Raw genomic sequence first — 56,682 nt, forward strand, 5'->3', positions numbered from 1 at the left:
CCTGCATCGGCCCGGTGCTCGGCGCGATCCTCGGCGTCGCCGCCTCGCGCGAGACGGTCGGCTCCGGGGCCGGGCTGCTCGCCGTCTATTCGCTCGGCCTTGCCATCCCCTTCTGGATCGCCGCCGGCTTTTCCGGTGCCTTCATGCGCTTCCTGTCGCGCTTCCGCCGCCATCTCGGCACGGTGGAAAAGGTGATGGGCGTCTTCCTCGTGCTGACCGGCCTCGCCTTCCTGTTCGGGTGGGTCAGCGATGTGGCGATCTGGTTTCAGCAGACCTTCCCGATCCTGATGCAGATCGGCTGAAGCGCGCCCGGTCGGTCGATCCGCGCCGGTTGTCCGACGCCGGTACCCTGCATGACAGGACCTATGCCGTGGTATAGGCCGCCCTCTCCCTCGACCCATCCGCCCTTACCTTCGACCCAATCGATCGAAAACACGCCTCGATGTAGCGTCGTCGATGCCGTGTTTAAGCGGCGGTCAGAAGGAGACAAACATGAGCCTCGCGACAAATATGAGCCTGGAAGACACCTCACATCCCGGTGGACCAGGGCCCGGTGAACTGGTTCCCTCGCGCTACGCAGTGCAGATCGGCGAGATCGAGGTGCTGGTGATCAGCGATGGAGTGCTGCCGCTCCCCACCACGATGTTGGCGCACAATGCCGAGCCTGCGGTGCGTGAAGCCTGGCTGAACCACATGTTCCTGCCGCAAGACTCGCTGGATTGGCCACTAAACGTGGTGGTGGCGCGCAGCGGCGGGCAGACCATACTTCTCGATGCCGGGCTCGGCCTCGACCCGGACCTGCACTTGCCGCGGGCCGGGCAGTTGATCAAGCGACTGGAGGATGCCGGCGTCGATCTTGCATCCGTGACCGATGTGGTGTTGACCCACTTGCACATGGACCACATCGGCGGGCTTCTCGTGGACGGGGTGAAGGAGCGGCTGCGCCCCGACCTCAGGATCCACCTGGCGGCGGCCGAGGTGAAGTTCTGGGAAGCGCCCGATTTCTCCCGGACCCGCATGCCGCCGGGCTTCCCGGATGCGCTTCGGGCGACCGCCAAACGGTTCGTGAACGAGTACCGCAGCCACCTGCGGCTATTCGATGACGAGTGCGAAGTGGCGCCAGGCGTCGTCGCCCGCCGCACCGGCGGCCACACCCCCGGGCACAGCGTGGTTCGCCTGGCCTCCGGCGGCGACCGGCTGACCTTCGCCGGCGACGCGGTGTTCGCCGTCGGCTTCGACCAGCCTGACTGGCATAACGGCTTCGAGCATGACCCCGAGGAAGCGGCGCGCGTCCGGGTCGCTCTCCTGCGGGAACTGGCGGCGACCGGCGAACTACTGGTGGCCACCCACCTGCCCTTCCCCTCCGTCTGCCATGTGGCGGTTGAGGGCGAAACCTTCCGCTGGGTGCCGGTCTTCTGGGATTACTGACCGCTCTCTGGTCAGGTCTGCAACAAAAGGCGCCCCGCCTGTAGAGCGTTTCCGTCTTTCCCTCGAATGACGAAAACGCTCTATCGATTTGTTTTGCACAACTCCCGAGACCAAACCGCTACACAGTTTCGCTGGAATTGCTTAAGTCAGATCCTGACCCGCCGATCCCCGCGCACTGGAAGACCTCTTGGCCGATATCCTCAGCCTGCTCCTGCCGTTCTTCGGCCTGATCCTCATCGGCTATGCCGCCGCCAAGGCGACGAAGCAGCCGGCCGAAGCGCTGGGATGGCTGAACACCTTCATCATCTATGCCGCCCTGCCCGCCTTGTTTTTCAAGCTCGTCTCGCGCACGCCGATCGAAGAGCTGACGCGCATCGATTTCATCGTCACCGATATCGCCGCGACCTATGCGGTGTTCACGCTGCTGTTCGTCATCGGCCGCCTCGTGCGCCGCAATTCGCTTGCCGACTGCACCATCCAGTCCTTTGCCGGCGCCTATGGCAACATCGGTTATATGGGGCCTGGTCTGGCGCTGCTGGCGCTCGGTGAAGGTGCCGCCGTGCCGGTGGCGCTGATCATCTGTTTCGAGAACGCGCTGCATTTCATCGTGGCGCCGGCGCTGATGGCGGCGGCCGGCGACGACAGGCGTTCCGCCGGACGGCTTGTCGCCGATATCGCCCGCAAGGTGGCGCTGCATCCCTTCATCCTGTCGACGGCGGCAGGTTTTGCGGTCGCCGCCCTGCATCTCGACCAGCCGCTGGCGTTTCAGCGCCTGGTGGATTACCTCGCCCAGGCGGCCGCGCCCTGCGCTCTGTTTGCCATGGGCGTGACGCTGGCGCTGCGGCCGCTGAAGCGCATCCCGGCCGAAATCTCATATATCGTGCCGGCTAAGCTGATCCTACATCCGATCGTGGTGTTCCTGGCGCTGACTGCCGTCGGCGGTTTCGAGCCGGTGTGGATCCAGGCCGCGGTGCTGCTCGCCTCGCTGCCGACGGCGACCAATGTCTTCGTCATCGGCCAGCAATATGGCGTGTGGCAGGAGCGCGCCTCGGCGACGATCCTGATCACGACGGTGCTTTCAGTGGCGACGGTTTCGCTGTGGCTGATCGCGATCCGCTCAGGCCTTCTTCCGCTTCAGCTTTTCCCGTAGCGCATCGGGAATATCGCGGAAGCCCCGGCCGGGCTCGATGCCTTCGCGCATCACGATGCTGCGCAGCGGCGGAATGGCCGAGAGGATATGCAGGCCGGCGGCCCGTAGCATCTGCACCGGCAGGAAATCCGAGAGCAGCGAGCGGTTGAGAAGATCGACGCTTGCCGTGCGCGTCATGATGTCGGCACGGCGCTTGTGGTCGAAACTTTCGCCGGCATCGGCTGGCACCGGCAATTCCGCCCTGTCGCAAAGGATGTCGGTCAGCGCCATGATATCGCGCAGGCTGAGGTTCAGCCCCTGCGCCCCGATCGGCGGGAAGACATGGGCGGCCTCGCCGATCAGCGCGATGCGTCCCTTGCCGAAACGATGCGCCATCATGCCCGACAGCGGCCAGAGCTGGACGCCCTCCTCCACATCGACTTTGCCGAGCATGGACTGCATCTGCGCCTCGACAAGCCGGCCGAGTTCGACAACCGGCAATTCCATGCGGGCGGCCGCCTCAGCCGGATCCTGCACCCAGACGAGGCTCGAGCGGCTTCCCGGCAGCGGCACCTGGGTAAAGGGGCCATGTTTGGTGTGGAATTCGCTCGAGATGTTCTGGTGCGGCAGGGAATGGGCGAAATTCAGCACCATGGCCGATTGCGGATAAGACCACTTGCGCACGCCGATCCCGGCCGTCTCGCGCAGTTTCGAGCCGCGACCATCGGCGCCGACGGCAAAATCGGCGAAAAGCGTCTCGCCGCCGGCTAGTGCGATCAACACTTTCTCGGCCGAGATCTCGATCGATTCGGCCATATCGGTGAAGCGGGCGATATTGCCCTCGTCGGCCGTGGCCTGTTCGAGGATCGCGGTCAGCGCCTTGTTGGGGAAATTATAGCCGAAGGCATCGAGGCCCACTTCGGCGGCGCGGAAGGTGGTGGTCGGCGCGCGCAGCAGCCGGTCGGTGCCGTCGATGATGCGCATGCTGGCAAGAGGTGCCGTCGCCGGGCGGAGCTTGTCCCAGAGCGCCAGCCGATCGAGAAAGCGGATCGACTGATCCATCAGCGCCGTGGTGCGCCGGTCCTCCTTTGCGGCAACGGGCGCCACCAGCGCCACGCTGCGGCCGCCGCGGGCGAGCGCGATTGCCGCGATCATGCCGGCGAGACCGCCACCGATCACCGCCACTTCGAATGTCTTCATGCTACCGTTCCGTCATCGTGAAAAGACGGAGCGGCCGCTTATGCGGCCGGCTTCGCCTGACGGCGCCAACTATAGCCCTTGCCGGCTTCGGCGTCACGCACCGCCGGCTGATAATGATGGGGAATGGCGGGAAGACGGTTTTCGGAAAGCCGCTTCAGCGCCGTGGCATTGCTGACAGCAAAACTGTCGATGCCGACGCGCTGCATCAGCGGCACCTGATCGATCAGCACGTCGCCGACGGCGCGCAGCTCGTTGGTATAGCCGAGACGCTGGCGCAGCAGCGAGGCATGGCTGAAGGCGCGGCCGTCGTTGAACGCCGGAAAGGCGACGGCAACGATGTCGAGGCGGGATAGATAGGGCTCTAGCCGGCGCACGTCGTCGGCCGGCTTGATCAGCACGCCGAGGCCGACATCATTGCTTTCGTCGGCCTTGGCGATCAGTTCGTCGAGGCCGAGCAGCGGCTTCTGCTGCCCGCTCGCCTTCACCTCATCGGTCTCGATCACCCAGGGATCGTTCTCGACAAAACCGGTCTCTCTCCAGATCTTCGTCATCATCGCCTCCTTACGCCGCTTCCGCGGCGGCGCCATAGAGCGCGGTCTTGAAAGGCTGCGGTCCGACGCGGCGATAGGCAGCAAGGAAGATTTCGGACGGATCGAGGCGCAGGCCGAGATAGGTGTCGACGATCGTCTCGATCGCGTCCGTCACCCGGTCCGGCTCGAAGCCGCGGCCGATGATTTCACCGATCGAGGTATGTTCGTCGCCGGAGCCGCCAAGCGTGATCTGGTAGAGTTCGGCGCCCTTCTTCTCCACACCGAGCAGGCCGATATGGCCGACATGGTGATGGCCGCAGGCATTGATGCAGCCGGAGATCTTGATCTTCAGCTCGCCGATCTCGGCCTGGCGTTCGGCGCTGCCGAAGCGGCGGGAGATTTCCTGCGCCAGCGGAATGGAGCGCGCATTGGCGAGCGCACAGTAGTCCAGCCCCGGACAGGCAATGATATCTGTGATCAGGCCGGCATTGGCTTCCGCCAGATCGATAGCGACGAGACCGCGATAGACGGCTTCGAGATCGGCCAGCGCCACATGCGGCAGGATCAGGTTCTGCTCGTGGCTGACGCGGATTTCGTCGAAGGCATATTCCACGGCGAGATCGGCGATCGCATCCATCTGCGCGTCGGTGGCATCGCCCGGAATACCGCCGATCGGCTTCAGCGAAATCGTCACCATGCCGTAATCGGGGTTCTTGTGCGGCTGCACATTCTGCTGGACCCAGCGGGCGAAAGCCGGATCGGCCTTCTTCCAGCGGGCGAGGTTTTCCCAGCCCTCGGCGCGCTGAGGCAGGTCAGGCAGCGCGAAATAGCTGGTGATCGCCTCGACATCCTGTTCCGGCAGTTTCAGCTCACTATCCCTGAGCGAGGCGAATTCGGCCTCCACCTGGCGCGTCAATTCCTCGGCGCCGGTTTCGTGCACCAGGATCTTGATGCGGGCCTTGTATTTGTTGTCGCGGCGGCCATGCAGATTGTACACGCGCACGATTGCCGTGGTGTAGGAGAGCAGATCCTCCTCGGGCAGGAAGTCGCGGATCAGCTTGGCGATCATCGGCGTGCGGCCCTGGCCCCCGCCCACATAGACGGCAAAGCCGATCTCGCCCTTGTCGTTCTTCTTCAGGTGCAAGCCGATATCATGGACCTGGATGGCGGCGCGATCGCGCTCGGCGCCGGTGACGGCGATCTTGAACTTGCGCGGCAGGAAGGAGAATTCCGGATGGACCGACGACCACTGGCGGAGGATTTCGGCATAAGGCCTGGGATCGGCAATCTCGTCGGCGGCTGCACCGGCGAAGTGATCGGCGGTCACGTTTCTAATGCAGTTGCCCGAGGTCTGCAGCGCATGCATCTCGACGCTGGCAAGATCGGCGAGCGCATCGGGGATTTCCGACAGCTTCGGCCAGTTGAACTGCAGGTTCTGGCGCGTGGTGAAATGGCCATAACCGCGGTCATAGGTGCGGGCGATATGGGCGAGCATACGCATCTGGCGCGCGCTCAGCGTGCCATAGGGAATGGCGATGCGCAGCATATAGGCATGAAGCTGCAGGTAGACGCCGTTCATCAGGCGCAGCGGCTTGAACGCATCCTCGGCAAGCTCGCCGGCAAGGCGGCGCTGAACCTGGTCGCGGAACTGCTCGACACGCTCGCTGACAAAGGCATGGTCAAATTCGTCGTAACGGTACATCGTCTTCCTCAGACTGCAATGAATTCGGGATCGGCCGGAGCGTAGCCCGGTGCATATTCCATGGTCGGACCTTGCGCACGGATGCGCTCACGAAGGCGAAGCGGCCAGAGAATACCGTCAGTTTCCTGAACGTCGACGACGGCGACGTCAACCACCTCGTTGTCGGCATAGGACTTCTTGCCGATCGCCTCCAGCGCTTCGACGGCTTCGTTATGACGGGCGACAAGCGCCTCCTGCAGCGAGGTGGACCATTTCCCGTTCGCATCCAGCCAGACGGCAATGCCGTCCGTCAGCCGGTTGGCCGTCAGAACCTTGTCTACCATATTCAGCTCCTTGCAAGTTCCTCGAGCCGGGCGTTCGCACGCACCAGCGGCTCGGACAGTTCGAAATTGGCGCCGGCAACCGCATCGCCGATAATGACCATGACTGGTCCCGTCAACTCGTCACGGTGCTGCAGATCGGGAAGATCGGCAAGCGTGCCATGCAGCAGACGGCGCTCCGCGCGGCTGGCATTTTCGATAACGGCGACTGTGGTCTCGGAGGGAATGCCGGCCTGCATCAGCCGCTCGGCGACCGAGGCGGCAACCGTGCGGCCCATATAGACGGCGATCGTCGCGCCCGAGACGGCAAGGCTTGCCCAATCGGGTAGCACGTCGCCGGTGAGATCATGGCCCGTGGTGAAGACGAGCGAGGAGGCAACGCCGCGTAGCGTCAGCGGCAGCTCGAAATCGGCAGCAGCGGCGAAAGCCGAGGTGATGCCGGGCACGACCTCATAGGTGATGCCGGCAGCGCGCAATGCGGCCATCTCTTCGCCTGCCCGGCCATAGACCAACGGATCGCCCGACTTGAGGCGGACGACGCGCTTTCCCTGGCGGCCGAGCTCGACCAGAAGCTCGTTGATCTCTTCCTGCGATTTCGAATGGCAGCCCTTGCGCTTGCCGACGGAAAGCCGCTCGGCGTCGCGGCGGCCCATATCGACGATCGCCTGCGGCACGAGCGCGTCAAAGACGATGACATCGGCTTCCATCATGACCCGCTGGGCGCGCAGCGTCAGCAGATCCTCGGCGCCTGGGCCGGCGCCAACCAGCCAGATATGGCCGGCGACCTTGTCGATAGACCTTAGCAGCCGGTCGGCGGCATGACGGGCCTGCGGCAGGTTGCCGTTGGCGACCGCATCGGCCACAGCGCCTGAGAAGAAGCGGCGCCAGAAGACGCGGCGGGAAACGCCGCGTGGCACCAGTTGTTCGACGACCTTGCGGTAGCTCGTTGCGAGTGCAGCAAGCCGCCCGAGCGAGGGGGAAAGAAGCTGATCGATCTGCGCCCGGATCATCTGCGCCAGAACCGGCCCTGCCCCTTCGGTGCCGATCGCTACAGCGACCGGGGCGCGATTGACCAGCGCCGGGGTGAAGAAATCGCAGTAATCGGGCTGATCGACGGCATTGGCCGGAATTCGGGCGGCGCGGGCGGCATCGACGATCTCGCGATCCTCGGCTTCATCGCCGGTGGCGGCGAAAACCAGTGCCGAATCCGCGACCTGCTCGGCGGAAAAGCCGGCGCGTACGGTCTCGATGCGGTTGGCAATCAGGAAGGCGTGATAATCGGCTTCCGGCCTGTCGGCATAGGCAACGATCCGCGCCCGCGTGTTGAGCAGCAGCCGCACCTTGGCGAAAGCCTCGTCGCCATTGCCGAAGACAGCCGTCTTCTGGCCTTCCACGCGAAAGAAGGCTGGAAATACCGAAAGCTGCTCAGTCTTGGGAGACATCATCAATCCACTTCGAAGTTGCCAGAATATGCCCGTGATCGACAAGGGATTGAAGGAACAGAAATTCGAAAGCCCCAGCAAGCGCGTATTCTTTTGCTCGCGTCGTCGGCGATTTGAGAAAAGTCACCCGTGCTGACGAAAACCACCTGATCCCACTCTCTTTGCTGCAGCGCAGTATAAAGCCTGTGACAAACGGCGTCCACCGGCGTTTGGCGCATTTCGCTCGCGCCGCCAAGACGATAGACTGAGGGAAAACCGGAGACGCCAATGCCTGACAAGACGATCGCCGCCCGCCTGCTTTCGGTCATCGAGAACGATATCCTGCCGCTGACCGAGCACGGCGTTTCCTTGGGCAACAAGGTGTTCGGCGCGGCGATCCTGCGCAAATCCGATCTGTCGCTCGTCGTCGCCGAGACCAATAACGAGTTGGAGAACCCGCTCTGGCACGGCGAGGTGCATACGCTGAAGCGCTTCTACGAACTTGGCGAGAAGCCGGCGACCAAGGATCTGATCTTCCTGTCGACGCACGAACCCTGCACCATGTGCATGTCGGCGATCACTTGGGCGGGCTTCGACAATTTCTATTACTTCTTCAGCCATGAGGATTCCCGCGATGCCTTCGCCATTCCGCACGACCTGAAGATCCTCAAGGAGGTCTTCGGACTTGAACCCGGCGGCTATCGCAGGCAAAACGGCTTCTGGAATAGCTTTGCCATCGCCGATCTCGTCGAGACCGAAGAGGCTCAGCCGAAGACCGCGCTCATGGCGCAGACCGCGCGCATCAAGGCCCGCTACGACGCGCTTTCCACGACCTACCAGTCGTCGAAGAGCGCCAACGATATTCCCCTTAACTGAGTCCCGCTCAACTGAGGCACCATGGACCCTTCCAAAGATATTTCCCGGCTGATCGAGATCATGGCGGCATTGCGCCATCCCGAGACCGGCTGCCCCTGGGACATCGAGCAGAATTTTGAGACGATCAAACCCTATACGATCGAGGAAGCCTATGAGGTCTCCGACGCGATCGAGCGCGGCGATATGGACGATCTCTGCGACGAGCTGGGCGACCTGCTGCTGCAGGTGGTATTCCATGCCCGCATGGCCGAGGAGGCCGGCGAATTCTCCTTCGGCGACGTCGTCAACGCCATCACCACCAAGATGATCCGCCGCCACCCGCATGTCTTCGCCCGCTCGGCAGCCGACACGCCGGACGCGGTGAAGATTCAGTGGGACGAAATCAAGCAGGCGGAAAAACGCGATCGCGCCGAGCGCCGGGCAAGGCGCGGGATCACCGAAGATTTCAAGGGCGGCTTCCTGGGATCGGTGCAGCGCAGCTTTCCGGCTTTGACGGAAGCGCTGAAGCTGCAGGAACGCGCCGCCAAGGTCGGTTTCGACTGGTCGGCGCCCGAGCCGATCCTCGACAAGATCGAGGAAGAGATTGATGAGCTGCGGGTGGCGCTGAGAGACGGTGATCGGGCAAAAGTCAGCGACGAACTCGGCGACCTGATCTTTGCGGTGGTCAATATCGGCCGGCATGTGAAGGCCGATCCAGAACAGTCGCTGCGCGGAACGAATATGAAATTCCGGCGTCGTTTCAATCACATCGAGAATGTTCTTGATGCAGCAGGCGAGACACTGGAAGCGGCCAGCCTGGAGCGGATGGAGGAGATCTGGCAGGCGGCGAAGGCGATTGAGCGGGCTGTGATCTCGGGCACTGAGTGAGCACTCGGCGGCATCGCCTCTCGGCCCATCTGACACGGGATATTCACTTGCTTTGAAAAGAGTGGTTCACCGCGCAGACGCGCGGTGGCTGGATTCCTGTGACAGGCACAGGAATGAGGGAGGGTGAGTTTGGCGCCTTCCAAGTCCTTGAGCGCGAACGATTCAGTGGCTGGAGCCCAGAGAGAATAGGTGCCTTACCGCTCCCAATCTTCCTTCGAAGCCTTCGGCCCACTGCCGATGCGGCGTTCGAGTTCGGTCGCTTCGGTTTCGGAGAGGCGCAGATCGAGCGTGATCGAGCCGTCTTCATTGTCCTCGCGGCCGTCGACGATCGCGTGGTCGTAGAGCCAGGGCAGCAGCGCCAGCTTATCGACGGGAAGGCGGACTGTGGTTTCGGTCATGACGCCGGAAAGCCGGCGGCTGATCTCGTCCATCAGCGTGTCGACGCCCTCGCCGCTGACGGCTGAGACGGCTACGACATTGCTGGCGCCTGTTGATTTCTGCACCATGGTGTCGTGCACCTCTGGCTCCAGCCGGTCGATCTTGTTCCAGACCTCGATCAGCCGCTTCGCCGCTTCGGCCTCGTCGATGCCAAGATCACCAAGGATGCGCATCACGTCGGAGCTTTGGGCCTGATTGTCGGGATCGGACATATCCCGGACATGCAGGATGAGATCGGCTTCCAGCACCTCTTCCAGCGTCGCCCGGAAGGCGGCTACCAGATGGGTCGGCAGGTCGGAGATGAAACCGACGGTGTCGGACAGGATGACGGTGCGGCCGTGCGGCAGCTTCATCCGGCGCAGCGTCGGGTCGAGCGTGGCAAAGAGCATGTCTTCGGCCAGCACGCCGGCGCCGGTGATGCGGTTGAACAGGGTCGACTTGCCGGCATTGGTATAGCCGACGAGCGCCACGATCGGGTGCGGCACCTTGCGGCGCTTGGCACGGTGGAGCTGGCGGGTGCGCACGACCTGCTCCAGCTCGCGTTCGAGCTTGATGATGCGGTCCTGAAGCAACCGCCGGTCGGCTTCGATCTGGGTTTCGCCGGGGCCGCCCATGAAGCCGCCGCCGCCGCGCTGGCGTTCAAGGTGGGTCCAGCTTCTGACCAGCCGGCCCTTCTGATAATTCAGATGGGCGAGATCAACCTGCAGCGTGCCCTCCTTGGTGGAGGCGCGGCGGCCGAAGATTTCGAGAATGAGGCCCGTCCGGTCGATGACCTTGGCGTTCCATTCCTTCTCGAGATTGCGCTGCTGCACCGGTGTCAACGGGTGATCGACGATTACGAGACCGGAATCGCGCTCATCGAGCAGCGCCTTGATTTCCTCGATCTTGCCGGTGCCGAGCAATGTCGCCGGTCGCGGGTCATTGACCGGCACGATCGAGCCGCTGACGACGTCGAGGTCGATCGCCTGGGCAAGGCCCGTCGCCTCTTCGAGGCGGCTTTCCGGCGTGCGGGTCGAGGCCGATTCGGTCTGACCGCCGCGGCTGCGCGATTTCAGAACCGGCACGACGACGGTCGCGCGCATGTCGTCCCTGTGCTTGGCGGCCTCAGGGATGATCGAATCGTTCTTGGTATCGCGTGTCGAAATGACGGCTGATCCTGTTAGGACGCTGCTTCTTCGCTCTCGAACATCTGCATGGGCTGGCCCGGCATGATCGTCGAGATCGCATGCTTATACACGAGCTGCGAATGGCCGTCACGGCGAAGAAGAACACAGAAATTGTCAAAAGACGTAACAACGCCCGTGAGTTTCACGCCGTTGATCAAAAAGATTGTCAGGGAAATCTTTTGCTTGCGAACAGTATTAAGAAATAGATCCTGAAGATTCTGAGAACGTTCCGCCATCGCGCCGCTTCTTTCTTTATTGCCGACCTGAGCTGGCCGGTGGAGTATCAATCAATCTCACCATGAAAGACCGGTGGCACCCTCATTCCACCCGTCCAGCAAATCTTGGTATCAAATCGCAATCTTTTCCGCAACGTCGAAAAAGGCTTCGCGGACTTTCTGCGAAACGCTGCCCGGATGACCGTTGGCGATCGTCTGGTCATTGACGGAAACGACCGGAAAACAAATACTTGTGGCTGCGGTGAGGAAGACCTCGCGAGCCGCGAGCATCTCGGCAACCGAGAAATTCCGCTCGGCGATTTCAAGGCCGAGCTTGGCTGCGACATCTATTAAGGTGGTGCGGGTAATGCCGCGCAGGATGCCGTGTTCGGCCGGCCGCGTCACCAGCATTCCCTCGGAATCGACGATCCAGACATTGGTCGCCGCTCCTTCCTTCACCATGCCGTGGCCATCGACATAGATGGCCTCCTGGGCGCCGACCTCCTTGGCCTGCTGGCGGGCCATGGCATTGGGCAGCAGGCCGACGGACTTGATATCGACGCGGTCCCAGCGGTTGTCGGCGAGCGTGATCGCCTTGATGCCATTGGCGTTCTTGGCGGCGATGATTTTGGGATCGGTGCTCTTGGCGGTGATGACAAGCGACGGCGGCGTCCCCTTGGCCGGGAAGACATGATCGCGCCGCGCGACGCCGCGCGTTACCTGCATATAGAAAAGCCCGTTGCGGACATGGTTGCGGCGCAGTGTCTCGCGGATGACCTGTGTCAGCGCGGCCCGGCCCATCGGCCAGGCGATGCTGAGCTCACCCAGCGACCGGTCGAGACGGTTCAGATGGCGGGTGAGATCGACGATATAGCCATGGCGGACCTCGCAGACCTCGTAGACGCCGTCGGCGAACTGGTAACCGCGATCCTCGATATGCACGCTGGCATCGGAATGCTTGACGTAACGGCCATTCACATAAGCAATTCTCGGCATGGGAAACCCGGTCTTGCAGAAAGCGATAGAGGGAATGTGGCGCGGCAATGCCCGCGCCGGAAAGATCAGACGCCGAGCGACTTCAGCTTGCGGTGCAGTGCCGACCGCTCCATGCCGACGAACTCGGCAGTGCGCGAGATATTGCCGCCGAAGCGGTTAATCTGGGCGATCAGATAGTCCTTCTCGAACATCTCGCGGGCTTCGCGCAGCGGCAGCGTCATGATGTGATAGTCGTTCTTGGCGGACACCTTCGGCAGCATGTCGCCGAGATCGGTCGGTAGCATGTCGGCGGTGATCGGCGCATCCGGTCCGTCGGTGCGGGCAAGGATCATCAGCCGCTCGATATTGTTGCGCAGCTGGCGGATATTGCCCGGCCAGTCATGGGCCTGCAGCACCGCCATGGCGTCGTCGCCGATGCGGCGCGGACGGATGCCGGCCTGCTCGGAAATCTGGCGCATCAGCTGATCGACGAGGAAGGGAATATCCTCGCGCCGTTCGGCCAGCGCCGGCACGCGCACCGGCACGACGGCGAGGCGATGATAGAGATCCTCGCGGAACCATCCCTCAGTGATGCGGCTTTCGAGATTATAGGCGGTAGAGGAGATGATGCGGACGTCGACCTTGACGCGCTTGGAGCCGCCGACGCGCTCGAACTGCTGATCGACCAGCACGCGCAGGATCTTGTTCTGCGTTTCGCGCGGCATCTCGCCGACTTCGTCGAGATAGAGGATGCCGCGATGGGCTTCCTCGAGCGCGCCGATCTTGCGGGCCTGGCCGGGTGTGCCCTCGGTGCCGAACAGCGCCACCTCCATGCGATCCGGCGTGATGTTGGCGGCGTTGATCGCCACGAAGGGGCCGTTGGCGCGCGTCGACTTCTTGTGGATCATCCGCGCCACCAGCTCCTTGCCGGAGCCGGATGCGCCGAGGATCATGATGCGGCTGTTGGTCGGCGAGACCTTCTCGATCGTCTGGCGCAGCTGCGACACGGCGACCGAGGTGCCGATCAGCTCCAATGCGTCGCCGGTGCGGCGTTTCAGCTCAGAAACCTCGCGCTTCAGCTTGGAATTCTCCAACGCCCGTTCGGCGATCAGGATCAGCCGGTCGGCCTTGAAAGGCTTCTCGATGAAATCGAAGGCGCCGCGCTTGATCGCCGAGACGGCGGTCTCGATGTTGCCATGGCCTGATATCATCACGACGGGCAATTCCGGATGGCGGGTCTTGATCTCGTCGAGTAGCGACAGACCATCGAGCTTGCTGCCCTGCATCCAGATATCGAGGAAGATCAGCCGCGGTACGCGATCGGAAATTGCCGCCAGCGCGCTGTCGCTGTCATGGGCGGTGCGCGTCTCGTGCCCTTCGTCGGAGAGAATGCCGGAAACGATCTCGCGAATATCATGCTCATCGTCGACGACGAGAATATCAGAGGCCATAAACGCTTTCCTTGTCATTGGCTGCGGGGGCAGCAGGCGTCGGATCCAGGCGTGGCAGATGCACGCGGATCATGGCCCCTCTTCCCCGGTCAAAATCGGCGGGCGCATCATGCAGCTCGAGCTGCCCGCCATGTTCCTCGATGATCTTCTTGACGATGGCGAGGCCGAGGCCGGTGCCCTTCTCGCGCATCGTCATATAGGGTTCCAGAATGCTGTGGCGGTTCTCCACCGGCAGCCCGCGGCCATTGTCGATCACGTCGACGGTGAAGCGGTCGCGGTCGGCATCGAGTGCGGCGCGCACGAGAATTTTGCGTTCGTCCCGCTCGTCGCTCGGCACCGCCTCGATCGATTCCACAGCATTCTTGATGAGATTTCCGAAGGCCTGGCCGAGCATGCGGCTGTCGAACAGGCCCTCCAGCGGCTGGTCGCCGAAATCCTGCTCGAAGGTGACGTGATGGTTGCCCATCTCACGCAAGAAGATCGCGTCGCGCAGGATATCGCGCAGGTCGCTCGGCTCCTTGGTCGGCTTCGGCATGCGGGCAAAGGCGGAGAATTCGTCGACCATGCGGCCGATATCACCGACCTGGCGGATGATCGTATCGGTGCACTGATCGAAGACGGTCCGGTCGTTCGGGTCGATCTGCTTGCCGTAACGGCGCTGGATGCGCTCGGCGGAAAGCTGGATCGGGGTCAGCGGGTTCTTGATCTCATGGGCGATGCGCCGTGCCACGTCGCCCCAGGCGGTCGAGCGCTGGGCGATGACGAGGTCGGTGATGTCGTCGAGCGTGATCACATAGGATTCGCTCATATCGCGCACTTCTTCGCGGGTGACCTGCACGCTCAGTGTGCGCACCGTGCCGCCGCGCACCAACGCGATCTGCTTGCGGAAATCGCCGCGATGACGCGACGCCGCTTCGGTCAGCACGTGATCGACCTCAGGCGCGATATCGGCCAGCTGCTTGCCGAGCATCTGATCGGCCGACAGCGACATCAGCGTCTCGGCCGAACTGTTCACAATGGCGATACGGCGGTCCTGCTCGACGCCGATGACGGCGGCGGTGACGCCGGACAGCACCGCCTCGATGAAACGGCGGCGGTCGTCGACCTCGTCCTTGGCTTCGAGGATCTCGTCGCGCTGGGTACGGATTTCCGAGATCATCTTGTTGAATGTGCGCGACAGATTGGCGACGTCGCCATCGACGGCGTGCACCGGCACGACGATGTCCATATTGCCCGATGCGACGCTATCGGCTGCGGTGATCAACAGCCGGATCGGCCGGACGATGCGGTCGGCAACGGCAATCGCGGTCCAGATCGCCGCGAGCAGCACGATCAGCGCGAAGCCGATATAAAGCACCGCGAAGGCGATCTGCAGCGAGAAGCGATTGGCTTCCATCGACCGATATTCGGTGGCGTTCTCCTCCATCATGCGCATGGCGCCCATGACCTTGGGATCAACGGCGCGCACCGTATAGAGGAAGGTGCCCGGGATGGCATCGAGCTTGATGATGGCGCCGACGAGGTTGGTGACGCCTGGCGGAATGAGCGTCGGCTGGCCGGCCGCGGCCTTCTCCAGCGCGTCCTGCGGGATTGCCGGCAACGGTTTTTCAGTGGTGATGTCGGCCTGGACGACGACCGAGCCGTCGCGCTCGACGAGGAAGGAGCCGAGCAGGCCGCGACCCCTCGCCTGGCGCGTCATCAAGTCGGCAAAGCCCGTTCTATCCAGACTGTAGAGCGCGCGGTTGCGCTCCAGGTCGTTGGCCATGGAAACCGTCTGCCCCTGCAGGTAGCTGGCGTTTTCCATCATATAGGCCTGGCCGATATTGCGCGACGAGCTGACGATCGACTGGGTGCGCAGCGCAAACCAGCGGTCGAGGCCGGCATTCAGCGTGATGCTGGCAAAGATGGCAACGAGGATCGCCGGCGTGATCGCGACGATCGAGAAGAGCACGACGATGCGGATATGCAGGCGTGCAGCCGCCCGGCCGCGGGTGCGCGCCTTGAGCAGCCTTGCCACCTCACGGGCGATCAGCGCCAGCAGCGTCAGGACGAAGAAGGAATTGACGATGACCGAGGTGATGACGACATGCGACGTCGGCGCGATCGGCGTGAGGCCGAGCAGCACGAACAGTGTCGCGGTGGCGCAGAGAAGCGCGCCGCCGGCAAGTACCAGGCCGGGCACGGCGAAAAGGGCGCGGCGATCGGTCACCGTAGTCACCGCCTCGCCCGCCGCCGGCGATACCCCATCCTGCGTCATTCGGCCTCTCTTCAGACGGCACCCGCCGCCCGCGCCATCCGATCGAAACCAAAGAACGCCGGCTCAAGAAAGCCAGCGCTGGAACGACTCGATCGGGAGCGAATGTCCAAAACCCTGCGTGACCTTTAAGCAACGCATTGTGGCGAAAATGCAACGCACTCCGTCACATTGTCAAGCCGCGGATGAACGTGGTCCGTCACTCACGAGAATGGAAGTTCGATGGGTGATCCCGCTCCTGCTGACCTGAGCATGCCGCGGTCAGCCCATGCGCTCCGACGCGTAGGAGCCGGGTGAAGCAGGAAAGACGACGGTCTGGTTGCCGTTGATGAACACCCGGCCATGGATGTGGGCGTGGATGGCCCGGGCCAGCACCTGGCTTTCGACGTCGCGGCCGAGGCTGACATAGTCCTCGCCGCTCTGCGCATGGGTGACGCGGACGATGTCCTGCTCGATGATCGGGCCTTCATCGAGGTCTGCGGTGACGTAGTGCGACGTCGCGCCGATGAGCTTCACGCCCCGTTCGAATGCCTGCTTATAAGGATTGGCGCCCTTGAAACTCGGCAAGAAGGAGTGGTGGATGTTGATGATCCTGCCGGACATCTTGCGGCACATGTCGTCGGACAGGACCTGCATGTAGCGGGCCAGCACGATGAGTTCGGCGCCTGACTCCTCGACGATCTGCATCTGCTTCGCCTCGGCCTCGGGCTTGTTTTCCCTAGTCACCTTGATGCAGTGGAACGGGATGTCGTGGTTCACGACGACCCGCTGGTAATCCGTGTGGTTGGAGATCACGCCGACGATGTCGATCGGAAGCGCCCCGATGCGCCAGCGGTAGAGGAGATCGTTCAGGCAGTGGCCGAAGCGGCTCACCATCAGGATCACCTTCTTCTTCTCGCTCTCATCGAAAAATTCGGCGCTCGCCTCGAACTTCCCGGCGATCGGTTCGAAGCCCTGACGAAGCTGGTCAAGTGTATGTCCGTCATGCGGCTGGAAACTGATCCGCATGAAATAGCGTCCGGTGTCGGCGTCGTCGAATTGCGCGCTGTCGGAGATGTTGCAGCCGTTCTGGGAGAGATAGCCGGCGATGGCGGCTGTCACGCCGCGGATCGACGGGCATGCGACACGCAGAGCGTAGCGAGGGGCCGTGATGGTCATGTCTATTTCCTTGTTCGTCGTCTCAGGCCGCGGCAATCATCGCGTGATGACGGCGGAATGCGGCGAGCGTGTTGGACAGCAGGCATGCGATCGTCATCGGGCCGACGCCGCCCGGCACCGGCGTGATGGCGCGCGCGTGGCCGGCTTCGCCATATGCCACGTCGCCGACGATCCGTGATTTTTCGCCGTCCTGGATCCGATTGATGCCGACGTCGATCACGACGGCGCCGGGTTTGATCCAGTCACCACGAACCAAGCCTGCCCGACCTGCCGCGACGACAAGAATGTCGGCTGTCCGGCAGAGCTCCGCCGCGTTCCTTGTCTGCGAGTGAACGACCGTGACGGTACAGTGGGCATTCATCAGCATCTGCGCCATCGGCTTTCCGACGATGTTGGACTTGCCGACGATGACGGCATGAAGGCCGGAGAGGCTCTCGCCGAGCGTATCCTTAATGAGCATCATGCAGCCGAGCGGCGTACAGGGAATCAAAGCCGGGTTGCCGGTGGCAAGGCGGCCGGCATTCGATACATGGAAGCCGTCGACATCCTTGTCGGGATTGATGGCCTGGATCACGGAGTTCGGATCCAAATGCGCCGGCAGCGGCAACTGAACAAGAATTCCATGTACTTCTGCATCGTTGTTAAGGTGATGCACGAGGTCAAGAAGTTCGCCCTGCGTGGTTTCCTGAGCAAGCCGATATTCGAAGGACCGCATCCCGGCGGCAACGGTCTGACGGCGCTTTGAACTCACGTAGATTGCGCTTGCCGGGTCGTGCCCCACCAGAACGACGGCCAGACCGGGAACGGTTCCAGTCGTTGCCTTGAGCGTTTCGACATCGGTCTTGATGCGCTCGAGGAGCCCTGCTGCGTACGCTTTGCCGTCGATGTTTGCGGCGCGTGTGAATCTGTCCATTCCCATGGTGTGCTCCATTGCATCCAAGCTCCAACCGGCAAAATGCCGCGCCTAGCGATGTGGGCGGGGCATTTCCGCATCGTGGGTACGTTGCCTAGTGGCCGTAGACCGGGAACTTCTCGGTTAATTCCGCGATCTTCGCCCGGGCGGTTCCGACGATCTCGTCGGTCCTGCCCTCTGTTTCGGCGTCGATGAGATCCGCGATGACATGGCCGAGGACCCGGAATTCCTCCTCCTTCAGGCCGCGCGTCGTCGCAGCGGACGAGCCAAGGCGCATGCCCACCCACTCCGGAGGACGGGGACTGTCGCCGGGGATCGGGTTCTTGTTGGATGTGATGTTCGCCTTGGCGAGCAGCGTCTCGGCCTGTTTTCCAAGCAGTCCCTTGCTCGACAGATCGAGCAGGATGATGTGGGTGTCGGTGCCGCCGGAAACGATGCGAATACCACGATCGGCAAGCGTTTCGGCGAGGACTTTCGCGTTCGCCACGACCTGGCGGGCATAGACCTTGAAATCGTCGCGGAGGGCTTCGCCCAAGCAGATCGCCTTGGCGGCCAGGACGTTGCTGTGCAGCGAGCCCTGGACGCCGGGAAACACTGCCGCTTGCAGCTTCTTGTACCATTCCTCGTTGTTCGTGAGGATCAGGCCGCCACGCGGACCGCGCAGCGTCTTGGTCGTGGTGCAGGTCACGATGTCGGCATGCGGGAACGGCGAAGGATGGACGCCGCCTGCAACAAGGCCGGCGATATGGGCCATATCCACCAGGAAGTGGGCGCCGACCTTCTTTGCGATCTTCGACATGCGCTCGAAGTCGAGTTCGCGCGGATATGCCGAACCACCGGTGATCAGCAGCTTCGGGCGGATCTCTTCGGCGATGCGCTCCATCTCATCGAGGTCGATGACCTCGTTCTGCGGGTTGACGCTGTAATTGTTGGCGTCGAACCAGCGGCCCGACAGGTTCGCCTTCATGCCGTGCGACAGGTGGCCACCGGCCGCAAGGTCCAGCGATAGCACCTTTTCGCCTGGCTTCAGCAGCAGGAAGAAGACGGCAAGGTTGGCCTGCGTCCCCGAATGCGGCTGGACGTTGGCGTAGCCGCAATTGAACAGCTGCTTGGCGCGGTCGATCGCGGCCTGTTCGGCAATGTCGACGAACTGCCCGCCACCGTGAAAACGGTTGCCCGGATAGCCTTCGAGCGTCTTATTGGTGATCTCGTGCCCCAAGGCGTCCAGAACCGCACGGCTGACGATATTCTCCGAAGCGATGAGCTCAATCTGGTTCTGCTGGCGGGCCCGCTCGGACGCGAGGGCATCGGCGACGAGTGGATCAGCCTCCTGGACGGTGGTGTTGAAATGCACCCTTGCAGCGTTGGTCATCTGAGTTCTCCAATTCCTCGAATTCGTGAGGCGGACCCTAGATCGATCGAAACACCAGAAAAAGTTAATAATATTTGCTTATACGTTCAGACATGCTAATGATTTCGGAGCTGCGAGGAGGTCGAAATGGATGTCGGACGTCTGCGGGCGCTGCGCGAACTGTCGATCCGCAAGACCATGGCCGCGGTGGCAGAAGCCTTGCACGTCTCGCCGTCGGCCGTGTCGCAACAAATTGCGCTTCTTGAAGAAGAGGTCGGCATACGGCTCGTCGAGCGACGCGGCCGGGGCGTTGTCATGACGCCCGCCGGCCAGCAGCTGGTGCTGCGGGCAGAGAAGATCCTCATCGAAATCGAATCGGCGAAAGCAGACATCGCTGAATTGAAAAGCGTCGTTTCCGGCGAACTTCGGGTGGCGGCGTTTCCTTCCGTGGCCGCCGCCCTCATTCCGAAGGTCGTCTACGATCTCGCCGAACGGCACCCTCACCTCACCGTCCAGTTCGAAGAAATGGAGCCGGGCGAAAGCGTTGCCGCGCTGCGCAGCTGGCAGACTGACGTCGCGATTATCGATGACTTGAACATACCGACCGGCGCGCTCGATCCCAACATCGAGACGATCTTCCTGATGGAGGACGTCTTCAACGTCATGGTCTCGAGGGATCACAGGCTGTCGGAGCGGCCGACCGTCGGCCTGCATGAGCTTCGGGATGAGCGGTGGGCGATCGACACCGCGTCCGACACCTATACGAGGATGCTGGTGGAAGCCTGTCAGGAAGAGGGCTTCAAGCCCAACATCGTAGCGAGATGCAAAGGTTTCGAAGTGACCATCGCGCTAATCCGGCAGAATTACGGCATCTCGATCCTGCCTGGCCTGCGCGCCAGCTACGATCTCGAAGACGTCTGGGTCTGCAGGCTCGTTCCGGAAATCCGCCGGAGGATATTTATCGCCTTCCGGACAGAGGAAAAGCGCAGTCCGGCCCTTCAGGCGTTCCTCGACCGGATGGCCGAGAAGCCGCCCCTCTCCTGACGCCGGGTGCCGGCGCACCGAGCACCACCCCGATAAACCTCACGGGGGCATCGGGGCAAAACCAACAGATTTCCTAATGTATCACCTCAGGAGAATTAAGTAGATTTGAAGAGACCCCGCTCCTACTGTCCATCTGCCAATTGATGGGACTGGGAGCGAGGATCGCACGCAGACCTTGGCCAATAATGGGAACGACGTATTCAGAAAGGCGATAACGCCTCCAGCGTCTTACCGGACTTTCGATCGAGCCATTGCTCATTGATTTGGCGTCACCGTCACTATGCGATCCGAAAGGGGAACTTCGATGAAACTACTCAAAATCCTGACTGCCGGCGTTTTCGCAGGCGTTGCGTTCACGGCGGCCAATGCTTCCGCTTCCGTTCTCGACACGGTCAAGCAGCGCGGTGTGCTCAACTGCGGCACCGATAACACCGCTCCCGGCTTCGGGTATCTCAATACCACGACCGGACAGATGGAAGGGCTCGATGTCGACTTCTGCAAGGCGGTTGCCGCCGGCGTTCTCGGCGACGCCGCCAAGGTCAAGTTCATCACGGTGACCGACAAGAGCCGCTTTGACGCAGTTCTCACCGGCCAGGTCGATGTCGTCTTCGCCCACACCACGATCAAACCGGCGCGTGAATCGTCAATCGCGATCGATTTTCTGCCGATCAACTTCTACGACGGTACCGGCCTCATGGTGAAAACTGATGCCGGGATCAAGGAATTCGCAGACCTCGATGGTGCAACAATCTGCACCACCCAGGGATCGGCCACCGAGACGGTTCTGGCTGCTGTCTTCAAGGCGCGTGGTTGGAAGGACTCCAAGGTCCTGACCTATGAAAACCTCGAGAAGCTTTTCTCCGCGCTCAACTCGGGTCGTTGCAATGCGATGAGCACCGACAAATCAGCTCTTGCCGCCTGGGCGGGGAATGCACCGAAGCCAGCCGACTATCTGATCCTCCCGGATACGCTGGACAAGTCTCCGTTCGGCGGCTTCGTGGCTGCCAACGACTCCAAGTGGCGCAATGCGCTGCGCTGGATCGAGTACGGCCTCTTCCAGGCCGAGGAGTCCGAGATCACCCAGGCCAATCTGGCCGAAAAGCTGAAGAGCGAGGATCCCTTCATTCAGAAGTTCCTCGGCAGCAATGGCGGCGGCTACGGCAAGGACTTCGGCCTCTCCGACGACTTCATGGCTCAGGCGATCAAGGCCGTCGGCAACTACGGCGAGGCCTATGATCGCAACCTCGGTCCGAAGACCAAGATGTATCTCGACCGCAGGGGCACGCCGAACGCCTTGTGGACGCAGGGTGGCGCAATCTACTCGCCGCTCTGGAACTGACGCCGGCCGGGGGTCGGAACCATGTCGTTCCGCCCCCCAAGCACTTGGAGCCTGAACATGACAATCCACGAAACGAGTGCGATCCACGGCATGCCAGACAACGATAGGCTGAGGTCGCTGCGCCTGCGCAATCGCATCCGGCACGAAGCGATCCAGCTGGGAATCGTCGCTCTGGTCGTCGTGCTGCTCGGCATCCTGGCATATGCGGTCAAGGCGGGGCTTGCCGAGAAGGGCATACGGTTCAGCTTCTCGTTTCTTGCTAACACCGCCGGCTTCGATATTAGCGAAGGATTAACGCTGACGTCTGTTGAAGGCTTCGTCCCCAACCTCGCCCAGTTCTCTTCGGAGATGTCGATCGCGTCGGCTTTCGTCACAGGCATTTTCAACACCGCCAAGATCGCACTGCTGGCGATCATCCTCAGCACGATCCTCGGAACGATGCTCGGCGTCGGCCGTCTGTCGACCAACTGGGTGGTGAGAAATCTCTGTTTCTGGATCGTCGAATTCGTTCGCAACACGCCGCTGCTCATACAGCTTGTCTTCTGGTATTTCGCGGTCGTACTGCACTTTCCGCCAATGGCGTCTGCAGCAAAGCTCTACGGTGGCCTTATCGTCAGCCAGCAAGGCATATACCTCCCCACGCTGTCCTGGACCGGCGGCGCATCCACCCTTTCGCTGATCCTGGTCACCGCCACAGGAGTGTCGGCGCTCGGCGCAATATTCGACCCCATCCGTGGAGCGCGGCGGATATGCGTCGGCGCGGCGGTCGTCTGCCTCGGGCTGCTGGTCGCGACCGGCGGGATGATCGTGAATTTCCCCGTCGCCAACAAGTTCAAGGCCAGCGGGGGAACGAGCATCAGCCCGGAGATGGCAGCCCTTCTCGTTGCCGTCGTCGTGAGCAGCGCTTCCTTCATCGCCGAAACCGTCCGCGGCGCGATCGACGCTCTTCCGAAGGCCCAATGGGAAGCCGCCGGATCGCTGGGGCTCAGCCGGCGCGACACCGTCAACGACATCATCCTTCCGCAAGTGTTCCGCGTCGTTCTCCCCTCCTTCGGCAATCAGTATATCAGCCTGACCAAAAACACCGCGCTCGGGATCGCGGTCGGATTTCCGGATCTGTTCAACATTTACGGGACGATCGCCAATCAGACCGGCCACAGCCTTGAAGGCATCATCATCGTCATGGCGTCCTACCTGGTCCTCAGCTGGATCATCAGTTCGTCGGTGTACTGGGCGAACCGCCGTCTTAACCCCATGGGAGTGTCGCAATGATCGCCACCTCAATAAAATGGACCCGCCACAACCTGTTTGGAAAGCCTTTCGACGTCGCCCTGTCGCTGCTGGTCATTCCGGGCGTTCTCTGGATTGCCTGTTCGATCCTTGACTGGGCGCTCACCACGGCAAGGTGGGATATCATCGTGCAGAGCCTGCGGGTGCTGATGATCGGCGTTTTTCCAGCCGATCAGGCGTGGCGCGCATGGACGGCGTCGGCGATCATGGCAGCGACCCTCGGCGCCGGTCTCGGCTGCGTGTTTTCGTTCAAGCCTCACCATGGGCTGGTTCTCGCTCTCGTTCCCTTGTTGATTTTGATCGTCGATCATGGCGATCCGCAGAACGCCCTGTCCGCGGCAGGCATCGTTGCCGCAACCTCGCTGGGATGGGTGCTGACGTCGTATGTGCCATTGTCCAGGAAGGCGATGCCTGCTGCGGCGTTTACGGGCTTCATCGTCGTCGTTGCGGTCATGGCCCCTCCGGGCGTGGAGCTCTGGGGCGGACTTCTTCTCAGCGTCCTGCTGACGCTGGTGACGTCGGTCCTGTCTCTGCCGATCGGCATCCTGCTCGCGTTCGGACGGCAGAGCCGGCTCTCAAGTCTCAGGATCATCTGCACCTGGTACATCGAAGTCATGCGCTCGGTGCCGCTCATCCTCGTCGTTTACTGGATCTGGATTCTCATGCCGGTCCTTGCACCGCAGTTGGGACTGGCCGACGTCGCGCGCGGCATGATCGGCTTCACGATCTTCTACTCCGCCTATGTCGCCGAATATGTCCGAAGCGGGCTTCAGGCGGTTCCGCGCGCCCAGACCGAGGCGGCAAGGTCTCTCGGCATCAGCGAATTCGACATCAACCGCTCGATCGTTCTGCCACAGGCGCTCCGGGTCGTGGTGGCGCCGCTGGTCGGCAACGTGCTCGACATCTTCAACTCCGCGCCGCTCGTCTTCATCATCGGGCTGACGGATTTTCTCCGCGCGGGGCAGATGATCCTGGCGAACCCGCAATATGGCGACCGGACTTTCGAAGTCCTCTCGTTCCTGCTCGTCACCTATTTCCTGGTCGGCTCGATGATCACCTATGCCGCCAGAAAGCTCGAAGACCATATGGCAACGAGTGCGCGCTGAGCTGTTCCAACACGGAGACATCACGATGAACGCCATCGTCGAAATGAAAAGCATGAACAAGTTCTACGGCGCCCACCATGTGCTCAAGGACATCGATCTCGCCGTCACACGCGGTGAAGTCATGGTCATCCTCGGGGCCAGTGGCTCAGGAAAGTCGACCCTCATCCGCTGCGTCAACGGCCTCGAAATGTACCAGACCGGCAGCCTCGTCGTGGACGGCTATGACATGCCGGTCGAGGCCGACCGGAAGCTCGGCGGAGAACGCGAACTCGCGGCGATCCGTAAGGGCGTCGGCATGGTATTCCAGCAATTCGGCCTGTTCCCGCACAAGACGGTGCTGGACAATATCGCCATCGCGCCGATGCGGGTCCGCAAAAAGTCGCGGGGAGAAGCCGAAGCGACCGCCATGAAGCTCCTCGACCGCGTCGGCCTCAAGGCGCATGCGCACAAATATCCGGGCCAGTTGTCCGGCGGTCAGCAGCAACGCGTGGCCATCGCCCGCTCGCTCGCCATGGAGCCGCATTTGATGCTGTTCGACGAGCCCACCAGCGCGCTCGATCCGGAAATGGTCGGCGAAGTCCTCGACGTCATGCGGGAACTGGCCGCCGAAGGCATGACCATGATGGTGGTGACGCACGAAATGGGTTTCGCCAGAGAGGTCGCCGACCGCGTCGTTTACATCGACCAAGGCTCGATCATCGAGGTCGGGAAGCCGGACGAGTTCTTCGAAAATCCGAAAAACGACCGGGCTCGCTCTTTCCTCGCCCGCGTCCTGAGACACTGACCAACCGCAGCCCGGCTCACGAATGGAAATGTCCATGAACACGATACTCCCCAGTGATCCTGCTCGCGATGATGTTCTCGCAGGCCGCCCCACCCTCTGGCTCAATCCATCCTATCGGAAACAGGCGATCGACACCTCGGACCTGCCGGTTTCACCGGCCGACGTGCAGAGCGCGCGCCAGAACTGGCAGCGCTTGGCGCCGGTTCTTGCCGAATGCTTTCCGGAACTGAAGGATACGGGCGGCGAGATCCGCTCCGAACTGGTGGAACTCAAGAAACTCCGCGAGGCGCTCGGCTACCGAACGAGAGAGTTCGGCAACGTCTTCATCAAGGCCGACAGCCACCTGCCGGTTGCCGGCTCCATCAAGGCGCGCGGCGGCGTCTACGAGGTTTTCCTCTTTGCAGAAGGCCTCGCCCGTCAGAAGGGACTGCTCGGCGCCGGCGAGGATATCCGGAAGCTGGCAACGGAAGAGGCCCGCTCGTTATTTTCAGGCCATACCGTGGCGGTGGGCAGCACCGGCAATCTCGGCTTGAGCGTCGGCATCGCCGCGCGCGCGCTTGGCTTCAAAGCCACGGTCCACATGTCGTCCGACGCCAAGGCCTGGAAGGTCGAGCGCCTGCGGAAGCTCGGCGTCGATGTCATCCAGCACGAGGCTGACTATACGACCGCCGTCGAAAACGCCCGCGACATCGCCGACACCGACCCAACGATCTATTTCGTCGACGACGAGCAGTCTCGGCACCTGTTCCTCGGCTACAGCGCGGCGGCGTCAGAGCTGGCAACGCAGCTCGACGAGCGCGGGATCACGATCGACGAGGAAAATCCGCTTTTCCTCTACTTGCCCTCCGGCATCGGCGGCGCACCGGGGGGCGTCGCCTTCGGCGCCAAGGCGATCTTCGGCGACAATGTGCACGCCTTCTTCGTCGAGCCGGTGCAGTCGCCCTGCGCCCTCGTCCACATGATGTCGGGTTCGCAGGAGCTGGTGTCGGTCTATGACGTCGGCCTGACCAACAAGACCGAAGCCGACGGCATGGCCGTCGCCCGTATGTCGGCCTTCGTGGCCAAAGTGATGCGAGAGATGCTCGCCGGCGTCTACACGGCCGCCGACGACGATCTGTTCAAGCTGCTTCGCATGGCGTGGATCACCCAAAGGCAGAAGCTGGAGCCTTCGGCCGCCGCCGCCTTGCTCGGGCCCGACTTCCTCTTGCGCCACAGCGAAGGCCGGCGTTTCCAGGCTGAACAGGGCGTTGCGGAGAAGATGTCGCGAGCGACGCACGTGCTCTGGACGACAGGCGGCTCGTTCGTCCCGGAGGAGCAGTTCCAGAACTTTCTCCGTCAGGCGGAAGCCCTCGCGTAGTCCCGCATGCCGAATGGTGCCACAGGCGCGGGTCGGGAACGATCCGCGCCTGTCGACCTGATGCCGCAGCCTTTAGGTCTCTATTTTCATGCAGGTCGTTAGCGCAAAGTCTCGCGCGACAGGTTCTAGAATCGACGCGGGGCTTCCGGTTTGTTTCCGACGATCCCATCGATCCGGTCCAGTACCTCAGGCGTCATCTTCTGCCTATGGGACAGGGCCGCAAGATTGTCCTGCAGCTGGCTGGCGCGCGAGGCGCCGAGAATGACGGTGGAGACGTTGCGGTTGGCGAGGCACCACAGCAGGGCGAGATGGGTGATCGACAGGCCGATCTCGTCGGCAAGCTTGGCGAGTTCGCCAACCTGTTTGAGCTGGGCGCGGCCGGCATCGCTGGACCACTTCTCTTTCAGCCATTCGTAGCCCGGCAGGTTCATACGGCTGTCGGCCGGCACACCGTTATTGTATTTGCCGGTCAGGACGCCTGAGGCGAGCGGAGACCAGATCGTGGTGCCGAGGCCGATGAGGTCGTAGAGCGGCAGATAATCGGATTCGACCTTGTGGCGTTCGAAGATATTGTACTGCGGCTGCTCCATGGTCGGCGGCGTGATGCGCAGATCGCGGGCCACGGCATAGGCTTCCGTCAGTTGCTGCGCCGACCATTCCGAGGTGCCCCAATAGAGCACCTTGCCCTGGGCGACAAGATCGTGCATCGCCCGGACCGTTTCCTCGACCGGCGTGTCGATATCCGGGCGATGGCAGAAATAGAGGTCGAGGTAATCGACCTGAAGTCTCTTCAACGCGGCATGGCAGGCATCGGTCACGTGCTTGCGCGAAAGGCCGCGCTGCGTCGGCTTCTGGCCTCCCCAGAACACCTTGCTGGAGACGACGAAGCTGTCGCGGCTCCAGCCAAGCGATTTCAGCGCCTCGCCCATGACGATCTCGGACTTGCCGCTTTCGTATCCTTCGGCATTGTCGAAGAAGTTCACCCCATTGTCATAGGCAAGCTTCATCAGGTCGACGGCGTCGCCACCATTGACCTGCTTGCCGAATGTCACCCATGAGCCGAAGGAGAACTCGCTCACTTGCAGACCCGACTTTCCCAGACGACGATATTCCATCATGCAGCTCCTGAAAAACGTGCCGGCCGCTCGCCGGCATTGCGCGATCGATCGACGACCGACTCGCGTAATCTATGGCATGAACGTCGATATGCGAGGAGCGGAAAGAAAAAGGGCGCTCGACGACATCAGCCGGAGCGCCCGTTGCATGCAATCGACGACGTTTGCGGCGGAGGTCGACAGCAGCAGAGGCAGATGACGAGATTCGGAACGGATTGGCAACATGCAAGTGGAGTTGCGGACGTTATCGCCCGCCGATCGCCCGGGTCATCCACCTGTTATCCACAGCCTATCCACAGGCACGGCGGCTACGACCACAGCAACTTCAATGACATTCGCCCGGCGGCAATCCGCACGTCGCAAATGCTCTGTGACCGTTGAATGACACTGCGCTTTTGTTTGTCCGCCCGGATATAAACCGCGACCCGGCTCAGCTAGATTCAATTCTCTTCCCGACCGTGGCGGCGGACGCCGGGAGGAAGTGGGCGGTGGGCAACATGAGGGCCCGCCGCCCTCTTTTCATTCAGCCAGTTTTCATTCAGGCGGTGCGCGAGCTTCTATAGACCGAGACACCAAGCTCCCTGATTTTCTTGCGCAGCGTGTTGCGGTTGAGGCCGAGAAGATCGGCCGCCTTGATCTGGTTGCCGCGCGTTGCCGTCAGCGCAGCGAGGATCAGCGGATATTCCATTTCCGTCAGCACGCGGTCGTAGAGGCCGGGCGGCGGCAGGTTTTCGCCGAAGCCCGAGAAATAGGTGCGCATATTCTCCTCGACGGCCTGGGCAATCGTCATCGAGCCGCTGCGCATCGGACCCTTGTCGATCGGGCTGTCGGGCACGTCGGAGCGAAGTTCCGCGTCGATGATCTCGCGGGTGATGACATCCTGAGGATAGAGCGCCATCAGGCGGCGGATGAGGTTTTCCAACTCGCGGACATTGCCCGGCCAGGCATAGGCCTTCATCAGTTCCAGCGCTTCCTGATCGAAGCGCTTGGAGCCGAGTCCCTCCTTCTCCGCCTGCTGGATGAAATGGCGCACGAGATCGGGAATGTCCTCGGCGCGGTCGCGCAGCGGCGGCAGGCGCAGCGGCACGACGTTGAGGCGATAATAGAGATCCTCGCGGAAGAGGCCTTGGTTGATCGCCTGTTTCAAATCTTTGTTGGTGGCGGCGACGATGCGCACGTCGGTGCGGATTGGCGTACGGCCGCCGACGGTGGTGTATTCGCCCTGCTGCAGCACGCGCAGGAGCCGGGTCTGGGCGTCCATCGGCATGTCGCCGATTTCGTCGAGGAACAGCGTGCCGCCTTCGGCCTGCTCGAAGCGGCCGGTCGATCGGGTCTGCGCGCCGGTGAAGGCGCCCTTCTCGTGGCCGAAGAGTTCGGATTCGATCAGGTCGCGCGGGATTGCCGCCATGTTGATCGCGACGAAGGGGCCGTTGCGGCGCTTGCCGTAATCATGCAGGGCGCGGGCGACGAGCTCCTTGCCGGTGCCGGATTCGCCGGTGATCATCAGCGTCAGGTCGGTCTGCATCAGCCGGGCGAGCACGCGGTAGATTTCCTGCATCGCCGCCGAGCGGCCGACGAGCGGCATGCCATCCTGCATGTCCTCTTCGAGCTTGGCGGGCTTGCGCTTCGGCTCGGCGAGCGCCCGGCCGATAATGCCGATCAGCTCGGTGAGATCGAAGGGTTTCGGCAGATAGTCGTAGGCACCCTTCTCCGAGGCCTTGATGGCGGTCATGAAGGTGTTCTGCGCGCTCATGACGAGGACGGGCAGATCGGGACGCGCCTTTTTGATACGCGGCAGCAGATCGAAGGCGTTTTCGTCGGGCATCACCACGTCGGTAACGACGAGATCGCCCTCACCCGCCGAAATCCAGCGCCAGAGGGTAGCGGCGTTGGAGGTGATGCGAACGTCATAGCCGGCGCGGCTCAAAGCCTGGTTGAGCACGGTGCGGATGGCCGCATCATCATCTGCAACGAGGATCGTAGCTGTCATCGAGAAGGTCCTGTCGAGCTTGCGGAAGAGGCGTCTTCGAGCGAGGCGTCCTTCGACGCCGGCATAAGGACGCGGAATGTCGTGCGGCTATTCTGGCTGTCGCATTCGATGATGCCGCCGTGATCGCCGATGATCTTGGCGACCAACGCCAGGCCGAGGCCGCTGCCGTTAGTCTTGGTGGTAATGAACGGATCGAAAAGATGCGGCAGCAGATCGGCGGGAACGCCAGGACCGTTATCGTGGACGCAGAACTCCAGCGGCAGCGAGATCTTTTCGCGCGTGCCGGCGACCGAAAGGCGGATGCCCGGGCGATAGGCGGTCGTCAGCATGATTTCGCCGTCCGGCCGGTCACCGACCGCTTCGGCAGCATTTTTCACCAGATTGAGGAAGACCTGCACGAGCTGATCCCGATTGGCATAGACGGCCGGCAGCGACGGGTCGTAACTCTCGGTCACGCGGATGTTGCGGGCAAAACCCGCCTTGGCGACGGCCTTCACGTGATCGAGCACGGAATGGATATTGACCGGCATGCGGTCGACCGGACGCTCGTCGGAAAAGACTTCCATGCGGTCGACCAGCGAGACGATGCGGTCGGTTTCATCGCAGATCAGCCGGGTCAGCGCCCGGTCGTCGTCGATTGCAGACTGTTCGAGAAGCTGGGCGGCACCGCGGATGCCGGAGAGCGGGTTCTTAATTTCGTGCGCCAGCATCGAAGCGAGGCCGGTCACCGAACGGGCGGCGGCGCGATGCGTCAGCTGCCGGTCGATCTTGTCGGCCATCGAGCGTTCCTGAAAGACGATGACGACGGCGCCGGGTTCGCTGAGCACCGGGGCGACGTAGAGGTCGACAAGCTTGTCCTGGCCGAGACGCGGCGAACTCAGGTCGACGCGATATTCGTTGACCGGGGCCTTGCGCTCCCGCACCTGGTCGATCAGGGCGAGCAGCGGGCTGCCGAAGGGAATGAAGGTCGAGATGCGGTAACGCGCCAGATGCGAGGCGCTGGCGCCGAAGAAGGCCTCCGCCTCCCAATTGGCGAAAACGACGAAGCCGGATTCGTCGACCATGACGACGGGGTTCTGGATGGCGTTGAGCACGGCCATGGCGACGGTCCCGCCGGCCTGATCGGGCGGAGAAGTCGTATCCTTCGTCATGCCGCCTCCCGGCTGTCGACAACACCCGATGCCAATGCCTCGTAAAGGCGCGCGGCCACCTCGCGCGGATCGCGCGAGGTCATGATCACAGCCTTGTCGCCGCCGGCGAGATCAGCGGCGAAACGGTCGAGATACCAGCCGAGATGCTTGCGGGCGTGGCGGATCGCCACCGCTTCTCCGTAGAAATCCAGCATCATCGTGTAATGTTCGACGGCGATATCGGCGATCTCGTGTGGCGGAGGCTCCGCTGCACCGGCAAGCACACCGGCATGCCACGGCCTGCCTTGGCAGCCCCTGCCGATCATGACGGCATCGGCGCCGGAGCGGCGCAATATTTCCTGCGCGTCCTCGGCCGTTTCGACATCGCCATTGGCGATCAGCGGAATGGAGATTTCTTCACGGACGGGACGGATCGCATCCCAATCGGCGCGGCCTTCATAGAATTGCATGCGGGTGCGCCCATGAATGGTCACGAGCTGTATGCCGGCCGCCTCGGCGCGGCGCGCAATCTCGGGCGCGTTGATGGAGCTCTCATCCCAGCCGAGGCGCATCTTCAGCGTCACGGGAATATCGACGGCCTTGACCGTCGCCTCGATGAGGCCGAGCGCGTGATCGGGATCGCGCATCAACGCCGAGCCGGAGTAACCGCCGATCACCTTCTTTGCCGGGCAGCCCATATTGATGTCGATGATATCGGCGCCATGATCGGCAGCGATCTTCGCCGCCTCCGCCATCCAATGCGCCTCGCGGCCGGCAAGCTGCACCATATGCGGCCGGAAGCCTGCGGCTTTGAGCCGCGACCAGGATTCGGCCGTGTCGTTGACCAGTTCGCGGCTCGCCACCATTTCGGTCACGACGAGGCCGGCGCCGAAGCGCCAGGCGAGTTCGCGGAAGGGCATGTCCGTGACGCCGGACATCGGCGCCAGAACGACGCGGTTCCGCACGGATACGGATCCGATTCGGAAAGGCGCTGCGAGGTCCTTGGAAATCAAATGATTATCTTTCGGGCACACTATAGAACTGCATGATTTTTAGCCATTGTTCCCCGGCTTGCCAAGGGGGCTAAGATCGAAATCGATATTTTTCGGGCAGATGCTGGAAAAGGCCAAAACAAGACGTTAGAGCACTCGGGTCAATTCCGCATAATTTAGGGGATTTATGCTGCAAATGCCTTCTAAGCAAGCGATATCGGCTGGAATTGTCATCGTCGCCGCCGGCCGCGGCGAGCGTGCAGGCTCCTCCGAGGAAGGCCCCAAGCAGTATCGCCTGATCGGCGGCAAGCCGGTTATCGCCCATACGCTTGAAAACTTCATGACGTGGGGGCCGACGACCGAGATCGTCGTCGTTATTCATCCTGATGACGAGGCACTGTTTGCAAAGGCGTTGCGCCACATCGTCTCGGCAACCCCGATCGAAACCGTGCATGGCGGCGCGACCCGGCAGCAATCCGTGCTGGCCGGGCTGAGATACCTCAAGAGCAAGCAAATCAGCCATGTGCTGATCCATGACGCGGTGCGGCCGTTCTTCGACCATGTGCTTCTCGACCGCATCGCCGAGAACCTTGGCGACGGCGCGCAGGCAGTGCTGCCGGCGATCCCGGTCACAGACACGCTGAAACGTGCCGACAGTGCCGGCACCGTGCTGACGACGGTGTCGCGCGAGCACCTCTACGCCGCGCAGACGCCGCAATCCTTCGCCTTCGAAACGATCCTCGACGCGCATGAAAAGGCGGCGGCGAGCGGGCGCAGCGGTTTCACCGACGATGCCTCGATCGCGGAATGGGCGGGCATTCCGGTGACGATCGTCGAGGGCGCGGCCGATAACGTCAAACTCACGGTGAAGAAGGATATCGCCATGGCCGACGACAAACTGTCGACGTCGCTGCTTCCTGATGTGCGCACCGGCAATGGCTACGACGTGCACCAACTCGTAGCGGGTGATGGCGTCACACTCTGCGGCGTGTTTATCCCGCACGACCAGAAGCTCAAAGGCCACTCGGATGCCGACGTCGCGCTGCATGCGCTGACGGATGCGCTGCTCGCCACCTGCGGCGCCGGCGATATCGGTGACCATTTCCCGCCCTCCGACCCGCAATGGAAGGGAGCGGCGTCGCGCATCTTCATCGAGCATGCCGCGCGGATCGTGCGTGAGCGCGGCGGCACGATCATGAATGCCGATGTCTCGCTGATCGCCGAGGCGCCGAAGGTCGGCCCGCATCGCGAGACCATGCGGATGAGACTGTCGGAGTATCTCCGCATCGATATCGAGCGCTGCTCGGTTAAGGCGACGACCAACGAGACGATCGGCTTCGTCGGCCGGCGCGAAGGCATCGCGGCGATCGCCACGGCGACCGTCGTCTATCGCGGGGGGAATCGATGAGCCTTTTTCCCGAGGACATTCTGTCGGCGGCGCAGACGATTATCCGGGACTTCACGGCCGCGGGACTGATGATCTCGACCGCCGAATCGTGCACCGGCGGGCTGATATCAGGCGCGCTGACCGAGATATCGGGTTCATCGGCCGTCGTCGACCGCGGCTTCGTCACCTATACCAATACCGCAAAGATGGAGCTGCTTGGCGTGCAGGAGGCAACGCTGTTGCGCTTCGGGGCGGTCTCCGAGGAAACGGCGCGGCAAATGGTGCATGGCGCCCTCTTCCGCTCGCGCGCGGCGATCGCCGTCGCCGTCACCGGCATTGCCGGCCCCGGCGGCGGATCGGCGGAAAAACCGGTCGGCCTCGTGCATCTCGCCGCCCAATCGCGCGCCGGCGCGCTCGTCCATCGGAAAATGCTCTATGGCGATATCGGCCGCAGCGAGGTTCGGCTGGCAACGGTCGGAACGGCGCTGGAGATGGTGCGCTCCCTCCTTGACGGACGCCGGCAATCGCCGCGTCAGGCCGGCGCGTAGATCCTGCTCGCCCTAGTCTCGAAGGCTTCCGTGAACATGCGGAAGGCGCGGTCGAACATCGAGCCCATCAATGCCCCCAGAATGCGGCTCTTGAACTCGTAGTCGATGAAGAAATCGACTGTGCAGCCGCCGGTCGGCGTCTCGGCGAAATGCCAGCGATTGTCGAGGTATCTGAACGGGCCGTCGATATATTTGACCTCGATGACGTGCTCGGCGCGGTTCAGCAACACCTGCGTCGTGAAGGTTTCGCGGATCGCCTTGTATCCCACCGTCATATCGGCAACGAGCAGGATCTTGCCATCGCGCTCTTTGCGGCTCCTGATGGCGAGCGCTTCACAGAGCGGCAGGAATTCCGGATAGCGCTCGACATCGGCAACGAGGTCAAACATCTGATCGGGCGTGTGCGGGACGGGACGATGGGTTTCGAATTGCGGCATAGGCGGCAATTAAGCGGGCCGGGCGAGAAGATCAAGAAGCTCACGCATCTGACGGCGGGATTTTAGCTGGAGCACGGGTACTTCAGGGCCATGTTCAGCAATGCCGGCGGTGATGCGCGGTGCGATTTTCTCCTCGAATGTCCAGATGAAGCGCAGGAATTCCAAATCGATCTTCTCGGGACAGCCCGGTGCCATTTCCGGGCGGTTGCGACCGATCCATTTCGCCCATCGGCTGATTGCGCCCCAGATACAGAGAAGTTGCGGCATTCGGACCCAGAGGACGAAATCGGTCCGCGGCATCCGAATGTCCAACGAGGACGGATTGCTGCCATCCATAATCCAGCGTTCTTCGAGGATGCGGCTGGCGATGATATTTCTCTGCTCTGCCCTTTCGCGCACCACCCAGCCGGGAAGCCAGAAAACGTCGCGATCGAGCGAAATATACGGCAGCCCGAAGCGCTTGGCGATCTTCAGCGAAATAGTTGATTTTCCACCACCCGAGCAGCCCACGACGAGGATGCGTCCGGCTCTACGGATATGCTCCGCAGCCTGTTCGATGTCGGTGATCGTCTGATGCGGCGGCAGCTCTGCTCTCTGGTCCATCGTGTCGTCCTCGGTCCGTCCGCGCCAAAGGCTGCCCCTCACCCTAACCCTCTCCCCGTAAACGGGTAGAGGGGACGTGCCAAACGCAGCGTTAAAGTTGAGGAGGCGGGTGCGGCATATCCCCTTCGCCCCGTTTACGGGGAGAAGGTGCCGGCAGGCGGATGAGGGGCATGCGGCGATCGCGAGGGCGAGGATATTCTCATGTCGCGGAGCGCGAACCCTTACTCAGCTGCCATCAGCAGCTTCTTTTCGCGCGCCGCTCTCAGCCTTGCGAAATCATCGCCGGCGTGGTGGGAGGAGCGGGTCAGCGGACTGGAGGCAACCATCAGGAAGCCCTTGCTGTAGGCGACCGTCTCGTAGGACTTGAACTCGTCCGGCGTGACGAAGCTTTCGACCTTGTGATGCTTGCGGGTCGGCTGCAGGTACTGGCCAATCGTCAGGAAATCGACGTCGGCGGTGCGCAGGTCATCCATCAGTTGCAGCACCTCGTTGCGCTCCTCGCCAAGGCCGACCATGATGCCCGATTTGGTGAACATCGTGGGATCGAGTTCCTTCACCCGCTGCAAGAGACGGATGGAGTGGAAGTAGCGGGCGCCGGGGCGAACCGTCAGATAATTGCCGGCGACCGTTTCCATATTGTGGTTGAAGACGTCGGGTTTGGCGGCGACGACCCGCTCCAAGGCACCCGGCTTCTTCAGGAAGTCCGGCGTCAGGATCTCGATCGTCGTTGCCGGCGAAGCGGCGCGGATCGCCCAGATCACCTTTTCGAAGTGTTCGGCGCCGCCGTCCTCCAGGTCGTCGCGGTCGACCGAGGTGATGACGACGTGGGATAGGCCCATTTCCTTGACCGCCTTGGCGACGTTCTCCGGCTCGGCCATATCGAGCGCGTTCGGCTTGCCGGTGGCGACATTGCAGAAGGCGCAGGCGCGCGTACAGATCTCGCCCATGATCATGAACGTCGCGTGCTTCTTGTCCCAGCACTCGCCGATATTCGGGCAGCCGGCCTCCTCGCAGACGGTGACGAGCTTGTGCTCCTTCACGATCGCGCGCGTTTCGGCATAGCCCTTGGAGGTCGGCGCCTTGACGCGGATCCAGTCCGGCTTGCGCATGACCTCGGTATCGGGCCGATGCGCCTTCTCGGGATGGCGCACGCGCTTGGCGTCAGGATTGATCGTATCGAGAATGGTCACCATTGCAGTATCAGCTTTCCGCCGCCCCTAAGCGGCATCATCTCTTGGATCTAAAGCGCATCGCGATCTTTCAGATTCGCTCCTCGCGCTTTAGCTCTTTGTTTTTCCGCACGTCGTTGCCGCAAAACCGCTGCACACTTTTGCGCGACATACTTTAGCGCCGCACCAGCCGCGCAAGGAATATCAGCAGGCAGGCGCCGAGGAAACCGGTCACGAAATAACCGAGCCGTCCGCCGGCAAGCTGGACATGGAACTCAGCGAGGATGGCAGTGGCGACGACCGAGCCGACGATGCCGAGCACAATGTTCAGGAAAATCCCATACCGCGCCTCCATCAGCTTGCCGGCAAGCCAACCCGCAAGCCCGCCGATGATGATTGCCGAAATCCAGCCCACGCCTTCCATGCCTGCCCTTACCCTTAAGCGACCGCCCTGGCGATCAGCACCACGATGATGGCGCCGACGGTGGCGTGGATGATCTGCACGACCAGCGCGTTTTCAATGCCCAGCGAAATGCCGAGCGCGCTGAACAGATAACCGCCGACGAAGGCGCCGATGATTCCGCTCAGCAGGCATCTGATCAAGCCGCCGCCACCGACGACCAGACTTGCTAGGAAGCCTGCAACCAGGCCGATCAGCAAAAACACCAACAACGCCTGCGTCTCCATAGACATGATGATTTCCTTTCGTTTTTTCCAGCCCCCGATGGATGGCCTAGGCCATCCCGTAGGATGGCTTCGCCGCCTCTGCGGGACGGCTTGCCGCCCTGGGATAGAGGGCAGCCCTGGAAATTATCAAGCGTTCAGCACGCGGCCATAGGCATCGAGCACCGCTTCCTTCATCGTTTCGGAGACTGTGGGATGCGGGAAGATGGTGTGCATCAATTCTTCCTCGGTCGTCTCCAGGTTCATCGCAACGACGAAGCCCTGGATGAGCTCGGTGACTTCGGCGCCGACCATGTGGGCACCGAGCAGTTCGCCGGTCTTCTTGTCGAAGATCACCTTCACCATGCCCTGGTCTTCACCGAGCGCGATCGCCTTGCCGTTTGCCGCGAAGGAGAAGCGACCAACGCGAATGTCGCGGCCGAGTTCCTTGGCTTTCGCTTCGGTGAGCCCGACGGAAGCGACCTGCGGATTGCAATAGGTGCAGCCGGGAACCTTACCCTTATCGGTCGGATGAACGTTCGGCAGGCCGGCGATCCTTTCGACGCAGACGACACCCTCATGCTCGGCCTTGTGCGCCAGCATCGGCGGGCCGGCAACGTCGCCGATCGCATAGATGCCGGCGACATTGGTCTTGCCGTAACCGTCGGCGACGACACAGCCGCGGTCGGTCTTGATGCCGAGCGCTTCCAATCCGAGATTTTCGATGTTGCCCTGAACGCCGACGGCGGAGATCATCCGGTCGGCGGTAATCTGCTGCACCTTGCCATCCGCAGTCTCGACATGGGCGGTGATGCTGCCGGCACCCTTCTCGACCTTCGTGACCTTGGCGCTGGTGAAGATCTTCAGGCCGCGCTTTTCAAGCTGCTTGCGGGCGATGGCGGTGATCTCGGCATCTTCGACCGGCATGATGGTCGGCATGACTTCGACAACCGTCACGTCGACGCCCATCGAGCGGTAGAAGCTGGCGAATTCGATGCCGATCGCGCCCGAGCCCATGACGATCAGCGACTTCGGCAGCGCATCCGGCTTCAGCGCCTCGAAATAGGTCCAGATCAGCTTGCCGTCGGGCTCGATGCCGGGCAGCGCGCGCGGGCGGGCGCCGGTGGCGATGATGATGTGCTTGGCGGTGTAGGTGCCCTCGCCCTTGACATTCTTCGGCAGCGGGTGCTGCGGCTCGACGACCGGCTTCGACGACTTGCCGACGACGATCTCGCCTGGTTTGGTGATCTTTCCCTCGCCCCAGATGATGTCGATCTTGTTCTTCTTCATCAGGAAGCCGACGCCGGCGTTGAGGCGGGCGGAGACGGCGCGCGAGCGGCCAACGACGGCCTTGGCATCCGGCTTGACCGTGCCTTCGAGGACGAGGCCGAAATCCTTGAAGTGATTGGCGTGATCCAGCACCTCGGCCGAGCGCAGCAGCGCCTTTGTGGGGATGCAGCCCCAGTTCAGGCAGATGCCGCCCATATGCTCGCGCTCGACTATCGCGGTCTTGAGGCCGAGCTGAGCGGCGCGGATGGCGGCGACATAGCCGCCGGGACCGGAGCCGATGATGATGACGTCGTAGGATTCAGCCATGTGTTTCCTGCCCTTTGTTTTACGCTGCGCTGCGGGTCATGAGCACCCACGCGTGGCTCTTGCTGTTTTCGAAGAGCGGCACGGCATCGGCGCGCGCAGCCTCCAGGAATCCGTTTCTTCCATAAAGCGACAAAGCCGCTTCGTTATCACTTGCGGTGATCAGGCTGACGGGGCGGCGATCGGCCCTGTCGATCTGATCTTCCAGCAGCCTGCGTCCGATGCCGATGCCGCGCAGATGACGATAGACGCCGAGACTGCCGATGAACCAGCTTCCCACAACCGTTTTCTGCAAGGCGAGCATCGGCTCGGTCGCCGGGATCGTCGCCTCGATATCACCTATGCCGTCCTCCAGCGCATGGCCGATCGCCACACCTGCGACTTCGCCATAGGCCTCGGCGATGACGGAATCCCGCCAGCTGCCGACAGCGTCCTCCTCGCTCATCTTCAGCCTGCCCCGCTCCATCGGCGTGTCGCTGACGCCATTCGCCACATCGGCGCACCAGAGCCAGGAGGCAAAACCGTGCGAAGCAATATCCGCCAGAATCGCCAGCTCCGAGGCATCCCGCCGTGAGGCCTGCCGCAGCGCGATGAAGGCGGTCATCGTCAGATCCCCAGCATCATCCGAACGATCGATTCCAGCCCGCGCCCCAGCGACCGCGTATTCTCCGCATCGAGATGGATGCCATCAATCGGCGTGGTCCTGGCGACGGAATTGCCGTCGAAAAAGCCGCAACCGAGTTCGTCGGCAAGATCACGATAAAGCGTCGCAAGCTTTGCCGATTCGTCGATGCCGCCCGGAAAGGACGCGGCGAAAGGCACATTGCCCGTCGCGCAGATCGCCGGCGGCGCCACGATCAGGATCTCCGGCCCGTCGAATTCGAAGGGCCAGGCGTGATTGCGGATCAGCCGCACGAGGCGGCTGATGCCCTGGCAGGCGGCAAAGGCCGAACCCGCCACGACCGGCTTCATATCGTTGGTGCCGAGCAGGAGGATGACGAGATCGAGCGGCGCATGCGTCTGCAGGATCGTCGGCAGAACGCGCGCACCATTGCGGTCGCAATCGGCGAGATGATCGTCGAAAGCGGTCGTGCGGCCGTTCAGCCCTTCGGCGATGATGCGCGCCTCGCTGCCGAGCGCTGCCTGAAGCACGCTCGGCCAGCGGTTTTTGTAGTCATGACGGCCGATCATATCGGCGTCATAACCCCAGGTCAGCGAGTCGCCATAGCAAAGAACGGTCTTGGTCATTTCCGCCTCCGCCCAGCTATCAGACAAGCATGCCCATCGGGTTCTCGATGTAGCCCTTGAAGGCCTGGAGCAGCTCGGCGCCGAGCGCACCATCGACACAGCGATGGTCGGTCGACAGCGTAACCGACATCACCGTGGCGATCGCCATTTCGCCGTTCTTGACGACGACCCGCTGTTCGCCGGCGCCGACCGCGAGGATCGTCGCATGCGGCGGGTTGACGACGGCGGCGAAGTTCTTGACGCCCATCATGCCCATGTTCGACACCGAGCTGGTGCCGCCCTGATATTCCTCGGGCTTCAGCTTGCGGTCCTTGGCCCGCTTGCCGAGATCGCGCATCTCGTTAGAGATGACAGACAGCGTCTTCTGCTCGGCCTTGCGGATGATCGGCGTGATCAGGCCGCCGGGGATCGAGACGGCGACGCCGACATCAGCATGCTTGTGCTTGACCATGTTGGTCTCGGTCCAGGAAACGTTGGCATCCGGCACGTCACGCAGCGCCAGCGCCAGCGCCTTGATGACCATGTCATTGACCGAGAGCTTGTAGGCCGGAGCGTTGTCCTTGCGGGGAGCAGCGTCGTTCAGCTGGGCGCGCAGCGCCATCAGCGCATCGAGCTCGCAATCGACACTAACGTAGAAATGCGGGATCGTCTGCTTGGATTCGACCAGACGCCGGGCGATCGTCTTGCGCATGCCGTCATGCGGCACGAGCTCGTAGGAGCCCGGCTCGAAGAGCTTGAGCACGGCATCCTCGGAAGCGCCCTTCGGCGCTGCGGCCGGAGCCGGAGCGGCGGCAGCCTGCGGGGCAGCAGCGGACGGCGCGGCGGCAGGTTTGGCGCCACCACCGGCAACGGCGGCTTCGACGTCGCTCTTAACGACGCGGCCATGCGGTCCAGAGCCGGCGACAGCCGAAAGATCGATACCGGCGTCCTTGGCAAGCCTGCGGGCAAGCGGCGAAGAGAAGGTGCGGTTGCCGTTTGAGGAAACCGCCGCGGGTGCGGCGGCGGGCGCCGGCGCTACAGCCGCCTCAGCCTTCGCCGGTGCAGCCTCGGCCTTCGGCGCGGGGGCGGCGTCAGCCTTCGCCGGAGCGGCAGAGCCTGCACCGCTTGCCGCAGTGGCGACATCCTCGCCATCAGCGGCGAGAACGGCGATCAGCGCATTGACCTTGACACCTTCGGTGCCGGCGGCAACGACGAGCTTGGCGACCGTGCCTTCATCGACGGCTTCGACTTCCATCGTCGCCTTGTCGGTCTCGATCTCGGCGATCACATCGCCAGACTTGACCGTGTCGCCTTCCTTGACCAGCCATTTGGAAAGATTGCCTTCCTCCATGGTCGGAGAGAGGGCGGGCATCGTGATATTGATCGGCATATTAGTGGCCCTCCCTGAGCGAACCGGCAACGGCGAGTTCAAGCTGCCGCCCGCCAATCGACTTTCCAATTGTGCGTGCCAAAATAAAGTTGAACACAAAAAAACTTGCGATCAGACCGCTAATAGCACCACCCCATTGCAGAAGCGGAGTTATCGTCTCCCGAGGTATGCCGGCAATTCCACCAGCAACCCCTAAAACGAACCCAAAAGCTGCACCGGCAACAAAACCGCAGATGGCGCTGAGTAAAACCAACTTCCAATAGATCGACCAAGCAATGCGCCTGACATCTTTCATCACGGCCATCACCCGCCCCTTATTTGTAGCAAACAGCCTTCACCGCATCGACGACTTCGCCGACGTTCGGAAGCGCCAGCTTTTCGAGATTGGCGGCGTAAGGCATCGGTACGTCCTTGCCCGCAATCGTCAGGATCGGCGCATCGAGATAGTCGAAGGCCTGCTGCATGACGCGGGTGGCGATTTCGGTGCCGACTGAAGACTGCGGATAACCTTCCTCGACGGTGACCAGACGGCCGGTCTTCTTGACCGATTCGATGACCGTCGGAAGGTCCATCGGCCGGATGGTGCGAAGATCGATAAGCTCGACGTCGATGCCGATCCTTTCGAGTTCGGCAACCGCCTTCGTCGCATAGGTCATACCGATGCCGAAGGAGACGACTGTGACGTCCTTGCCCGAACGGTGAATACGGGCCTTGCCGATCGGCAGCACGAAATTGTCGAGCTTCGGCACGTCGAAGTGCTGGCCGTAGAGAATTTCGTTTTCGAGGAAGATGACCGGGTTCGGATCGCGGATCGCTGCCTTCAGCAGGCCCTTTGCGTCGGACGCCGTATAAGGCATGACGACCTTCAGGCCGGGGATCGCGCTGTACCAGGCCGCATAATCCTGGCTGTGCTGGGCGCCGACACGGGCGGCCGCACCGTTCGGGCCGCGGAAGACGATCGGAGCACCCATCTGGCCGCCGGACATATAGAGCGTCTTGGCGGCGGAGTTGATGATGTGGTCGATCGCCTGCATGGCGAAGTTGAAGGTCATGAACTCGACGATCGGGCGCAGGCCGGCCATGGCGGCACCGACGCCGACGCCGGCAAAGCCGTGCTCGGTGATCGGCGTATCGATGACGCGGCGGGGGCCGAATTCCTGCAGCAGGCCTTGGGTGACCTTGTAGGCGCCCTGATATTCGGCGACTTCCTCGCCCATGACGAAGACGTCGTCGCTGGCGCGCATTTCTTCGGCCATGGCGTCGCGGAGCGCTTCGCGCACGGTCATCGACACCATTTCGGTGCCGGCCGGGATTTCCGGATCGTTCGGAACGGCAGCCTTCGGCTCGGCCGGAACGGGAGCAGTAGCCGAACCGGTATTGGTCGGCTTTTCTTCCTGGGCAACCTGCGGAGCAGCGACTGGCTGAGCAGCAGCAGGCGCAGTGGAAATCGCGTCGGCCGATTCGCCGTCCTGCAGCAGCACGGCGATCTTGGTGTTGACCTTGACGCCTTCGGTGCCGGCATCGACCAGCAGCTTGCCGATGACGCCTTCGTCGACGGCTTCGACTTCCATCGTCGCCTTGTCGGTTTCGATTTCGGCAATCACGTCGCCTGAGGTGACCTTGTCACCTTCCTGCTTCAGCCATTTGGACAGCGTGCCTTCTTCCATCGTCGGAGAGAGGGCGGGCATGAGGATATCGATAGGCATGGGTTCCCTCCCCCGATTAGAGCAGAATGTCGGTGTAGAGCTCGGATGCATCCGGCTCCGGATCGGCCTGGGCGAAATCGGCGCTGTCGGCGACGATGTCGCGGACATCCTTGTCGATCGCCTTCAGATCGTCTTCGGAGGCCCAGCCCTTTTCGATGAGGCGCGCCTTGACCTGCTCGATCGGATCCTGCTCGGAGCGCATCTTCTGCACTTCTTCCTTCGAGCGATATTTCGCCGGATCCGACATGGAGTGGCCGCGGTAACGATAGGTCAGCATTTCGAGAATGATCGGGCCCTTGCCGGAGCGGCAATGTTCGAGCGCCTCGTCGGCGGCCGCCTTGACGGCGCGAACGTCCATCCCGTCAACCTGGATGCCGGGGATGCCGAAGCCGGAGCCGCGCAGCGAGTAGTTCGACTGCGCAGTGGCGCGGGCCGTCGAGGTGCCCATGGCGTAGCGGTTGTTCTCGACGATATAGACGATCGGCAGCTTCCAGAGGGCCGCCATGTTGAAGCTCTCGTAGACCTGGCCCTGGTTGGCGGCGCCATCGCCGAAATAGGCGATCGAGACATTGCCGTTGCCGCGGTAATGGTTGGCAAAGGCAAGACCGGTTCCGAGCGAAACCTGGGCGCCGACGATGCCGTGGCCGCCGTAGAAATGCTTCTCTTTCGAGAACATGTGCATCGAGCCGCCCTTCCCGTGGGAATAGCCGCTGCGGCGGCCGGTCAGCTCGGCCATGACGCCGCGCGCTTCCATGCCGGTTGCCAGCATGTGGCCGTGGTCGCGATAGGCGGTGATGACCTGGTCGCCTTCCTTCTGCGCCATCTGCATGCCGACGACGACAGCTTCCTGACCGATATAGAGGTGGCAAAAGCCGCCGATGAAGCCCATGCCGTAAAGCTGGCCGGCCTTCTCCTCGAAGCGGCGGATCAGCAGCATCTCGCGATAGGCCTTGAACTCCTCATCGCGATCGAAGTCGGCTACCGGGCCTCCATTCGATGCTTTGGCTGCCGGTTTTGCTGCAGTTTTGCGGCTGGAAACGGTCGCGGTCTTTCGCGGCGCCATTCAACCCTCCCTATGGGTTTGTCGTTTCTCGATGGCGCGTACCATAGGGAAGAAATATGACCACAGCAATGCCATAATTGCATGGCTCGTATTCAGCACTAAACTATTGGAAATACGAAGAAAATTCCAATTAACCGAATTCCGGTTAATTGGAATAATGGTTGAATATGACGATCTCGTCCGCGCGCGACATATTGAGCTGATAGCGCGCTTTTTCGTCCAACATATCCTTGTCGAGCGAGCCATCACTCAGAAGCGCGACCTGATTTTCCAGATGTTCGCGCTTCGCCTTCAAGATCGCAAGCTCTTTTTCACGCGCGACGCGCTGGTGCTCGAACGTCTCCGTTGCGCGCAGGCCGTAATCGCCGTGAATGCAATGATAGCCGAAATAGGAGAGGAAGGCGACCGTCATGGCCGGAATGACGAAGCGGCCGAATTTTCTCTTCTTATGATGCTTTGTCCACATACACGCATGCTCTTGAACGCATTACCAATTCGTTCAGCATAACGCCCAGAGATTAACCGTTCGTTGACCGTAAAAACGGCCAACAAAAAACCCGCGCCGGGAGGGCGCGGGTCAAATTATCGAAAGCAGATCCGATCAGCCGCGAATGATCGAGCGGCCGGCATACTGGGCCTGGGGGCCGAGGCCTTCCTCGATGCGGATCAGTTGGTTGTACTTGGCAAGACGGTCCGAACGGGACAGCGAGCCGGTCTTGATCTGGCCGCAGTTGGTGGCGACAGCGAGATCGGCGATGGTCGAATCTTCGGTTTCGCCGGAGCGGTGCGACATGACGGCTGTGTAGGCAGCCTTATGCGCCGTGTTGACGGCGTCGAGCGTTTCCGTCAGCGAACCGATCTGGTTGACCTTGACGAGGATCGAGTTGGCGACACCCATGCGGATGCCGTCGCGAAGACGGGCGGAGTTGGTGACGAAGAGATCGTCGCCGACGAGCTGGGTCTTCTTGCCTGTGAGGTCGGTCAGCGTCTTCCAGCCGTCCCAGTCGTCTTCAGCCATGCCGTCCTCGATCGAGATGATCGGGTACTTGGCGGCAAGTTCGGCCAGATATTCGGCCATGGCGCCCGATTCGAGCGTGCGGCCTTCACCTTCGAGGACGTATTTGCCGTCCTTGAAGAACTCCGTCGAGGCGCAATCGAGACCGAGGTAGATGTCCTCACCCGGCCTGTAGCCGGCTTTCTCGACCGACTTGACGATGAAATCGAGGGCTTCCGAAGCGCTCTTCAGGCCCGGTGCGAAACCGCCTTCATCGCCGACATTGGTGTTGTGGCCCTGGGCGGCCAGTTCCTTGCGGAGCGTGTGGAAGACTTCCGAACCCATACGCACGGCTTCGGCGATCGTATCGGCGCCGACCGGCAGGATCATGAATTCCTGGAAATCGATCGGATTGTCGGCATGGGCGCCGCCGTTGATGATGTTCATCATCGGCACCGGAAGCAGGCTCGCGGAAGCGCCGCCGACGTAGCGATAGAGCGGCAGGCCGGAGGCTTGGGCAGCAGCCTTAGCGACGGCCAGCGACACACCGAGGATAGCGTTGGCGCCGAGGCGCGACTTGTTCGGCGTGCCGTCGAGCTCGATCATGATGTTGTCGATCTGGATCTGGTTTTCGGCATCGATGCCGCCGATCGCGTCGAAGATCTCGGTATTGGCCGCATCGACCGCTTTCTGCACGCCCTTGCCGAGGTAGCGCTTGCCGCCGTCGCGCAGCTCGACCGCCTCATGGGCGCCGGTCGAAGCGCCCGAGGGAACGGCCGCGCGGCCCATGCTGCCGTCTTCGAGATAGACATCGACTTCGACGGTGGGGTTGCCACGGCTATCGAGAATTTCGCGGGCGATGATATCGGTGATTGCAGTCATGGGTTCTTCCTGCTCGGTGGGTGATCAATCGTTCGAAGCCTGTCATAATCGAAGGCGTGCAAATTACAATGGCACATTGCGGCACCCTCGACCTGCATGTCCGATCGTCGCTATAGCACGAACATGTCAGGCTTTTGACTGTCAGCCCTTGGCGACAGCGTCAAAGGCCAGCAGCTTTTCCAGAAGCCGCGGCATGTCCTTCAAATAGACCATGTTCGGGCCGTCGGACGGTGCGTTGTCGGGGTCCTGGTGGGTTTCGACGAAGACGCCGGCAATGCCGGTCGCCACCGCTGCGCGCGCCAGCGTTTCCACGAATTCCCGCTGACCGCCGGAGGAATCGCCCTGCCCGCCCGGCTGCGCCACGGAATGGGTCGCATCGAAGATAACGGGCGCGCCCATCGACGCCATGATAGGCAGCGAGCGCATGTCGGAAACCAGCGTGTTGTAGCCGAAGGAGGCGCCGCGTTCGCAGAGCAGCACGTTAGGATTGCCGCTGGCGTTGAGCTTCTTCAGGACGTTCTTCATGTCCCAGGGGGCGAGGAACTGGCCCTTCTTGACATTGACGGCACGGCCGGTCTCGGCGGCGGCGATCAGAAGGTCGGTCTGACGGCAGAGGAAGGCCGGGATCTGCAGGACATCGACCACCCTTGCCACTTCGGCGCATTGCTCGGCGGTATGAACGTCGGTGAGAACCGGAAAGCCGAATTCCTTCTTGAGATCGGCGAAGACCTGCATGCCTTTTTCAAGCCCGATGCCGCGCTCGGCCGACAGCGAGGTGCGGTTCGCCTTGTCGAAGGAGCTCTTGTAGACGAGGCCGATGCCGAGCTTGGCGCAGAGCTCCTTGAGCGTGCCGGCAACCATGAAAGCGTGGTCGCGGCTCTCCATCTGGCAGGGGCCGGCAATCAGCGACAGGCGGCCGGTATTGGAAAAGGTGACCTGGCCTGCGCCCTCGCCGATCCTGACTTCCGAATTCGTATCAGTGCTCATCATCTTTCCTCGAAGGCGAAAAGCGTGCCCTGCCCGGGCGCCGGCTTCACCAGAATGCGATTGTTCTTGCGCGTGTAGGTCACTCCGTTAGCAGCCAAATGCGCTTCTGTCACGGCAAGATCGGCGACGGTGAAGAGGATGGCCCGGCCGCGCAGGCCGCGGTCGGCGGATAAGACGGCAACCTCGAAATAGGCCTCCAGCCCCTCCGGCGTCATCAGGCTGATTTTCGCATTCGGCGCCGCGATATTGACGCCGAAACCGGTTTTCTCGACCGCCGACTGCGCCATGGCAAGGCTGACGAAACCGGCGTAGGCGGCGGCATCAGGCGCGCACAGCGCGATCTCGGCGATGCCGGTCACGCCATTGGCATGTGTCTCCAGCGCGCCGCGGTCGGCGGGCAATGGATTGATGCGCTGGCAGGTAAAGAGAAAGAAGTCCGGCGCAAGCAGATCCGCTGCAAAGGCCAGTTTGAAGCTGCCGACGCTTTCGGAACCGTCCGGCATCTTCATTGGCCGGCTGAACTCCAGCATCTCGCCGGCGCTCGATCCGCCGGCAGCGAAGTGCCGATGATCGTGGCCGGCATCCTCGGTGCCGAAAACCACCGCCGAAAGCCCCTCATCGCCGCAACGGAAGCGGAAGGCCCGGTTGCGGGCGGTGAAGACATTCCCTTGCCGCGCCGAGGCCTCGCTCTCCTCGACGCTGGCGATACCGAGCGGCTCCAGATAGGTCTTGTCGGCGAAGAAGACACAGGCATTCTCCGTTCCGAAGGGATGGCGGGCATCGGCGGCAACCGTGAAGCCGAGCTTGCCGAGCCGCTCGCGGGCCAGATCGATATTGACGACGGGCAGCACGACATGATCCAGCGGGTGCGGTTTGGCGGAACGCTCGTTCATCATATCCCTCCCTCAAACGATAAGAGATGTGCGACAGCACCACCCCCAATGCAAGACATGTGTGCCAATCCGGCGAATGAAAATAAAAATCTCAAAGAGTTGGCGGCAAGTTTTACGGAAATTTAGCTACTTGCAGAACACATATGGAACATATAGTGTCTGTTCTGGATTTGTTTCAATCAGGGGTCACACGCCGATGCTCACGCGCAAACAACAGGAGCTTCTCCTTTTCATTCATGAGCGCATGAAGGAATCCGGCGTTCCGCCATCTTTCGACGAGATGAAGGATGCCCTGGATCTGGCCTCCAAATCCGGCATTCATCGCCTGATTACAGCGCTCGAAGAACGCGGTTTCATTCGCCGCCTACCGAACCGCGCCAGGGCGCTCGAGGTCATCAAGCTTCCCGAAGCCTATAGTCCCAGCATCCAGCCCCGGCGCGGCTTTTCGCCGAGCGTCATCGAGGGCAGCCTCGGCAAGCCCCAGCCGGTCGCCGCCCCCGCGCCTGTAAAACCCGTCGCCGACAACGGCAACTCGGTCTCGGTGCCGGTCATGGGCCGAATCGCTGCCGGTGTTCCGATATCGGCAATCCAGAACAATACCCACGACATCGTCGTTCCCGCCGACATGCTCGGCTCCGGTGAACATTATGCGCTGGAGGTGAAGGGCGATTCGATGATCGACGCCGGCATCTTCGACGGCGACACGGTGATCATCCGCAACGGCAGCACCGCAAGCCCCGGCGACATCGTCGTTGCCCTCGTCGATGACGAGGAAGCGACGCTGAAGCGCTTCCGCCGCAAGGGCGCCTCGATCGCGCTTGAGGCGGCCAACCCGGCTTACGAGACCCGGATCTTTGGGCCCGACCGCGTCAAGGTGCAGGGCAAGCTCGTCGGCCTCATTCGCCGCTATCACTGACACTGGACAGGCCGGATTCGGTAAAACTGTTGCTGCGCCAGTCATAGGCGCGCTGGCGCATCCATGGCCGCGACAGCGTTTCGAATGCGGTTGCGACCTCCAGGCCGGTATCTGCGAAGCGCAGCTCGAGGGAACCGGTCTTGCGCAGCGTCTCACCGGTGAAGAGCGTCGCGCCTGAGCGGCAGCTGTTGAAACGCAGGCGGACCGGCGTCACGACGATATCGGCTGCATCGCAGGCCGGGCCGAGATAAGCGGCATTGTCGATGATGCTTACCACACGGCCATTGCCAAGCCTTGATATGCACCAGGCCTTTTTGACGCAGGAGAAGCGGTTTGTTTCACCGCCCGCGGCGGCCCCCCGCATCGCTGTCCTTGCTTCATTCTGTTGCTCGCGGGAAAGCCTGACGCGTCGGTCTTCCCCCTCCGGCGGGATAGCGGGGCCACCCAGCATCTTCGGCGGGTGATGCGTCGGCAGGACCAGCGCTCTTTGCCACTGGTCGAAGATGAAATCCGGCGGGTTTTCACGATTGGAAGCCATTGCCGCGGTCTCGACGAGCGCGACCAGACCGCCATCCTCCGAAATCACCAGATCCGGCGGCCGGGAAACCGGCAGAATCAACAGAATGAAGGTCGAAACGGCGAGGATTGCTGAGCCGGCATGGCGCAGCCGGGTGCGGAGCAGCGTCAGCAGCAGGAAGCCTGCCACGGCGATGGCGAAATACCAGGCGGGCAAGCGGCCGACGCCGATATCGCCGCCCCAGCCGGACACTGTCTTGGCGACCGCGATCACCAGATCAAGGCCGAAGCCGACCACCTTCCAGAGCGGAGCGTCCAGACCGAACGGCATGAGCAACATCGCCAGCAGCCCGGCCGGCATCACGATGAAGGAGATGATCGGCATCGTCGCGAGGTTTGCCGGCAGGCCGTAAGCGGTCAGGCGATGAAAATGTTCGATCGAAAACAGCGCCGTGGAAAAACCGCCGATCAGCGAAGTCAGGAAGACGCCGCCGAAGAAACCGGCGACCGCAACGAGCGGCCGGAAGACCGGCAGCCTCAGCAAAGCGTTTTCGCGAATGCGCCGCTCCTTCCACAACTGATAACCCGATACCAGCGCCAATGTCGCGGCAAAGGACATCTGGAAGCTCGGGCCCAGGACTTCGGAGGGCGAAATGGCGATGATGACGAGGGCCGAGAGCACGACATTGCGCAGGCTGATCGACGGCCGATCGAAGAAGACGGCAATCAGCATGATGGCCATCATGATAAAGGCGCGTTCAGCCGAGACCCCGAAGCCGGAGATCAGGTAGTAAGCGGTGACGGCGATGAGCGCGCCTGCTGCGGCGATCTTCTTGGTCGGATAGGCCTGGGCAGCACCTGGAAAGAGGCTGAGCAGCATCCGGAAGCCGACGAAGAAGATGCCGGCCGACAACGCCATGTTGAGGCCCGAGATCGCGACGATATGAGCAAGGCCGGACTGGCGCAGCGCCTCCGTCGTCGCATTCGAGATGGCGCGCCGCTCGTCGGTCACCAGAGCAGCGGCAAAAGCGCCCGTATCGCCGGGCAGGATCGATCGAATGCGATCGCCGATACCGCTGCGCAGCCGGTAAAGCCATTCGAGCATTGCTTCCGACGTCGACATTGCACCCTGCGGGCCCGCCCCCAAATCCCTCTCCGGAGCGCCATAGAAGAAGCCGTTGGCACCGATGCCGTCGAAATAGGCACTGAAGGAGAAATCGTTGAGTTCAGGCAGCGCTGGGCCTGCCGGAGGCGTCAGCCGCGCCCTGCCGGTGATGATGTCACCGATCTCGAAAGGCGTATCGGCGCCGCGGACGATCGCGGTGATGCGCCCCGGCCGCCGCTTCAGCTCCGGCGCCTCCGTGCCGGTGACGGCAAGGATGTAGCGCCAACGCCCACGTCCATCGCCTTCCCGCCGTTCGACACGGCCGGTCACCGTCGTCGTCACGGATGAATCGAGGATCACGGTCGAAGCCCTCCAGCTCTCGAATTGTGCTGAGAGCATGCCGCAGGCGAAAAGCGCCAACGCCAGGAAGCTGGCCTGCAGCACCGGCCGGCTGGGGCCGGCGACGAGAACCACGACCGCCGGCATCGCTAGGCAGAGAAGCGACGCGACGAGGGGAAAATCCCATGGCGCGAGAAACCAGAAGGCCGCCCCGGCGCCGAGGAAGACCGGCGAGAACAGCAGCAGTCGGCCATGGTCGGCCTCCTCGCCCAGCATGCGGATTCCGGCACGCAGCGATTGCGAGGCCGCGGCCGGCAGCCGGTGGCGCAACGGCATCGCGGACTGGGTCCTTGCCGACCGTTTCACCACCGCGGGCGCGGCAAAACCTGGGGAATCGGCCAGGCCGGCGCCCGCTTCCGGCCGCAATTCGACTGTCGTCAATTCCTCCATGCCCCGCCCAAGATCACCCGCGCCTGCGGGCAGAATGCAACCTTCAATCAAAACGAGCAAGAATAATCGATTGAAATATGAGCGAAAATCGCCACCGCCAAAAGAGCAGTCGAATCATTGGCTTCCGGTATGCGCGCAGCTCATCGCTGCAGTGCCTAAAAGGTGATGCCGCAATGCACAAAATGCCGTCACGGTAACTTGGCATTAGCTTCGCGATCATATAGCTATCGGTGAGGACGCTTAACCCCTATGGCGCTTTTATGGCGCCACCGCCATTTCGGAGGATCAGTATGACGGATCAAAGCGCTACAATAAAAATCGGTGACAAATCTGTCGACCTAGCCGTCAAGAACGGCACGATCGGCCCGAGCGTCATCGATATCGGTGCTCTCTATAAGAACACCGCTTCCTTCACTTACGATCCGGGTTTTACCTCGACCGCATCTTGTGAATCCAAGATCACCTACATCGACGGCGACGAAGGTGTGCTGCTGCACCGCGGCTATCCGATCGAGCAGCTGGCCGAGCATGGCGACTTCCTCGAAGTGTGCTACCTGCTTCTCTACGGTGAACTGCCGACCACCGCGCAGAAGAAGGATTTCGATTATCGCGTCACGCACCACACCATGGTGCACGAGCAGATGAGCCGCTTCTTCACCGGCTTCCGCCGCGATGCGCATCCGATGGCCGTCATGTGCGGCTGCGTCGGCGCCCTGTCGGCTTTCTATCACGACTCCACCGACATCACCGATCCGCACCAGCGCATGGTCGCCAGCCTGCGTATGATCGCCAAGATGCCGACGCTTGCCGCGATGGCCTACAAGTACCATATCGGCCAGCCTTTCGTTTATCCGAAGAACGATCTCGACTACGCCTCTAACTTCCTGCGCATGTGCTTTGCTGTGCCTTGCGAAGAATACGTGGTTAACCCGGTGCTCGCCCGCGCCATGGACCGCATCTTCATCCTGCATGCTGATCATGAACAGAACGCCTCGACCTCGACCGTCCGTCTCGCCGGCTCGTCGGGCGCCAACCCGTTCGCCTGCATCGCGGCCGGCATCGCCTGCCTCTGGGGCCCGGCCCATGGCGGCGCCAACGAAGCAGCGCTCAACATGCTGAATGAGATCGGCTCGGTCGACCACATTCCGGAATATATTGCCCGCGCCAAGGACAAGAACGATCCGTTCCGCCTGATGGGCTTCGGTCACCGCGTCTACAAGAACTACGATCCGCGTGCCAAGATCATGCAGAAGACGACGCATGAAGTGCTCGGCGAACTCGGCATCAAGGATGATCCGTTGCTCGAGGTGGCGATGGAGCTGGAGCGCATCGCGCTCACCGACGAATATTTCATCGAAAAGAAGCTCTATCCGAACATCGACTTCTATTCCGGCATCACGCTGAAGGCGCTGGGCTTCCCCACGACCATGTTCACCGTGCTCTTCGCGCTTGCCCGCACCGTCGGCTGGATCGCCCAGTGGAACGAGATGATCGAGGATCCGGAGCAGCGCATCGGCCGCCCGCGCCAGCTCTATGTCGGCGAACCGAAGCGCGACTACATCCCGGTTTCGAAGCGCTGATCGCTTCGGCCAACATATCGGCCCGAAAAGGAGAAAACCCGGTCAGAGACGACCGGGTTTTTTCTTGTCCAGCACGTCGAGCAGGATTTCGGCGGCATGTTCGCCTGGTGGTTTTTCCGTCTGCATGCGCTGCCAGATGAGATTATAGCCTTCCTTCATCGCCTTAAGCTGGTAGGTGTCAGCCGACAGCCTTTCCATCCAGCGGGCGAGGCTTGCCCCGCGAACGACGTCGTTCAGATATTCCGGGACGACGGCGTAATCGGCAATCAGGTTCGGCAGTGCGCCAGTCCAAGTCTTGATGCTTGACGTCAGCAGACGCATGATCCAGTCGACCTTGTAGGCGGAGACGACAGGAACATCGGCAAGCGCCAGTTCAAGAATGACGGTTCCCGATGCCGCCATCGCCGCATCGGCTTCAGCGAATGCCTTCCATTTAGCTTCAGCGCCGACAACGATCTCCGGCTTGACCGCCCATCCCGCCGTCAGTTGGCGGACAAGCGCTTGCCTGTGCGTCACCGTCGGCAGAACAAAGCGCGTCGGCCCATTGCGGGCGACAAGTTCGCTTGCCGCCACCTCGAAATGGGGCAGGAGCTTCTGGATTTCCGAGGAGCGTGAGCCGGGCAGAAGCAGGATCGCGTCGTTGCCGGGCTGCCTGTCGGCGCGCCGGCGCCGGGTCTCCAAGAGCGCCGGGTCGGCGGTCAGGCGATGGCCGACATAGGTGGTTGCCGGCCCGCCAAGGCGCTGCATCGCCGCCGGTTCGAAGGGCAGGACGGCGAGCACATGATCGACATAGGCGAGCATGCGCGTGGCGCGATATTCTTTCCAGGCCCAGACGCTCGGACAGACGTAATTGACGACAGGCAGATCGGGCAGCGCGGTGCGGACGCGCTTTGCGACGCGATGGGTGAAATCCGGGCTGTCGATGATGAGGAGAATGTCGGGCCTTGCAGCGACGATGGCAGCGGTCGTCCGGCGGATCAGCGTATACAGCTTCGGCAGCCGGCTCAGCACCTGGGTGATGCCCATGATCGACAACTCGGAGAAATCGAACAGGGATCGCAAGCCCTCGGCCTGCAGCCCCTCGCCGCCGACGCCGACAAGTTCCACCGGCCCGGTGTGGACCCGCTTCAGGGCGGCGACGAGATCGGCGCCGAGCAGATCACCCGATACCTCGCCGGCAATGACGGCGATCTTCAGCGGCGCCCCGTTCATTCGAGCCCCCATGCCGGCAGCCCGCGATCGATGCCGCAGACGAAAAGCCCTGCCTCATCGGCGGCCTTGATGACGGCGGCGCGATCGAGCACCAGCGAGCGGCCGGCCTCTACCGCGATGCCGCCGAGACCGGCTTTTTTTGCGTTCAGGATCGTGGAAACGCCGATCGCCGGCAGGTCGGCGCGGATATCCTGCTGCGGCTTGCAGAGCTTGACGAGCGCGCCGCGGCGCCGCGGCGAGATGCGCCCGGCGGCTCTGAGACCCGCGACACGGTCCAGCATCTCATCCGTACCCTCGAGCCCCTCGAGTGCCACGACACGGCCGCCGATGCTGATAGCACCCTGCCCGACATCCAGCCGACCGAGCATGTCCGCGGCTTCGGCGGCGCGGCGGATATCGCGCCGGTCTTCCTCACTAGGCGTCGTCGCGCCAAGCGCACCAACAGAGGCAAGCAGATCCGGAGCAATTTCATGGGCGCCGACAACCCGGCGGCCGTTCCCCTCAATCAGCCGGATCACCATCTGCAGAACCGTGTCGTCGCCGCCGGAGAGCAGTGTGCGGATGGCGGCCGGCACTTTCATCAGAATGCGCAGTGTCGGACGCACCTCGCGCCATTCCGGTCGGCGGGCGACGCTGCCCGACATCACGACACGGCCGACACCATAACGGCTGAGCAACCCATCAAGAGCTGCGAAATCGCCGATGCCGATGACGGCGTGATCATAGTCTTCCCAGCGCCGGTCGCTTTCATCCTTCAGGGCGACGATGACGGGATTTTCACCCGCCGCACGCGCGGCTTCGGCGACATAAGAAGGCAGAAGACCGCCGCCGGCAATGATCGCCAGCCGGCCCGCAGCGGTGTCGCCTGATAAAGCCACGGATCAGCCCTTCTGCCCCCGGGTCGGCGAGGACAGAGCGCGATCGCTGTCGGCGGCGATGAAATCGAGGATCTGGACCGCCTGCTCGCAATCGGCATATTCGTCGCGGATGGCGGCGGCGTTTTCGCGGACGGAGCCCGTTCCTTCGAAGATCGACTTATAGGCGCGGCGTACCCTGTGGATGACGGCGCGGTCGACGCCGGCGCGGGTCATGCCGACGACATTCAGGCCGCTCAGCAGACCGGGATTGCCGTTCAGCATACCGTAGGGAATGACGTCGTAACTCACTGCCGAAAGCCCGCCGACGAAGGCCTGACGGCCGACACGGGTGAATTGGTGAACGGCCGAGCCGCCGCCCAGAATGACGCGATCCTCGATGACGACATGGCCGGCGAGCATGACATTGTTCGACATGATCACGTGATTGCCGACCTTGCAGTCATGCGCGACATGGGAATTGGCAAGGAAGAGGTTGTTGTCGCCGACGATCGTCTGGCCGCCGAAATCGGCCGTGCCGGTGTTCATCGTCACACCTTCGCGCATCGTGCAGTTGGCGCCAACCGAAAGCGTCGTCTCCTCGCCGCCGTGATGCACGCTCTGCGGATCGCCGCCGATGACGGCCATCGGAAAGATGCGCGTGCCCTTGCCGATCACGGTGCGGCCGGTGACAATAGCATGCGACAAGAGCTCGACATTTTCATGCAGGACGACGTGCGGCCCGACATGGCAGAAGGGACCGATCTTGACGCCCTCACCGATCACAGCCCCGTCTTCGACGACAGCCATCGGATGAATGCGGGCGCTTTCGGCAATAGTGCTCATGCCTGTTCCTTACGAACGATCATTGCTCCGATATCGGCTTCGGCGACCAGGGCGCCGTCAACCTTGGCGTCGCAATGGAATTTCCAGATATTGCCGCGCTGCTTGTGCTTGGCGACATGGAATTCGACGCGGTCTCCAGGAACGACAGGCTTGCGGAAACGGGCATTCTCGATGGTCATGAAGTAGACGAGGTTGCCGGGCTGGCCTTCCTTCTTGGCACAGATCGCACCCGCGGTCTGCGCCATGCCCTCGATCAAAAGCACGCCCGGCATGATCGGAGCTTCCGGAAAATGGCCGGTAAAATGCGGTTCGTTCACCGTGACATTCTTGATGCCGATCGCCGAGTTGTCGCCGTCGATCTGGATGATCTTGTCGACCATGAGGAAGGGGTAACGATGCGGCAGCAGCTTCATGATCTCGATGATGTCCGCCGAAGAAAGCGTTGTCGTGGCTTCTTCAGTCATTTTCCTTGCCTCCAGGGTTCCGACCGCGCAACTTGGACTTCGACACTTGTTGTGCGGCCTCTCTCAGATAGTCTTTTAGCGGACGGGCCGGTACACCGCCATATTGCCCGCCGGCGGCAAGATCGGTCATGATACCGCTTTTGGCCGCGATCTGCACGCCGTCGCCGATCGTTACATGCCCCTTGATGCCGGCCTGGCCGCCGATCTGCACGCCATTGCCGATCTTCGTGCTGCCCGCGATGCCGACCTGCGCGACAATGGCGCAATGGCGGCCCATCTGGACGTTGTGGCCGATCTGGACCTGGTTGTCGATCTTGGTCCCCTCACCGATCACCGTATCGTCCATGGCGCCGCGGTCGATCGTGGTATTGGCCCCGATCTCGACGTTGTCCTGGATGATCACCCGGCCGATCTGGACGATCTTGATCATGCCGCGCGGACCTGGCGCATAGCCGAAACCATCCTGACCGATGCGGACGCCGTTATGGATGATGACGCCGTTGCCGATCAGCGCGCAGAGAATGCTGGCGCCGGCTGCAATCGAACAATCGCGGCCAATCTTGACATTCGGGCCTATGACACTGTGGGCGCCGATGCGCGTGCCTTCGCCGATTTCGGCATGCGCGCCGATAACCGCCAGGGGCTCGACGATCACACCTTTTTCCAGCCTGGCGCTCGGATCGATCACCGCGCTCGGCGCAATCTCGCTTTCACCCGGCGAAATGGCGACCGGACGCAATGCTGCCGGATAAAACAGTCCGCCTGCCATCGCAAAGGCCGCGTGCGGATTGGACGACAGGATGATGGGGATATGCGGGGGGACGAGATCGGCCAGCGCCCTGTCGCAGATCACCGCCGAGGCTTCGCATGTCGCCAGCTCATCGCGGCTGCGGCGCGACAGGATATAACAGACATCACCCGCCCGCGCCCGGTTGATTGGGGCCACGGATCGGACGACGATGTCGGCATGGTCGGAATTGGGAAGTTCCGCCCCAAGAAACTCTGCCAGCTCAGCGAGCTTCAGACCTTCATGGGGCAGAAAAAAAACGTTTTGCTCCATCGGCAATGCTCCAGAACGGAATTGAGTCTTACAGTTCCGGACTGCCGATATCAGAATTGGTTGTTGATGCCAAACTTGAAGTTCTGCGTCTTGTCGAAGTCTTCCTTGAGAACCGGGATCGCGTAATCCAGGCGTAATGAACCGAAGGGAGACTGCCAGACGACACCGACGCCGACGGAAGCGCGCAGAGAGGCCTCTTCACCATCAATGCCGTCGCCCCTCAGGTCAACGTCATTGCCGAACAGCGTGCCGGCATC

At 62.2% G+C, this 56,682-nt stretch carries 55 protein-coding genes (2 of these 55 cut by a window edge); 15 read left to right on the forward strand and 40 right to left on the reverse strand.

From position 1 onward, the window contains the following. From FHX03_RS10725 to FHX03_RS10735, 3 genes are all read left to right on the forward strand, one after another. Positions 1–302, forward strand: partial view of a cytochrome c biogenesis CcdA family protein gene (locus tag FHX03_RS10725; protein WP_097625401.1) — the end only. 448 nt of this gene lie to the left of the window's left edge; 302 of the gene's 750 nt are visible here — the last part of the coding sequence; its start codon lies beyond the left edge, outside the window; its stop codon occupies positions 300–302. A gap of 190 nt (positions 303–492) precedes the next feature. Then, positions 493–1,428, forward strand: a complete 936-nt coding sequence (locus FHX03_RS10730) for an MBL fold metallo-hydrolase (protein WP_165503886.1) — start codon at positions 493–495, stop codon at positions 1,426–1,428. 187 nt (positions 1,429–1,615) lie between these two features. Continuing rightward, a complete protein-coding gene (locus FHX03_RS10735; RefSeq protein ID WP_097625400.1) occupies positions 1,616–2,578 on the forward strand; it encodes an AEC family transporter in 963 nt (320 codons plus the stop codon). Here FHX03_RS10735 and FHX03_RS10740 read toward each other — a convergent pair. Genes FHX03_RS10740 through cysG form a run of 5 tightly spaced genes read right to left on the reverse strand, consistent with a single transcriptional unit; the run spans position 2,546 to position 7,751 of the window. Beyond that, positions 2,546–3,757 carry a UbiH/UbiF family hydroxylase gene (locus FHX03_RS10740; protein WP_183853601.1) on the reverse strand — a complete coding sequence of 404 codons (1,212 nt, stop codon included), beginning with the start codon at positions 3,755–3,757 and terminating at the stop codon, positions 2,546–2,548. The genes FHX03_RS10735 and FHX03_RS10740 overlap by 33 nt on opposite strands. A 38-nt stretch (positions 3,758–3,795) precedes the next feature. Beyond that, a complete protein-coding gene (locus tag FHX03_RS10745) occupies positions 3,796–4,308 on the reverse strand; it encodes a DUF934 domain-containing protein (RefSeq protein WP_097625468.1) in 513 nt (170 codons plus the stop codon). A 10-nt stretch (positions 4,309–4,318) separates the two neighbouring features. Next, positions 4,319–5,989 (reverse strand): nitrite/sulfite reductase, encoded by a 1,671-nt coding sequence (locus FHX03_RS10750; protein WP_183777713.1) that lies wholly within the window; start codon positions 5,987–5,989, stop codon positions 4,319–4,321. 8 nt (positions 5,990–5,997) lie between these two features. Then, a complete protein-coding gene (locus FHX03_RS10755) occupies positions 5,998–6,312 on the reverse strand; it encodes a DUF2849 domain-containing protein (protein WP_064838392.1) in 315 nt (104 codons plus the stop codon). Between the two features lie 2 nt (positions 6,313–6,314). After that, positions 6,315–7,751, reverse strand: a complete 1,437-nt coding sequence (gene cysG, locus FHX03_RS10760; RefSeq protein WP_097625467.1) for a siroheme synthase CysG — start codon at positions 7,749–7,751, stop codon at positions 6,315–6,317. A gap of 267 nt (positions 7,752–8,018) precedes the next feature. Here cysG and FHX03_RS10765 point away from each other — a divergent pair, with 267 nt between their 5' ends. Then, positions 8,019–8,606, forward strand: coding sequence for a deaminase (locus FHX03_RS10765; RefSeq protein ID WP_097625397.1), 588 nt, complete (start codon positions 8,019–8,021; stop codon positions 8,604–8,606). Between the two features lie 21 nt (positions 8,607–8,627). Further along, positions 8,628–9,473 (forward strand): nucleoside triphosphate pyrophosphohydrolase, encoded by an 846-nt coding sequence (gene mazG, locus FHX03_RS10770; protein ID WP_183853603.1) that lies wholly within the window; start codon positions 8,628–8,630, stop codon positions 9,471–9,473. Positions 9,474–9,667: 194 nt separating this feature from the next. Here the strand turns inward: mazG and hflX are convergent, their stop codons facing one another. From hflX to glyA, 8 genes are all read right to left on the reverse strand, one after another. Then, entirely contained in the window at positions 9,668–10,993 is a 1,326-nt protein-coding gene (hflX, locus tag FHX03_RS10775) for a GTPase HflX (RefSeq protein WP_097625395.1), read from the reverse strand. Between the two features lie 77 nt (positions 10,994–11,070). Next, the gene (gene hfq, locus FHX03_RS10780) at positions 11,071–11,313 is read right to left on the reverse strand and encodes an RNA chaperone Hfq (protein WP_003539403.1); all 243 of its coding nucleotides are present in this window, start codon (positions 11,311–11,313) and stop codon (positions 11,071–11,073) included. A 111-nt stretch (positions 11,314–11,424) separates the two neighbouring features. Further along, positions 11,425–12,288, reverse strand: coding sequence for a D-amino-acid transaminase (locus tag FHX03_RS10785; protein ID WP_097625394.1), 864 nt, complete (start codon positions 12,286–12,288; stop codon positions 11,425–11,427). A 65-nt stretch (positions 12,289–12,353) separates the two neighbouring features. Further along, complete coding sequence (locus FHX03_RS10790) at positions 12,354–13,718, reverse strand: sigma-54-dependent transcriptional regulator (protein WP_097625393.1); 1,365 nt, start codon at positions 13,716–13,718, stop codon at positions 12,354–12,356. Then, complete coding sequence (locus tag FHX03_RS10795; RefSeq protein WP_097625392.1) at positions 13,708–15,975, reverse strand: sensor histidine kinase NtrY-like; 2,268 nt, start codon at positions 15,973–15,975, stop codon at positions 13,708–13,710. The genes FHX03_RS10790 and FHX03_RS10795 overlap by 11 nt, the downstream gene beginning before the upstream one ends. A 258-nt stretch (positions 15,976–16,233) precedes the next feature. Next, complete coding sequence (gene purU, locus FHX03_RS10800; RefSeq protein WP_097625391.1) at positions 16,234–17,130, reverse strand: formyltetrahydrofolate deformylase; 897 nt, start codon at positions 17,128–17,130, stop codon at positions 16,234–16,236. Positions 17,131–17,152: 22 nt separating this feature from the next. Continuing rightward, positions 17,153–18,049 (reverse strand): bifunctional methylenetetrahydrofolate dehydrogenase/methenyltetrahydrofolate cyclohydrolase FolD, encoded by an 897-nt coding sequence (folD, locus tag FHX03_RS10805; protein ID WP_097625390.1) that lies wholly within the window; start codon positions 18,047–18,049, stop codon positions 17,153–17,155. An 88-nt stretch (positions 18,050–18,137) separates the two neighbouring features. Continuing rightward, complete coding sequence (gene glyA, locus FHX03_RS10810; RefSeq protein WP_097625389.1) at positions 18,138–19,415, reverse strand: serine hydroxymethyltransferase; 1,278 nt, start codon at positions 19,413–19,415, stop codon at positions 18,138–18,140. A 126-nt stretch (positions 19,416–19,541) separates the two neighbouring features. On the opposite strand from glyA, the gene FHX03_RS10815 reads away from it, so the two are divergent. The 6 genes from FHX03_RS10815 (at position 19,542) to FHX03_RS10840 (ending at position 26,314) form a co-directional block, all read left to right on the forward strand. After that, entirely contained in the window at positions 19,542–20,438 is an 897-nt protein-coding gene (locus tag FHX03_RS10815; protein ID WP_097625388.1) for a LysR substrate-binding domain-containing protein, read from the forward strand. 304 nt (positions 20,439–20,742) lie between these two features. Continuing rightward, complete coding sequence (locus tag FHX03_RS10820; protein ID WP_097625387.1) at positions 20,743–21,777, forward strand: transporter substrate-binding domain-containing protein; 1,035 nt, start codon at positions 20,743–20,745, stop codon at positions 21,775–21,777. A gap of 57 nt (positions 21,778–21,834) precedes the next feature. Then, positions 21,835–23,049, forward strand: coding sequence for an ABC transporter permease subunit (locus FHX03_RS10825; RefSeq protein WP_097625386.1), 1,215 nt, complete (start codon positions 21,835–21,837; stop codon positions 23,047–23,049). Beyond that, entirely contained in the window at positions 23,046–24,173 is a 1,128-nt protein-coding gene (locus FHX03_RS10830) for an amino acid ABC transporter permease (protein WP_183777715.1), read from the forward strand. Before FHX03_RS10825 ends, FHX03_RS10830 begins: the two co-directional genes overlap by 4 nt. A gap of 25 nt (positions 24,174–24,198) precedes the next feature. Continuing rightward, positions 24,199–24,957 carry an amino acid ABC transporter ATP-binding protein gene (locus tag FHX03_RS10835; RefSeq protein WP_210298511.1) on the forward strand — a complete coding sequence of 253 codons (759 nt, stop codon included), beginning with the start codon at positions 24,199–24,201 and terminating at the stop codon, positions 24,955–24,957. 34 nt (positions 24,958–24,991) lie between these two features. Beyond that, positions 24,992–26,314, forward strand: coding sequence for a D-serine ammonia-lyase (locus tag FHX03_RS10840; RefSeq protein WP_183853605.1), 1,323 nt, complete (start codon positions 24,992–24,994; stop codon positions 26,312–26,314). Between the two features lie 125 nt (positions 26,315–26,439). Here FHX03_RS10840 and FHX03_RS10845 read toward each other — a convergent pair whose 3' ends face one another. From FHX03_RS10845 to dusB, 4 genes are all read right to left on the reverse strand, one after another. Then, entirely contained in the window at positions 26,440–27,429 is a 990-nt protein-coding gene (locus tag FHX03_RS10845) for a potassium channel beta subunit family protein (protein ID WP_097625382.1), read from the reverse strand. A gap of 538 nt (positions 27,430–27,967) precedes the next feature. After that, positions 27,968–29,419: a nitrogen regulation protein NR(I) gene (gene ntrC, locus FHX03_RS10850; RefSeq protein WP_097625381.1), complete on the reverse strand. Its 1,452-nt coding sequence runs from the start codon at positions 29,417–29,419 to the stop codon at positions 27,968–27,970. Next, positions 29,416–30,570: a two-component system sensor histidine kinase NtrB gene (locus tag FHX03_RS10855; RefSeq protein WP_097625380.1), complete on the reverse strand. Its 1,155-nt coding sequence runs from the start codon at positions 30,568–30,570 to the stop codon at positions 29,416–29,418. The genes ntrC and FHX03_RS10855 overlap by 4 nt, the downstream gene beginning before the upstream one ends. Beyond that, complete coding sequence (gene dusB, locus FHX03_RS10860) at positions 30,567–31,583, reverse strand: tRNA dihydrouridine synthase DusB (protein WP_179867104.1); 1,017 nt, start codon at positions 31,581–31,583, stop codon at positions 30,567–30,569. The genes FHX03_RS10855 and dusB overlap by 4 nt, the downstream gene beginning before the upstream one ends. A 145-nt stretch (positions 31,584–31,728) precedes the next feature. On the opposite strand from dusB, the gene FHX03_RS10865 reads away from it, so the two are divergent. Then, positions 31,729–32,949: a bifunctional 2-C-methyl-D-erythritol 4-phosphate cytidylyltransferase/2-C-methyl-D-erythritol 2,4-cyclodiphosphate synthase gene (locus tag FHX03_RS10865; RefSeq protein WP_183853607.1), complete on the forward strand. Its 1,221-nt coding sequence runs from the start codon at positions 31,729–31,731 to the stop codon at positions 32,947–32,949. Further along, a complete protein-coding gene (locus FHX03_RS10870) occupies positions 32,946–33,476 on the forward strand; it encodes a CinA family protein (protein ID WP_183853609.1) in 531 nt (176 codons plus the stop codon). Before FHX03_RS10865 ends, FHX03_RS10870 begins: the two co-directional genes overlap by 4 nt. Here the strand turns inward: FHX03_RS10870 and FHX03_RS10875 are convergent. From FHX03_RS10875 to FHX03_RS10950, 16 genes are all read right to left on the reverse strand, one after another. Next, positions 33,461–33,913 carry a type II toxin-antitoxin system RatA family toxin gene (locus FHX03_RS10875; RefSeq protein WP_003586640.1) on the reverse strand — a complete coding sequence of 151 codons (453 nt, stop codon included), beginning with the start codon at positions 33,911–33,913 and terminating at the stop codon, positions 33,461–33,463. The two genes, FHX03_RS10870 and FHX03_RS10875, sit on opposite strands and share 16 nt — an antisense overlap. A 9-nt stretch (positions 33,914–33,922) precedes the next feature. Next, positions 33,923–34,516, reverse strand: a complete 594-nt coding sequence (locus FHX03_RS10880; protein ID WP_183853611.1) for an AAA family ATPase — start codon at positions 34,514–34,516, stop codon at positions 33,923–33,925. A 221-nt stretch (positions 34,517–34,737) separates the two neighbouring features. Continuing rightward, a complete protein-coding gene (gene lipA / locus FHX03_RS10885) occupies positions 34,738–35,709 on the reverse strand; it encodes a lipoyl synthase (protein WP_054183185.1) in 972 nt (323 codons plus the stop codon). 151 nt (positions 35,710–35,860) lie between these two features. After that, the gene (locus tag FHX03_RS10890) at positions 35,861–36,109 is read right to left on the reverse strand and encodes a GlsB/YeaQ/YmgE family stress response membrane protein (protein WP_097625375.1); all 249 of its coding nucleotides are present in this window, start codon (positions 36,107–36,109) and stop codon (positions 35,861–35,863) included. Positions 36,110–36,123: 14 nt separating this feature from the next. After that, positions 36,124–36,378 carry a GlsB/YeaQ/YmgE family stress response membrane protein gene (locus FHX03_RS10895; protein ID WP_003539329.1) on the reverse strand — a complete coding sequence of 85 codons (255 nt, stop codon included), beginning with the start codon at positions 36,376–36,378 and terminating at the stop codon, positions 36,124–36,126. Between the two features lie 120 nt (positions 36,379–36,498). Further along, entirely contained in the window at positions 36,499–37,944 is a 1,446-nt protein-coding gene (gene lpdA / locus FHX03_RS10900) for a dihydrolipoyl dehydrogenase (RefSeq protein ID WP_097625374.1), read from the reverse strand. Between the two features lie 19 nt (positions 37,945–37,963). Next, on the reverse strand, positions 37,964–38,545 hold the full coding sequence (locus tag FHX03_RS10905) for a GNAT family N-acetyltransferase (RefSeq protein ID WP_097625373.1): 582 nt from the start codon (positions 38,543–38,545) through the stop codon (positions 37,964–37,966). Positions 38,546–38,547: 2 nt separating this feature from the next. Then, positions 38,548–39,189: an SGNH/GDSL hydrolase family protein gene (locus tag FHX03_RS10910; RefSeq protein WP_183853613.1), complete on the reverse strand. Its 642-nt coding sequence runs from the start codon at positions 39,187–39,189 to the stop codon at positions 38,548–38,550. Positions 39,190–39,208: 19 nt separating this feature from the next. Beyond that, positions 39,209–40,558, reverse strand: a complete 1,350-nt coding sequence (locus FHX03_RS10915) for a pyruvate dehydrogenase complex dihydrolipoamide acetyltransferase (RefSeq protein WP_097625371.1) — start codon at positions 40,556–40,558, stop codon at positions 39,209–39,211. A gap of 1 nt (position 40,559) precedes the next feature. Beyond that, the gene (locus tag FHX03_RS10920) at positions 40,560–40,862 is read right to left on the reverse strand and encodes a hypothetical protein (protein WP_097625370.1); all 303 of its coding nucleotides are present in this window, start codon (positions 40,860–40,862) and stop codon (positions 40,560–40,562) included. Positions 40,863–40,872: 10 nt separating this feature from the next. Then, positions 40,873–42,264: a pyruvate dehydrogenase complex E1 component subunit beta gene (locus FHX03_RS10925; protein WP_097625369.1), complete on the reverse strand. Its 1,392-nt coding sequence runs from the start codon at positions 42,262–42,264 to the stop codon at positions 40,873–40,875. A 16-nt stretch (positions 42,265–42,280) separates the two neighbouring features. Then, a complete protein-coding gene (gene pdhA / locus FHX03_RS10930) occupies positions 42,281–43,327 on the reverse strand; it encodes a pyruvate dehydrogenase (acetyl-transferring) E1 component subunit alpha (RefSeq protein WP_097625368.1) in 1,047 nt (348 codons plus the stop codon). 145 nt (positions 43,328–43,472) lie between these two features. Next, entirely contained in the window at positions 43,473–43,793 is a 321-nt protein-coding gene (locus tag FHX03_RS10935; RefSeq protein ID WP_049735204.1) for an FtsB family cell division protein, read from the reverse strand. A 135-nt stretch (positions 43,794–43,928) separates the two neighbouring features. Further along, positions 43,929–45,203, reverse strand: coding sequence for a phosphopyruvate hydratase (gene eno / locus FHX03_RS10940; protein WP_064838359.1), 1,275 nt, complete (start codon positions 45,201–45,203; stop codon positions 43,929–43,931). A gap of 141 nt (positions 45,204–45,344) precedes the next feature. Next, positions 45,345–46,190 (reverse strand): 3-deoxy-8-phosphooctulonate synthase, encoded by an 846-nt coding sequence (gene kdsA, locus FHX03_RS10945; protein ID WP_097625366.1) that lies wholly within the window; start codon positions 46,188–46,190, stop codon positions 45,345–45,347. After that, complete coding sequence (locus tag FHX03_RS10950) at positions 46,190–47,083, reverse strand: VOC family protein (protein WP_183853615.1); 894 nt, start codon at positions 47,081–47,083, stop codon at positions 46,190–46,192. The genes kdsA and FHX03_RS10950 overlap by 1 nt, the downstream gene beginning before the upstream one ends. Positions 47,084–47,279: 196 nt before the next feature. Here FHX03_RS10950 and lexA point away from each other — a divergent pair, with 196 nt between their 5' ends. After that, on the forward strand, positions 47,280–47,999 hold the full coding sequence (gene lexA, locus FHX03_RS10955; RefSeq protein ID WP_097625365.1) for a transcriptional repressor LexA: 720 nt from the start codon (positions 47,280–47,282) through the stop codon (positions 47,997–47,999). Here the strand turns inward: lexA and FHX03_RS10960 are convergent. Then, the gene (locus FHX03_RS10960; protein WP_183777724.1) at positions 47,980–50,409 is read right to left on the reverse strand and encodes a ComEC/Rec2 family competence protein; all 2,430 of its coding nucleotides are present in this window, start codon (positions 50,407–50,409) and stop codon (positions 47,980–47,982) included. The genes lexA and FHX03_RS10960 overlap by 20 nt on opposite strands. 290 nt (positions 50,410–50,699) lie before the next feature. On the opposite strand from FHX03_RS10960, the gene gltA reads away from it, so the two are divergent. After that, positions 50,700–51,989 (forward strand): citrate synthase, encoded by a 1,290-nt coding sequence (gene gltA / locus FHX03_RS10965; protein ID WP_183853617.1) that lies wholly within the window; start codon positions 50,700–50,702, stop codon positions 51,987–51,989. 42 nt (positions 51,990–52,031) lie between these two features. On the opposite strand, the gene lpxB is transcribed toward gltA, so the two are convergent. The 6 genes in view from lpxB to bamA are tightly spaced (at most 50 nt apart) and all read right to left on the reverse strand, a layout consistent with a single transcriptional unit that may run on beyond the window. Then, complete coding sequence (gene lpxB / locus FHX03_RS10970; RefSeq protein WP_183853619.1) at positions 52,032–53,201, reverse strand: lipid-A-disaccharide synthase; 1,170 nt, start codon at positions 53,199–53,201, stop codon at positions 52,032–52,034. Beyond that, on the reverse strand, positions 53,198–54,079 hold the full coding sequence (locus tag FHX03_RS10975) for an LpxI family protein (RefSeq protein WP_097625362.1): 882 nt from the start codon (positions 54,077–54,079) through the stop codon (positions 53,198–53,200). The genes lpxB and FHX03_RS10975 overlap by 4 nt, the downstream gene beginning before the upstream one ends. Before the next feature lie 3 nt (positions 54,080–54,082). After that, the gene (lpxA, locus tag FHX03_RS10980) at positions 54,083–54,901 is read right to left on the reverse strand and encodes an acyl-ACP--UDP-N-acetylglucosamine O-acyltransferase (RefSeq protein WP_003586666.1); all 819 of its coding nucleotides are present in this window, start codon (positions 54,899–54,901) and stop codon (positions 54,083–54,085) included. Then, positions 54,898–55,365: a 3-hydroxyacyl-ACP dehydratase FabZ gene (gene fabZ, locus FHX03_RS10985; RefSeq protein ID WP_097625360.1), complete on the reverse strand. Its 468-nt coding sequence runs from the start codon at positions 55,363–55,365 to the stop codon at positions 54,898–54,900. Before fabZ ends, lpxA begins: the two co-directional genes overlap by 4 nt. Next, positions 55,358–56,425, reverse strand: a complete 1,068-nt coding sequence (lpxD, locus tag FHX03_RS10990; RefSeq protein WP_183853621.1) for a UDP-3-O-(3-hydroxymyristoyl)glucosamine N-acyltransferase — start codon at positions 56,423–56,425, stop codon at positions 55,358–55,360. Before lpxD ends, fabZ begins: the two co-directional genes overlap by 8 nt. A 50-nt stretch (positions 56,426–56,475) precedes the next feature. Continuing rightward, positions 56,476–56,682 carry the end of an outer membrane protein assembly factor BamA gene (gene bamA / locus FHX03_RS10995; protein WP_183853623.1) on the reverse strand. The gene runs 2,133 nt beyond the window's last position, so 207 of the gene's 2,340 nt are visible here — the last part of the coding sequence; the start codon falls outside the window, past its right edge; the stop codon is at positions 56,476–56,478.

Source organism: Rhizobium sp. BK456, assembly GCF_014194045.1.
Taxonomy (GTDB): domain Bacteria; phylum Pseudomonadota; class Alphaproteobacteria; order Rhizobiales; family Rhizobiaceae; genus Rhizobium; species Rhizobium redzepovicii.

Bases quoted from the DNA above. Each gene is read 5' to 3' on its own strand.
- FHX03_RS10905 (WP_097625373.1), bottom strand. From the start codon at position 38,545: ATGACCGCCTTCATCGCGCTGCGGCAGGCCTCACGGCGGGATGCCTCG.
- FHX03_RS10920 (WP_097625370.1), bottom strand. From the start codon at position 40,862: ATGGCCGTGATGAAAGATGTCAGGCGCATTGCTTGGTCGATCTATTGG.
- FHX03_RS10960 (WP_183777724.1), bottom strand. From the start codon at position 50,409: ATGGAGGAATTGACGACAGTCGAATTGCGGCCGGAAGCGGGCGCCGGC.
- lexA (WP_097625365.1), top strand. From the start codon at position 47,280: ATGCTCACGCGCAAACAACAGGAGCTTCTCCTTTTCATTCATGAGCGC.
- FHX03_RS10815 (WP_097625388.1), top strand. From the start codon at position 19,542: ATGGATGTCGGACGTCTGCGGGCGCTGCGCGAACTGTCGATCCGCAAG.
- FHX03_RS10835 (WP_210298511.1), top strand. From the start codon at position 24,199: ATGAACGCCATCGTCGAAATGAAAAGCATGAACAAGTTCTACGGCGCC.
- FHX03_RS10865 (WP_183853607.1), top strand. From the start codon at position 31,729: ATGCTGCAAATGCCTTCTAAGCAAGCGATATCGGCTGGAATTGTCATC.
- lpxB (WP_183853619.1), bottom strand. From the start codon at position 53,201: ATGAACGGGGCGCCGCTGAAGATCGCCGTCATTGCCGGCGAGGTATCG.
- hfq (WP_003539403.1), bottom strand. From the start codon at position 11,313: ATGGCGGAACGTTCTCAGAATCTTCAGGATCTATTTCTTAATACTGTT.
- FHX03_RS10925 (WP_097625369.1), bottom strand. From the start codon at position 42,264: ATGCCTATCGATATCCTCATGCCCGCCCTCTCTCCGACGATGGAAGAA.
- folD (WP_097625390.1), bottom strand. From the start codon at position 18,049: ATGGGAATGGACAGATTCACACGCGCCGCAAACATCGACGGCAAAGCG.
- purU (WP_097625391.1), bottom strand. From the start codon at position 17,130: ATGACCATCACGGCCCCTCGCTACGCTCTGCGTGTCGCATGCCCGTCG.
- lpxA (WP_003586666.1), bottom strand. From the start codon at position 54,901: ATGAGCACTATTGCCGAAAGCGCCCGCATTCATCCGATGGCTGTCGTC.
- gltA (WP_183853617.1), top strand. From the start codon at position 50,700: ATGACGGATCAAAGCGCTACAATAAAAATCGGTGACAAATCTGTCGAC.
- FHX03_RS10740 (WP_183853601.1), bottom strand. From the start codon at position 3,757: ATGAAGACATTCGAAGTGGCGGTGATCGGTGGCGGTCTCGCCGGCATG.
- FHX03_RS10750 (WP_183777713.1), bottom strand. From the start codon at position 5,989: ATGTACCGTTACGACGAATTTGACCATGCCTTTGTCAGCGAGCGTGTC.
- FHX03_RS10840 (WP_183853605.1), top strand. From the start codon at position 24,992: ATGAACACGATACTCCCCAGTGATCCTGCTCGCGATGATGTTCTCGCA.
- FHX03_RS10755 (WP_064838392.1), bottom strand. From the start codon at position 6,312: ATGGTAGACAAGGTTCTGACGGCCAACCGGCTGACGGACGGCATTGCC.
- lipA (WP_054183185.1), bottom strand. From the start codon at position 35,709: ATGGTGACCATTCTCGATACGATCAATCCTGACGCCAAGCGCGTGCGC.
- FHX03_RS10910 (WP_183853613.1), bottom strand. From the start codon at position 39,189: ATGACCAAGACCGTTCTTTGCTATGGCGACTCGCTGACCTGGGGTTAT.
- FHX03_RS10730 (WP_165503886.1), top strand. From the start codon at position 493: ATGAGCCTCGCGACAAATATGAGCCTGGAAGACACCTCACATCCCGGT.
- FHX03_RS10845 (WP_097625382.1), bottom strand. From the start codon at position 27,429: ATGGAATATCGTCGTCTGGGAAAGTCGGGTCTGCAAGTGAGCGAGTTC.
- FHX03_RS10870 (WP_183853609.1), top strand. From the start codon at position 32,946: ATGAGCCTTTTTCCCGAGGACATTCTGTCGGCGGCGCAGACGATTATC.
- FHX03_RS10895 (WP_003539329.1), bottom strand. From the start codon at position 36,378: ATGTCTATGGAGACGCAGGCGTTGTTGGTGTTTTTGCTGATCGGCCTG.
- FHX03_RS10880 (WP_183853611.1), bottom strand. From the start codon at position 34,516: ATGGACCAGAGAGCAGAGCTGCCGCCGCATCAGACGATCACCGACATC.
- lpdA (WP_097625374.1), bottom strand. From the start codon at position 37,944: ATGGCTGAATCCTACGACGTCATCATCATCGGCTCCGGTCCCGGCGGC.
- lpxD (WP_183853621.1), bottom strand. From the start codon at position 56,425: ATGGAGCAAAACGTTTTTTTTCTGCCCCATGAAGGTCTGAAGCTCGCT.
- FHX03_RS10820 (WP_097625387.1), top strand. From the start codon at position 20,743: ATGAAACTACTCAAAATCCTGACTGCCGGCGTTTTCGCAGGCGTTGCG.
- FHX03_RS10785 (WP_097625394.1), bottom strand. From the start codon at position 12,288: ATGCCGAGAATTGCTTATGTGAATGGCCGTTACGTCAAGCATTCCGAT.
- kdsA (WP_097625366.1), bottom strand. From the start codon at position 46,190: ATGAGCACTGATACGAATTCGGAAGTCAGGATCGGCGAGGGCGCAGGC.
- mazG (WP_183853603.1), top strand. From the start codon at position 8,628: ATGGACCCTTCCAAAGATATTTCCCGGCTGATCGAGATCATGGCGGCA.
- eno (WP_064838359.1), bottom strand. From the start codon at position 45,203: ATGACTGCAATCACCGATATCATCGCCCGCGAAATTCTCGATAGCCGT.
- FHX03_RS10855 (WP_097625380.1), bottom strand. From the start codon at position 30,570: ATGACGAAGGATACGACTTCTCCGCCCGATCAGGCCGGCGGGACCGTC.
- glyA (WP_097625389.1), bottom strand. From the start codon at position 19,415: ATGACCAACGCTGCAAGGGTGCATTTCAACACCACCGTCCAGGAGGCT.
- pdhA (WP_097625368.1), bottom strand. From the start codon at position 43,327: ATGGCGCCGCGAAAGACCGCGACCGTTTCCAGCCGCAAAACTGCAGCA.
- fabZ (WP_097625360.1), bottom strand. From the start codon at position 55,365: ATGACTGAAGAAGCCACGACAACGCTTTCTTCGGCGGACATCATCGAG.
- FHX03_RS10875 (WP_003586640.1), bottom strand. From the start codon at position 33,913: ATGCCGCAATTCGAAACCCATCGTCCCGTCCCGCACACGCCCGATCAG.
- FHX03_RS10790 (WP_097625393.1), bottom strand. From the start codon at position 13,718: ATGGCCTCTGATATTCTCGTCGTCGACGATGAGCATGATATTCGCGAG.
- FHX03_RS10950 (WP_183853615.1), bottom strand. From the start codon at position 47,083: ATGAACGAGCGTTCCGCCAAACCGCACCCGCTGGATCATGTCGTGCTG.
- FHX03_RS10935 (WP_049735204.1), bottom strand. From the start codon at position 43,793: ATGTGGACAAAGCATCATAAGAAGAGAAAATTCGGCCGCTTCGTCATT.
- FHX03_RS10830 (WP_183777715.1), top strand. From the start codon at position 23,046: ATGATCGCCACCTCAATAAAATGGACCCGCCACAACCTGTTTGGAAAG.
- FHX03_RS10765 (WP_097625397.1), top strand. From the start codon at position 8,019: ATGCCTGACAAGACGATCGCCGCCCGCCTGCTTTCGGTCATCGAGAAC.
- FHX03_RS10745 (WP_097625468.1), bottom strand. From the start codon at position 4,308: ATGACGAAGATCTGGAGAGAGACCGGTTTTGTCGAGAACGATCCCTGG.
- cysG (WP_097625467.1), bottom strand. From the start codon at position 7,751: ATGTCTCCCAAGACTGAGCAGCTTTCGGTATTTCCAGCCTTCTTTCGC.
- FHX03_RS10795 (WP_097625392.1), bottom strand. From the start codon at position 15,975: ATGACGCAGGATGGGGTATCGCCGGCGGCGGGCGAGGCGGTGACTACG.
- ntrC (WP_097625381.1), bottom strand. From the start codon at position 29,419: ATGACAGCTACGATCCTCGTTGCAGATGATGATGCGGCCATCCGCACC.
- FHX03_RS10890 (WP_097625375.1), bottom strand. From the start codon at position 36,109: ATGGAAGGCGTGGGCTGGATTTCGGCAATCATCATCGGCGGGCTTGCG.
- FHX03_RS10825 (WP_097625386.1), top strand. From the start codon at position 21,835: ATGACAATCCACGAAACGAGTGCGATCCACGGCATGCCAGACAACGAT.
- FHX03_RS10915 (WP_097625371.1), bottom strand. From the start codon at position 40,558: ATGCCGATCAATATCACGATGCCCGCCCTCTCTCCGACCATGGAGGAA.
- hflX (WP_097625395.1), bottom strand. From the start codon at position 10,993: ATGCGCGCGACCGTCGTCGTGCCGGTTCTGAAATCGCGCAGCCGCGGC.